This is a genomic window from Pantoea anthophila (assembly GCF_006494375.1).
GTDB classification, from domain to species: domain Bacteria; phylum Pseudomonadota; class Gammaproteobacteria; order Enterobacterales; family Enterobacteriaceae; genus Pantoea; species Pantoea anthophila.
The window spans coordinates 1-41,201 of sequence record NZ_VHIZ01000058.1 but is presented as its reverse complement, the minus strand read 5'-3'; the positions used below and the strand labels follow the sequence as shown (position 1 = coordinate 41,201).

Sequence of the window (41,201 nt, the reverse complement as noted above, 5' to 3'; positions counted from 1 at the left end):
AAAGGTAATAGAATAAAAAAAATAGCATTTGAAAACCTTAACCTACTGATAGCTCTTAAATTGCTGGGGGAAGATTATAGGCTTACGCGGGATTTTCTAAGCTCAATATACAACATGGACACACGAACAAACTTCAGTTATTTTGAGATAATAACATTCTTTTATTATGCAGATAATGACACTCATTACAACAGTTTAAAGGATAAAATGTTTAAGCATGTAAAGTCAATTCTTGAGAATGTTACCGACATTAAAATAGATTCATTAAAATTCTATCTTATGTTGGATATAATAAACTGCCCATTTATTGAACTAAAAAAGAGGAAAGGATTAGCTTCAGAAGTCGTTAAGCTGCACTTGGGCCGTAAACCGTCAAACAAAGAAATTGATACGTATTGGAAAGAACTAGCTCGCGAATACTGGTTTGTACAATGGGATAACTTCGATTTACGTATGTTTTTAGAGAAAAAGGAATTGCTAAGCGTCTACTGATAGGATACTTTTTCTATGCCACGATGAATGGCTTCACGGTCTCATGACCGGCGGCGGTGATCCCATATACTGCTTCAACTAAGGGTGAAAGACCATCTTTGCCCTTAGTTGGCGGAAGTTCGCACACACTACACCATTCATCGTGGTTTTTTTGTACCATAAGGTGTGCCAAATATTTTCAGACATAGACAAATCCCTTTATAAACAAAGCATTAAATTTATTTTAACATTTAGATTCAGAATATCGAGTAAGTTCCTTAAACATCTAATACATCTGATAACGCCCTGAAAAACGGGCGTTTATTCTAAAAAATTATGATTGGGCTCACCTGAATCTTCTGCTTTTGCTGGGCAATAAGTCAGTTACTAAAGCCATTCAGGCCTGTCTTTTCATCATAATTCTTTGTTTGATTTAATGTCCCAGCCTGACTGGGTTTCTGCACCTTTGCCACCGCTTGCTGATTGCTCCCAATATTGTGTTTTTACCTTTGATGCCTGGAACTGATATGAAACGCCAATCAGGTCCCGGTTAGTAGTGCCATTGAAAATTACGTTAGTGATAAGCACATCTTCAAGCGTAATGCGGCAGTACTCGAGTTGGCTTCCTCCGGCCTTACATACTGAAAGCTCTACCTTGCCAATATGCTTGCCGTTGGAAACATAGCGCATGATTGCTGGAGTAGCTTTATCAATCAGCGCCTGAACGGAAAGATCACGATACTGAACTTTTCCAGCACCTCCCCCACCACCAATCGTCATATTCCCTGGCTGACTCGCACCCCATGTAAATGAATCAATGGCAATCCAGCCTTTGTGATTACTATCCTGCGATTCGCCTGTTATGCCATCGATTTTTAAGAAGAGATCCGTACTCATAGCTGGTCCTTTTTCTTTCACTGAGAAGGGGGATATGATTAAATAAAATTAATGATAAGTATGATGACATAAAGGTGCAGTCATGGACTACTGGAAACCAGACCGATTTAAGGATTACTTTCTGACTATGGCTCATGCTGAAGCTAATCAGCTGCTCGACAATGCTAACCACCTTTCTCACCTCTATCTGAAAGACGGCTTTAATCGATTGCAGTTCCAGGATGATGTTAAAGCTTTCGTTAACGCTCAAATACAGGTTATCCGTTCAAATTCTACAGATGATCAATGCCAGCAGTGCATTCAAAATCTCAAAAAAGAAAATGAGTACCTCACTATTCAGGACAGAATGCTCAAAGCGGGAACGGCTGTGGTTCATGCTTCGGTACAAGTAGTTAAGAATGGAGACATATGGGGCTATGTAATCAATGGCGTTGGGGTAGTGCTAAGCGGTCTGCAAGTCATAGCGGGTGTATCTGTAGTTGGAGCTTCCCTTGCGTCCGGGACAATCATAGGCACTGCCTTTGGAGTTATGTTAGTTCTGCATGGACTCAATGGCTTTCAGGAATCTGTTGAAAATCTTGTATATGGCAAAACTGACAGTGTGGGATTACTTAAACAGGGTTATGTAGCTACAGCTGAGTTTATGGGGTTTGACCAGAAGGTTGGGCAACTGGCATACAGTTCTATGGATTTGGCTCTGTCCCTCTACGGCATTGTACGTCTGGTGCAGAAACCGGAAGCATGGCGTCTCTACTATTTCCTTAATACCGACTATGTTCGTGGTATTAAGGAGATGAGTAGAAAAGAGCTATTTATTGAGATGTATAATGACGCATCAGCAATCAAGTCAATATCTGATACTTATAAAGAGTGACCGTGTTTCTTCATAAATCTGTAAGCTTTAAATGCAGGTTTCAAAGGTACAAATATATATAAAATAACGAATCCTGCTACAAGCGTGATCACATACGAAACAAGGTTTTCTTGTGTACCACTGCGAATGGTATAAATAAGTCCTGTGAGAAGGATTGCTATTAATATCATTGCAACTATGAATCTTTTCTTTAACTGTGAAAGTAGCCAGGGATAAGGATAACCGTCTTTCTCAGCATGCTGACGTATCACAGAGACTTCCCTTGGTGTAAACCCCTCTTTTACAAGCATTTCTTCGATTTGCATTTTGTTCATAATGAGCGTCATTCATTCGGCTTACGATAGTCTGATTGTAACTCATTACTTAAGCCCTGTACAAACTGGACAGGCCTTTAAAAGACTTCAGGTTTTTCATTTCTTAGGATGGTTCCCTGGTGCTAAAACTTGCGCATAATATATGTGCTATCAAATTCCGGGGAAAAATGACTTTGTTAACTATTGGATTGAATCAAGGTGATACTTTCCAGCTTCCATCACTCTTCGTAAATCTGAATTCAGCTACAATTTACTTCTAGCCATGAATGGTAGTGTGATATCGGCATTCACTTTGCAGAGGTATGTACCTCTAGCCTCTGATCCCTTACAGGAAACAAAACTTAACGGGTAGCTATATGGGCATAGATTTTAAAAATAAATCACTCCATAAATTTAATTTATTGAAATTAATGGATTACTTATATAAATCACCATTCAGATTCATAATTTCGGATAGTTCCCTATTCGATGGAAAGTGAGTAAGCGTCAGCGATGGCAGCTTACTCACTTTTTGTACAGGGTGGGCTGAGATGTAGTGGCATACAGAAGGAGCATGGTGCTTAATGGCCGTGGGATTTCGTAAAGATAGATAAATAATCATTTCCGGACTGTTCCTGAACGGTCGTTTGTCACGTTTTCCCTTTCAGAAGCATGCCTCCTAATACACTGAATTAAAAATACTTTTTCACAAAAAACCCGTCTGAACACCCTCAATGCGCTCGTTCCATGAAACTGGTCAATCCTGTGGAGTCAGTAGTTTCCCTTTCTTTGAAGGCACTTTTTGATAAAGTGCTGGTCGAAATCAGTACAGCTGTAGCGCCTGGAGACTTTATGGAAGTGTTCTTTATGCGATGCATCCATTTATCTCATGAAGGTTTTAATGAAAAACACCGGAAAATTTAGCAGCTCGCTGCTGCATCCGCGTTATTGGTTTACCTGGTTTGGTCTTAGTGTGCTGTGGCTCATCGTCCAGCTTCCCTACCCTCTTCTTATGCGTCTGGGTGCCGGTGCAGGCAAGATCTCCCGTCATTTCCTGCAGCGCCGCGAGCGCATCACCCGCCGGAATATTGAACTCTGCTTTCCGGGCATCAGTGAAGAAAAAACAGAGGCGATGATCGCCGGCAATTTTGCCTCACTGGGCATGGCACTGGCAGAAACCGGTATAGCCTGGTTCTGGTCGGATCGTGCCGTAAGGCGTCTGTTTAATGTCACCGGGATGGCAAATCTTCATGCGGCGCAGAACGAAAAGCGTGGTGTGATGCTGATTGGCGTGCACTTTATGTCGCTGGAACTGGGCGGTCGCATCAGCGGTCTCTGCCAGCCGATGATGGCGATGTATCGCCCGCATAACAATCAGGCAATGGAGTATGTACAGACCCGGGGTCGGATGCGCTCAAACAAAGCGATGATCGACCGTCGCGACCTGCGCGGTATGGTGCATGCACTGAAACAGGGTGAATCAGTCTGGTTCGCACCGGACCAGGATTACGGCCCTAAAGGCAGCACCTTTGCGCCACTGTTTGCGGTAGAAAAAGCCGCCACCACCAATGGGACATTTGTCCTGTCGCGTCTGGCGAAGCCCGCGATGGTGCCGATTATGCTGATCCGTAATCCCGATAATTATGGCTACCACCTGATCATTGAACCGATGCTGGAAAACTACCCGCATACGGATGAGGCAGCGGCAGCGGCTTATATGAATAAAGTCATTGAGAATCAGATCCTGCGAGCGCCCGAGCAGTATCTCTGGCTGCATCGTCGCTTCAAAACCCGGCCACCGGGCGAAGCATCGCTCTACGTCTGAATTAACGGATAAAGCAGGCCACGCGCCTGCTTTATTTTTTCAGCTTCTCCTTCCTGCGGTCTGGCGTTCGCGCCTTCTTCCGGTTCCCTGTCGGGCTTTGCTTAACCTGTTCCTGCCATTCCTGCTGTCCGGACTCACGCGGCGAGTGGGCAGACTGGTATCAGATCGTTAATTCAGCAATCATAAACACCCTTATTACCTCAAGGCCGGACCTTCATATGGATATCAACGATAAACAGCAGTGGCAGCGTCCGCTGATTGATGACCGTCTCACCCCCTATATTGAAGTGGATGCAGCGCGACTGGAGCAGAACCTGCAGCAGATGCAGCAAAAAGCACAGGCGGCCGGCGTTGCACTTCGCCCTCATATCAAAACGCATAAAAGCGTCTGGATTGCTCAGCAGCAGCTTGCGCTCGGCGCACAGGGCGTCACCGTTTCTAAACCCAGCGAAGGCATCACCTTCATTCAGGGTGGCATTCGCGATCTGCTGTTAGCCTATCCGGTGGTGCAACCACAGAGCGTGGCAGAATTACTGCGTCTCGCCGTGCAGTACCAGGCGAAAGTCACACTGATTGCGGACAGACTGCAGGGTGTGGAGGCGATAGCTGCGGCCTGGCAGCAGCAACCGCAATGCGAACTGGCGGTGGCGATTAAAGTTGATGTCGGTTTACACCGGATTGGCGTCAATCCTGAGAGCGATGAAGCTGTGGAGATAGCGCAGGCGTTGCGGGATAAAGGGTTACGTTTTGCCGGACTGGTGTCGCATGCCGGTCACGCTTATGGTGCCGGTCATGCCACGGCCATTGCTGAGATTGCCCGACAGGAAATGGCCCTGATGCAGCGGCTGCAGTTAAAGTTGCAGGCTGCCGGGTTTAACGACTGCCCTGTTTCTGTCGGCTCAACCCCGACCGCGCTGGCGGCAGATATTGCGCCCGGCACCAGGGAAATCCGGTCCGGCAATTATGCCCTGCTGGACCTGACAGCCTGCCGTCTTGGTTTAAGCTGCGTCGATCAGCTGGCAATGAGCGTGATTACCCGTGTGGTCGCGGTGAACGATCACTTTGTGATTGTGGATGCAGGATCAAAAATGCTGAGTTCGGATAAAGGGCCGCACGGCACCAATGCCAGCGGCTTTGGCATTGCCGTGGATGAAGCAGGTCAGACCTATGAGGTTACGAAACTATCGGAAGAACATGGGTTCCTGCTTTATCAGCATCATCGCCCTGAAGTCGGCACGCTGCTGCGCATTTTCCCCAATCACAGTTGCGCCGTAATGGCCCAGTCAGATGGCTTTGTTCTGCGTCACGCCACCGGCCAGAGTGAAGAGCAGGCGGTGTCTGCGCGCGGTAACTTCATCTGAATCTGTTGCAGACAGCGCCTTACGCTGTCTGCGCCCTGTACGAAACCCTGCCAGCACCACACTTCTGTCGTTACAACGTTTTAACATACCGGTGGCCGTGCTTTAATGCATTTTTGCTTCTCCCCCGGAGGTTATATGCTCTCCTCGCGCACGCTGAGCCTGACGATTCCGCGCCACTGGTTAGATCTCTATGAAACCATCTGGAAGCCCGAATTTTTTCCTAAGTGGGCTTCCGGCCTGACGCACAGCGCGTTAGAACCTGATGGCAATCGCTGGCGTGCTAAAGGCCCGCAGGGAAATGTGAAGCTCCGTTTCTCGCCCCATAATCCGTTTGGTGTGATGGATCACTGGATTGATAGCGGCTCTGGCAGAGAGATTTACGTGCCTATGCGCGTGATAGCGAATGAACAGGGCGCCGAAGTGATGGTGACAGTCTATCGCCAGCCATTTACCTCTGATGAGAAATTTAAGCAGGATATTGAATGGGTTAGCAACGATCTGGAAAAACTCAATCATTTGCTGACTCAGTAAATCAATAACTTAGCGCGATTTCTTGCTGTAGTTATGGCTGGCCGGTAATGAAAAAAACAGAAAAATTTGCGCGGATAAAGCATAAAGCACTTATCTGATTGGTGACCGCGCCTTCACCATTAGTAACAACCCTGCTTAAGCTTCCCTTCCAGGAAAATTCCTGGGAAAACCCTGTCAGAAGCAGGGATTCCCCGGGATTTCAGGGCTTTTATTGTCTCCTGCATGTTTTGATTGTTTCCTGCACACATTAATCCTTAATCGGCGTTTATTATGCCACCGCTGAAGATTTAATATTTATCATGCACAAAGTGAAACCATTTATTTCTGTGGCCCCGTTATCAGAATTTTCTTATGGTGTTAAATTAAATAAAACAATGTATAAATCATTTCACACACAGCAATACCCATAATGATAAAGCAGTAAAAAGTCATGGAGCGCTCAGCGCATCGTTAAATGAAAGCGTTGAGTTTGCCGCAAGGATGCTGGCAGGAGAATATAAAACAACAACAGGATTTATTCGTGATCTGGCGGAATTCTTTGTGATAGCAGGGAATTCCGCCATGACACGAAACAGGGACTTTACCAGGGATACTTTCCAGGATTATTTAAAGCAGCACATAATAACAGGGCAAGCCTGATAAATTTCTCCAGGACTCCGCTCAGAAAGAATTGCACTCATTAACGGTGTCACAGCAATCATCTCTTGCCGTTGCACAAAGACAACATTCTCACAGAGTCGCCGGACTCTAACGAGTATATTATGGCAATACGCGAAAGCAGTCTTAATAGCGCAAAATGGTCTCTGCTCTCTTCCATTAAAATTATTGGCATCGGCGTTCTGCAGCTTTCGTTGCTGGCGCAGATTCTGCAGGCAAACGAACTGAACCTGCTGGCGATCGCCGTGATTGCTCTGCTGGCTATCGATACGCTGGCCGATCGTGGCTTCTCAAACTCACTGATCCGCCGCTGCATGCTCTCGATCAATGATCTGTCCATCCTTTACTGGGGAAATGTCCTGGTGGGTGTGGCAATATTTAGCCTGCTCTTTTCTGGCAGCCATCTGCTCAGTAACCTGTTTGATCAGCCCGAGCTGGCATTAATGCTGCAGATGGTCTCAGTGGTCTTTATTATTATTCCACAGGGCCAGCATTATCGTGCGATATTACAGCGCGAAAAACAGTACACCCGTATCGCCTTTGCGGAAACATCGTCAGTACTGGCCGGACTGGGCGTGACCTTATTTACCGTCTGGCTGACACCTTCCGTATTATGTGCAATCTGGGGTTATCTGGCGATGGCGTCTATTCGCATGCTGATTTACTGCTACTACGGTCGTTCATGGTTCCAGCCAGAATATCGTTTTAGCCTGAATGCCTTTGCTAAAATTCGTGCAAGAAACAAATAATATAATAAGTCTGTAAGGTGGGCTCTGAGCATCCGAAACGATGCGTTGGCGTGCTGTTAACCAGCACGCCTTTCTTTTTTATTGCGCCGGATATCTTTTCCCTGTGACCGGTTATTTCCTCTATCCTCACCTCTGCTTATTCCTTCCTGTCCGGATGAATCTCCGCCGGGTAGCGAAAAAGCCTTTGCGGTCACGACGTCCCCCGTTCTGCGTAAGCGCAATCCGGACAGAAACATGCCCCGGATCTCTGCGCCTTCATCTCAGTTTTTCTCATGCGTTCAGCTCAGTCCGCTCGTCAGAGAGCCTTTATATGCTGACGCCATCGCTGGCTGGTATAAACTGCGCTCATCCCGGACGCCGCTCGCCAGAAAATCTCAGTCGCTGGCGCTAAGGTAATGCCGTAGCCTTGTCGCCGTCTCACTGGAGCCTGCTATGTTACTGACTGTTCTCTACATCATTGGTATTACCGCCGAAGCCATGACCGGCGCGCTGGCGGCCGGTCGCCGCAAAATGGATCTGTTCGGCGTCATTATTATCGCCTCGGTGACCGCCATAGGCGGCGGGTCAGTGCGCGATATTCTGCTCGGTCACTATCCGCTGGGCTGGATAAAGCACCCTGAATACATCATGATCGTTGCGGCAGCAGCGGTGGTGACGACATTCGTGGCTCCCCTGATGACGCACCTGCGCAAAGTGTTTCTGGTGCTGGATGCGCTGGGCCTGGTGGTCTTCTCCATCATTGGCGCACAGGTTGCTCTGGATTCCGGACATGCCATGATTATTGCCGCCATCAGCGCGGTGATTACCGGTGTCTTCGGCGGCGTATTGCGCGACATGTTCTGCAATCGCATTCCGCTGGTGTTTCAGAAAGAGCTCTACGCCGGTATCGCCTTCGCCTCGGGCTGGATGTATATCCTGCTGCTGAAAACAACCCTGGCGCATGAAGCCGTCATCATCATTACTCTGCTGTTCGGATTCTTTGCGCGCTTACTGGCGCTGCGCTTCCGTCTCGGTTTGCCCATTTTCAACTATCCCCATCCCGAGCATTGAGGAAACGGGGATGTTCTGCTGCTGCAGGAATGCGATTACGGCCTGCAGCCGGGCATCATGAAACTGCGCAACGAGGCGCCGGGCCAGTGCTGCGCCCACACCCGGCAGGGTCTGCCAGGCCATCACATCCCGCTGCGTTAAGCTTTCCCACTGCCTGTCGGGCAGCGTGTTCAGCGCCTTGCGTGGCAGTGAAACGCCGGACGCCGCCACCCAGCGGCGAAGCGGCTGCTGGCGGGTGAGATTAAAGCGGTGCCAGATTGCCTTTGCCCGTTCCGGAGAGAGGCCTGTTGCGGCGGCGATCTGTTCCGGTGTTAACGTCAGCCAGCCAAAGAGGTGCGTCATTGCGCCGCTTTCCAGTAAGCGCAGCCAGGTGCTGCGCTCTACGCCCGGAATATTCAGCACCGTTTTCTGGCTGAGCCAGCGTAATTTTGCCAGCAGCTGTTTCTGACATGCAGCACTGAAGGTGAAACAGCTCAGCGGCGTGTAGCGCGCCGCATCGGGAGGCTGAGGATAGTGCCTTTCTGCCACGCGCCAGATCACCCGCTCCAGCCGGGGAATACCCTGGCCCGCCAGGCTCAGCGTAATCAGATCGCCTGCAACGATGTCCATCTCCTGCCAGCGACGCAGCGATCCGATGCTGACCCGTCTGACGGTCTTATCATCCAGCTGAACCGGCTGCAGATTGAGAACCGCCGCGATTTTACCGGTCCGGCCGATGGGGAAATCGACCGAGAGCACTTCCGCGCTCACTTCAGGAGGATCATATTTCCAGGCAACGGCCCAGCTCCCCTCGCCCGGCAGCCAGTTTTTACCCGCAGGTCGCCGGGCCTGATGTACCACCACACCGTCAGTCACAAAAGGCAGCGCAGCATGGAACCAGCGCGTTCGCCAGGCGGCGACATCCTCTTCGTCGTTTACCCGGTGACTCCATTTTTCCGCCACACCCAGGCCCCAGCGGCTGAGTTGCTGCAGGCGTTCCGTCATTGCGGCGGGACCATCGGGCCAGGCCCAGATAAAGATATCGAGCGACTGCCGCAGCGGAGCCCGCGTTTTGCTTATCATGGCACCCGCCACCTGCGCGCGCGCATTCCTGCCGCCATCCGTTGCCTGCTGATGACCGGTCATCGACAGGAAGAGCTCACCCTGCAGCACCACCTCGTCAAGGCGGGTGTCGATATGCTGTGGGATCGCCGGAATCTCAGCGGCTTTACTCAGCCACTCTTCACCGCGTAAGCCATCGCCGCGACTCAACAGGGAAACCAGCCGGCCCTGGCGATAAACCAGCGAAACAGCAATGCCATCGACTTTCGGCTGTACCCAGAGATCGTGCCGTCCCTGCATCCAGTAGGCCAGAGCCAGCTTGTCCCGCAGCTTTTTCACGCCGGTATGCGCAACCGGATGCAGATGTTCTCCCTTGCGTGGCAGTTGCGGTGTATAGGCAGGCTGCGAAGGACTGAAGCAGTGCTGCCAGTGATTCAGGCGCTGCTGCAGCGCATCGTAATCGCTGTCCGCCACCGGGCTCTGCCCCTGCTGATAGTAGGCCTCGTCCCAGTGTTGCAGCTGCTGCTGCAGGCGAGCGATCTCTTTCTCCGCCCGGATGGGGGTCCAGACCGGACACAGGGCGCTGTGCGCCGGACAGAGGACGAATCCCAGCGCCACACCAAACAGCCTCCAGCCAACTCCTTTCATCTTCTCTCTCCTGAGGTTTTGTGGCATTCAACCTCAGGCCATCAGCAGCAGCCAGCGGCGATGTACAATGATGGAAGAGAGGCTGTCGTCATCTGCCCGCTATTGCAGCGGCACGACAGGTCATTGCGTCAGAATGCGCAAAAACTGGTTATTGCCGCTGCGCAAACGCTGCGTGGCAACCGGAAGCTGTGTATACTGTGCAGGAAATCGACTCCGCTTTTAATCAATTCAAGAAAACCATGGCTCAAGGCACGCTCTATATTGTTTCTGCTCCCAGCGGTGCAGGTAAATCCAGCCTGATTCAGGCACTGTTAAAGACCCAGCCGTTGTATGACACGCAGGTCTCTGTTTCGCACACGACGCGCGGTATGCGTCCGGGTGAAACCCATGGCGAACACTACTTCTTTGTTGAAAAACATGAATTTGAGCGGATGATTGAGGAAGAAGCTTTTCTCGAACACGCCAAAGTTTTCGACAATTACTACGGCACCTCACGTCAGGCAATTGAGCAGGTGCTGGCGACCGGCGTAGATGTTTTTCTCGATATCGACTGGCAGGGCGCGCAGCAGATTCGCGCAAAAATGCCCGGCGCACGCAGCATCTTCGTTTTGCCGCCGTCGAAAGAAGAGCTCGATCGCCGTCTGCGCGGTCGTGGCCAGGACAGCGAAGAGGTCATCACGCGCCGCATGGCGCAGGCCGTCGCGGAAATGAGCCACTACGCCGAATATGACTATTTAATTGTGAATGACGATTTCGATCTGGCGCTGTCCGATCTGAAAACCATCATTCGCGCAGAACGTCTGCGCATGGCACGTCAGAAGGCGCGTCACGATGCTTTAATCAGCAAACTGTTGGCAGTCTGAATACAGTTTCAGTATGATGCGCAGTCATTTCTTCATCTGTGGAGTAGCACACCTATGGCACGCGTAACCGTTCAGGACGCAGTAGAAAAAGTTGGTAATCGTTTTGACCTGGTGTTGGTCGCTGCACGTCGTGCACGTCAGATGCAGGTTGGCGGTAAAGATCCGCTGGTTCCGGAAGAGAACGACAAACCTACCGTTATCGCTCTGCGCGAAATCGAAGAAGGTCTGGTCACCAATCAGATTTTAGATGTGCGTGATCGTCAGGAACAGCAAGAGCAGGAAGCCGCTGAGTTACAGGCCGTTACCGCTATCGCTGAAGGTCGTCGTTAACAGCCACCTGCAGGTCGCCCTTGTATCTGTTTGAGAGCCTCAATCAACTGATTGAAAAATACTTGCCAGAGGAGCAGATCAAGCGCCTCCAGCAAGCCTACCTTGTCGCACGTGATGCCCACGAGGGACAGACACGCTCCAGCGGTGAGCCTTATATCACCCATCCGGTTGCCGTGGCCTGTATTCTGGCGGAAATGAAGCTCGACCATGAGACCCTCATGGCCGCGCTGCTGCATGACGTCATCGAAGATACGCCTGCCACTTACCAGGACATGGAACAGCTGTTCGGTAAAAGCGTGGCGGAACTGGTCGAAGGCGTTTCCAAGCTGGATAAGCTGAAATTCCGCGACAAGAAAGAGGCGCAGGCAGAGAACTTCCGCAAGATGATTATGGCGATGGTGCAGGATATCCGCGTCATTCTCATCAAGCTGGCTGACCGCACCCACAATATGCGCACCCTGGGGTCATTACGCCCGGACAAACGTCGCCGCATCGCGCTGGAGACGTTAGAGATTTACAGTCCGCTGGCGCACCGCCTGGGTATTCACCATCTGAAAACGGAGCTGGAAGAGCTCGGTTTTGAGGCCCTCTATCCGAACCGCTATCGGGTAATTAAAGAGGTGGTGAAAGCCGCGCGCGGTAACCGTAAAGAGATGATCCAGAAGATTCTTTCTGAGATCGATGGCCGTTTGCAGGAAGCGGGCATCCCCTGCCGCGTCAGCGGTCGTGAAAAGCATCTTTACTCGATCTACCGCAAAATGACGCTGAAAGAGCAGCGTTTTCACTCGATTATGGATATCTACGCCTTTCGCGTCATCGTGAAAGACCTGGATACCTGCTATCGCGTTCTGGGCCAGATGCACAGCCTCTATAAGCCGCGTCCGGGTCGCGTGAAAGATTACATCGCCATTCCCAAAGCTAACGGCTATCAGTCGCTCCATACCTCCATGATTGGCCCGCACGGCGTGCCGGTTGAAGTGCAGATTCGCACCGAGGATATGGATCAGATGGCGGAGATGGGGGTCGCTGCGCACTGGGCCTACAAACAGGCGGGCGAAAGTGGCACCACCGCACAGATTCGCGCCCAGCGCTGGCTGCAAAGCCTGCTGGAGCTGCAACAGAGTGCGGGCAGCTCATTTGAATTTATTGAGAGCGTGAAGTCCGATCTCTTTCCTGACGAGATCTACGTCTTTACGCCTGAAGGCCGCATTGTGGAACTGCCCACCGGCGCGACACCGGTGGACTTCGCCTATGCGGTTCACACCGATATTGGTCATGCCTGCGTCGGCGCGCGCGTCGATCGCCAGCCTTATCCGCTGTCGCAGCCGCTGACCAGCGGGCAGACGATTGAGATCATTACCGCCCCAGGCGCCCGGCCTAACGCAGCCTGGCTTAACTTCGTCGTCAGCTCCAAAGCCCGTGCCAAAATCCGTCAGCTGCTGAAAAACCTTAAGCGCGAAGACTCGGTCAATCTGGGTCGCCGCCTGCTCAGCCATGCGCTGGGCGGCAGCCGTAAACTGGCTGAAATCCCGGCTGAGAATATCCGCCAGGAGCTGGATCGCATGAAGCTGACTTCGCTCGACGATCTGCTGGCCGAGATCGGTCTGGGCAACGCAATGAGCGTGGTGGTGGCGAAGAACCTGCTGCAGGCTGACAACAAGACGATCAGCAACAGCAAACGCGGTAAGCTGCCGATCAAGGGCGCTGATGGCGTATTGATTACCTTCGCCAAATGCTGCCGCCCTATTCCTGGTGACCCGATTGTGGCCCACGTCAGCCCCGGAAAAGGGCTGGTGGTGCATCACGAATCCTGCCGGAATATTCGCGGCTATCAGAAAGAGCCCGAAAAATTCATGCCGGTCGAGTGGGACAAAGTCACTGAGCAGGAGTTCGTGGCGGAGATCAAGGTCGACATGTTTAACCATCAGGGCGCGCTGGCTAACCTGACGGCGGCGATTAATACCGCCGGCTCGAATATTCAGAGCCTGAATACCGAAGAGCGCGATGGCCGCGTTTACAGCGCCTTTATCCGCCTGACCGCCCGTGACCGCGTCCATCTGGCCAACATCATGCGGAAAATCCGCGTGATGCCGGATGTGATTAAAGTCCACCGTAACCGTAATTAGTGCATGAACGATCAACGTTTTGCCCGGATTCAGGCGATGCTGGCACTGCGCCAGCACGATCTCACGGTCTGTATGGAGCAGGTGCATAAGCCGCACAATGTTTCCGCAGTGATCCGCACGGCCGACGCCGTGGGCATCCACGAAGTGCATGCGGTCTGGCCCAGCCAGCGGATGCGCACGCAGGCTTCTGCCTCTGCCGGCAGCAACAGCTGGGTGAAAGTGGTCACCCATCCCACCATCGGCGATGCCGTAAAACAGCTTAAACAGCAGAAGATGCAGGTTTTAGCGACCCATCTCTCTGCGGATGCCGTTGATTTCCGCGAGATCGATTACACCCTGCCGACCTGCATCCTGATGGGACAGGAAAAAACCGGGATTACCGAAGAAGCACTGGCGCTGGCCGATCGGCAGATTGTTATTCCGATGGTGGGGATGGTTCAGTCGCTGAATGTCTCGGTCGCCTGCGCGCTGATCCTGTACGAAGCACAGCGACAGCGGCAGAATGCGGGGCTCTATCTGCGCGACTACAGCCTGCTGGACGAAGAGGAACAGCAGCGCCTGCTGTTCGAAGGCGGATTCCCGGTGCTGGCACGCGTCGCCAGACAGAAAGGGTTGCCCTATCCGCGCATCAACGCTCAGGGTGAAGTCGACGCCGATCCCAGCTGGTGGGCGACGATGCAATCGACCGGTAAAAGACGATGAAAGGCCGTCTGCTGGATGCCATCCCGCTCAGTACCCTGACCGGCGTCGGTGCCAGCCAGGCAGCAAAGCTGGCCAGAATAGGCCTGCACACCATTCAGGATCTGCTGCTTCATCTCCCGCTGCGCTACGAAGACCGCACTCAGCTCTATGCCATTAACGATCTGCTGCCTGGCATCTGGGCCACCGTAGAAGGCGAAGTACTGCACACAGATATCACCTTTGGTCGTCGCCGGATGATGGTCTGCCAGATCAGCGATGGCAGCGGCGTGCTGACCATGCGCTTCTTCAATTTCAATGCCGGTATGAAGAACAACCTGTCGCCGGGTCGTCACGTTACCGCCTATGGTGAAATCAAGCGCGGCCAGCGTGGTGCTGAGATTATCCATCCTGAATACCGCATCCAGGGCGAACAGAGCAGTGTAACGCTGGAAGAGACCTTAACGCCGGTTTATCCCACCACCGAAGGTATCCGCCAGGCCACGCTGCGTAATCTGACCGATCAGGCGCTGACACTGCTGGAGAGCTGCCCGATAGCCGAACTGCTGCCGCAGGAGCTGAGCGGCGGTCTGATCAGCCTGCCCGATGCCTTACGCACGCTGCATCGCCCACCGCCCGACCTCCGGCTCAGCGAACTGGAGAGTGGCCGCCATCCGGCCCAGCGCCGCCTGATTCTGGAAGAGCTTCTGGCGCACAACCTGAGTATGCTGGCGGTGCGCGCCGGTGCGCAGCGCTATTACGCGTTACCCATGCCGCCGCGCCATAACCTGAGTGACCAGCTGCTGGCCGCGCTGCCCTTCTCGCCCACCCAGGCGCAGAAACGCGTGGTGGCGGAGATAGAAAACGATCTGGCGAATGACTTTCCGATGATGCGACTGGTGCAGGGTGATGTTGGCTCAGGCAAGACGCTGGTGGCTGCGCTCGCTGCGCTGAACGTGATCGCCCACGGTAAACAGGTGGCGCTGATGGCGCCGACCGAACTGCTGGCTGAACAGCACGCCAGTAACTTTCGTCAGTGGTTTGCACCGCTGGGAATTGAAGTCGGCTGGCTGGCGGGGAAACAGAAAGGCAAAGCGCGTCAGGCGCAGCAGGAAGCGATCGCCAGCGGTCAGGTGGCGATGGTCGTCGGCACCCATGCTCTGTTTCAGGAACAGGTGCAGTTTAAGGGACTGGCGCTGGTCATCATTGATGAACAGCATCGGTTCGGCGTCCACCAGCGCCTCGCGCTGTGGGAAAAAGGTGAGGAGCAGGGTTTCCATCCGCATCAGCTGATCATGACCGCCACCCCCATCCCGCGCACCCTGGCGATGACCGCCTATGCCGATCTGGATACCTCAACCATCGACGAGCTGCCGCCGGGACGCACACCGGTGACCACCGTGGCCATTCCCGACTCCCGACGGGATGAGATCGTCGCACGGGTGGAACATGCCTGCCGTGAAGGGCGTCAGGCCTACTGGGTCTGCACCCTGATTGAAGAGTCAGAATTACTGGAGGCGCAGGCGGCAGAGGCGAGCTGGGAAGCCCTTAAAACGGCGCTGCCTGCGTTGAATATAGGCCTGGTGCATGGCCGGATGAAACCCGCCGAGAAACAGGCGGTGATGCAGGCGTTTAAAGCAAACGAGCTGCAACTGCTGGTGGCGACCACGGTGATTGAAGTCGGGGTAGACGTGCCTAACGCCAGCCTGATGATTATTGAGAATCCGGAACGGTTAGGCCTGGCACAGCTGCATCAGCTGCGGGGCCGGGTCGGTCGCGGTGCGGTAGCCTCACACTGTGTGCTGCTCTACAAAGCGCCGCTCAGCAAGACGGCGCAGAAGCGTTTGCAGGTGCTGCGAGACAGCAACGATGGCTTCGTCATTGCCCAGTTCGATCTGGAGATACGCGGGCCAGGTGAGCTGCTGGGCACCCGCCAGACCGGTAACGCCGAGTTTAAAGTGGCCGACCTGCTGCGCGATCAGGCGATGGTGCCCGAAGTTCAGCGTGTCGCGCGTCACATCCATCAGCACTATCCCGAACAGGCCAGCGCCCTGATTGAACGCTGGCTGCCTGAAAATACCCGTTATACCAACGTCTGAGTCACGCCCCTGCCCGCACCCACTTTTCACCTCAGCCGGGCAAACGATTGCTTTTAGCCTGCGGATGATTACAATCGCCACACACTTTTTCGGGAAGAGCAGAAGATGTCCACCAATCCGCAGCCAGACCAGCCCTCCGCTCTGCAAAGCGAACTGATTTACCGCCTCGACGATCGTCCTCCCCTTCCGCAGACGCTGTTTGCTGCCGCTCAGCATCTGCTGGCCATGTTTGTTGCCGTCATCACGCCCGCGATACTGATCTGTCAGGCACTGGGCCTGCCCGCAGAAGACACCCGGCACATCATCAGCATGTCGCTGTTTGCCTCGGGCGTGGCATCACTGCTGCAGATCAAAACCTGGGGGCCGGTCGGTTCGGGCCTGCTGTCGATTCAGGGAACCAGCTTCAACTTCGTCACCCCCTTAATCATGGGGGGGATGGCGCTAAAAAACGGCGGTGCGGATGTTCCCACCATGATGGCGGCCCTGTTTGGTACGCTGATGGTGGCCTCCTGTACTGAGATGGTGCTGTCCCGCGTCCTGCACCTGGCACGCCGGATCATTACCCCGCTGGTGTCCGGTATCGTGGTCATGATTATCGGCCTGTCGCTGATTCAGGTGGGACTCACCTCTATCGGCGGGGGATTCGGTGCGATTAACGATCACACCTTTGGCGCGCCGAAAAACCTGATGCTGGCCGGCGCGGTGCTGCTGGTGATCGTGCTGCTTAACCGGCAGAAAAACCCTTACCTGCGTGTCGCCTCCCTGGTGATTGCGATGGCGGTCGGCTATCTGCTGGCCTGGGCCATGGGCATGCTGCCTGCCTCAGGTCTCCCGGCCGATCAGCCGCTGATCAGGGTGCCCAGCCCGCTCTATTACGGACTGGGCTTCGACTGGAACCTGCTCATCCCGCTGATGCTGGTGTTTATGGTGACCTCACTGGAGACCATCGGCGACATCACGGCCACCTCGGATGTATCAGAGCAGCCGGTGAGCGGCCCTCTCTATATGAAACGCCTGAAGGGCGGCGTGCTGGCGAATGGCCTGAACTCCTTTGTCTCTGCGCTGTTTAACACCTTCCCTAACTCCTGCTTCGGTCAGAATAACGGGGTGATTCAGTTAACCGGCGTGGCCAGCCGCTACGTGGGCTTTGTGGTGGCGCTGATGCTGATTGTGCTGGGGCTGTTCCCGGCGGTCAGTGGTCTGGTGCAGCTGATCCCTGAGCCGGTGCTTGGCGGTGCCACCATTGTGATGTTCGGCACCATTGCTGCGTCGGGCGTTCGCATCGTGTCACGCGAGCCGCTCAACCGCCGCGCCATCATGATTATTGCGCTGTCGCTGGCCGTGGGCCTGGGTGTTTCCCAGCAGCCACTGATCCTGCAGTTTGCCCCTGACTGGCTGAAAACCCTGCTCTCTTCCGGCATTGCCGCGGGCGGTATTACCGCTATCCTGCTCAACCTGATTTTCCCGCCAGAGAAGTAAGGCCACGGGCAGGCTTCGGCCTGCCTGCTATTTCTTCGTATTTACATCCAGGCTGTTGAGCTGTAACGGTAATTCAGGCATAACAACCTCTCACCGGATTGAACGCGGGAAGGATGCGATGAAATTTCTTGGAAAGTTTTTCCTCACCATACTGTTACTGCTGCTTTTCACCCTGGTGGTGATCTATGTGCTGCTGCAGACACAGTGGGGTGCAGGCTGGTTTAGCCGGTGGGTGAGCGACAAAACCGAATGGCATCTCTCCCTGAGTAAAATTGAACACAATTTCTCCTCGCCCTCTCACATCATTCTGGATGATTTCAGCTTTGGTCACGATGGGCAGCCTGCAGTACTCGTAGCAAAGCGGGTCGATCTCGGTCTGGCCCTGATTCAGTTCAGCGATCCGCTGCATTTCAGCAGCCTTGAGCTGCGCGACGGGGAAGTGAACCTGGCTAACCTGACGCCAGACAGCGCGCTTCCGATTCAGGCTGACCGCCTGCAACTCAATAACATGCGTCTCGACAGCCCCGGCAGCGCGTTACCGCTGTTTGCTCAGCAGGTGAATGGCGGCATTCTGCCGTGGAAACCGACCGCCCGCGATATGCTGGGCCGCGATGCCCGCTTCCAGATGAGCGCTGGCAGCATGACGCTGAACAATGTGGCGGGCGAGAACGTACTGATTCAGGGAAGTGTTTCCCAGGGCCGGATGCGCTTTGACAACATCGGTGCCGATCTGGCGCGCGGCTCCATGACCGGTAACGGTGAACGGGATGCCCAGGGCAACTGGAAAATCAACCAGCTGCGACTGAACGATATCCGTCTGCAGACCGCAAGCAGTCTGAAAGATTTCCTGCACAGCCTGCAGGTGGTTCCCTCCATCGCGATTACGCGACTCGATCTGACCGATGCCCGTCTGCAGGGACCGGACTGGGCGGTAACCGACCTCGACCTGACGCTGAGAAACGTTAACTGGCAGGGAGACGACTGGCAGAGTAATGATGGTTCACTGGCGCTGAATGCCAGCAATTTTATCAACGGGGGTTTCGAGCTTAACGACCCTATCGTTAACCTGGATTTTTCTCCGCAGGGCATCGCACTGACGCAGTTCAGTTCACGCTGGGCGAACGGTGTGATTCGGGCTGACGGTGACTGGTCGCGCAGCGATAAACGCCTGACCCTGAAAAATCTGGCCGTTGCCGGGCTGGAATATACCCTGCCGCAGGACTGGCGCGACCGCTGGCAGGCAACCCTGCCCGCGTGGCTGGAGAGTGTAGAGGTAACGCGTTTTATGTCGAACCGGAACCTGATTATCGATATCAATCCGGCCTTTCCTTTCCAGCTGACATCACTGGATGGCACGGGTGAGAATCTGCGACTGGCGCAGCAGCATCAGTGGGGGATCTGGTCGGGTAAGCTGAGCCTGAATGCGGCGGAGTCCACCTTTAACCGTACCGATCTGCGTCACCCATCCATTGCGCTGAGTGCTGACGCGGAGCAGATTCAGGTAACGGAGCTGAGCGCGTTCAGTAACAAGGGACTGCTCGAAGGAACGGCCACCGTGGGCCAGCAATCCGCCCGTCCGCTGACGCTGCAGCTGACCGGCCGTGCGGTGCCGGTGAACGTATTGCAGAACTGGGGATGGCCCGCGTTGCCGCTAACGGGAGACAGCAATATGCAGCTGCAACTCAGCGGTGCGTTACGCGCTGATCAGCCACTGCGTCCGACGGTAAATGGCACGCTGTCGGTGACAACCGACAGTCAGCAGCTGCAGCAGACCATGCAGGCCGGTGAGGTCCGATAATCGCAGCAGGGCCGCGGGTGCGGCCCTGCTGATTAATTGATACGTGCGCCGGAACCGCCCTCTTCCAGCGGTCCGTCGGGATCGGCGGGTAGCACGATATAAACGCCTTCAAACACTGCGCCACACTCATCATCGCCGAACAGCTCCACTTCAAGCTGCACGCGCGCTTTACGGCCACGCGCCAGACGATCCAGATCGCCGCTTAATGAGCCCAGATCGGCAATCGCGCCGGGCCGCCCGCTGATGGGATGGCTATAGCGAATGTGGGCATCTGCCAGAATAATCGTTCCACCGAGATGACGCTCGCGCAGCAGCAACCAGATCAATCCCCAGCCGGTCAGTGTTGCCAGCGAAAAGAGGCTGCCGGCGAACAGGGTATGGTGCGGATTCTGGTTGCCCGCCTCGGGCATGGTGGTAATAAATTTCTGCCCGGTAAACTGCAGAATGCGGACCCCCATCTTCTCGCTGAGCGGGATGTGATCGTACCAGGCCTGTTGCAGCTGCCCGCACCAGTCGGCGCGGTGCAGAATGTCATCCAGCGTAATGACCGGCTTAATCATCAGAAAGTGACGAACCGGCGTGGTCTGCGGCGCGGTTATCTCGCCCTGATTGACGTAGCCGAGTTTCGCGAAGAAAGCGACAGCATCTTCCCGGGCACTGCAGGTCACCCGCTTGGCACCTTCCTGACGCGCCACTGACTCCAGCGTCATTGCCACCAGCGTTCCCAGCCCTTTGCCCTGCACGGAGGGATGAACGGCCATGAAGCGGATAGCGGCCTCGTTGTCGGCATTAATGTAGAGACGACCGATGGCGACCGGATTTCCCTGCTCGTCCACCACCATCTGATGATGCGCTAAGGCATCCCAGGCGTCACGTTCAGACCCCTGCGGCTGACGCAGCGGTTTACGTAACATTTCCCAGCGGAACTGATAGTAGATATCCAGCTCTTCCGCTGTCTGAGGCACACGAAGGTGATACATAAAATGTTTCTCCCGCTCGGAGGTGTGGCCTGTTCCCTGCCGCTCAGCTGACGATCTCACACCTGTAACCAGAACGTCACCGGACCATCATTCACCAGTGAAACCTGCATATCTGCCGCGAAACGGCCGTTCGCCGTGGTAATGCCCTGCTGCCGACAGCAGTCGCTGAAGTACTCATACAGACGCTCAGCCTCAGCCGGCTCGGCGCCACCAGAAAAGGAGGGGCGCATCCCTTTTTGCGTGTCAGCAGCCAGCGTAAACTGTGACACCACCAGCACGCTTCCCCCCGTCTGGCGGAGACTCAGGTTCATTTTGCCCTGCTCATCACTAAAGATGCGATAGCCCAGTACGCGTTCTGCGAGACGTTCCGCACGCGCATTGTCATCGCCCTTCTCCACCCCCAGCAGGACCAGTAGTCCGGCACCAATTTCACCGGTCACATCCTGATCGACGCTGACGCTGGCGCGCGTTACGCGCTGAATCAATGCAATCATCTTTCCTCGCGTTGCTCATCTTTGTGCTGCTGTTTCAGCTGCCGGTAGTCGGCTAACGTCACGGTTATTTCAGCGCCCAGCAACACAATACACCAGGTCCAGTAGACCCAGAGAAACAGAATCGGGATCACGGCCAGAACACCGTAGATCAACTGATAGGAGGGGAACATCGTAACATAGAGCGCAAAGGCCTTTTTGCCCAGCTCAAACAGCGCCCCGGCGACCAGTGCACCAATCAGCGCATCACGCGGCGGCACGCGCTGGGTGGGCACAATACTGTAGAGCAGCCAGAAGGCGAGCCACGAGAGCAGAAGTGGAAAAATACGCAGCATCTGATCAACCAGGCTGGTGACCCCGGTGGCATTAATCCAGCGCAGCGACAGCAGATAGGAGCTGATCGCCAGGCTGGCACCGGCCAGCAGCGGGCCGAGGGTCAGGATCATCCAGTAGACCGCAAAAGAGTAAACCATCGGCCGCTTCTTGTGGCTGCGCCAGATGGTATTCAGCGCGGTATCGACCGAATGCATCAGCAGCAGGGCCGTCACAATCAGGCCGACGGCCCCGACCGCCGTCATCCGGTTGACGTTAGCCACAAACTGCTCAAGATAACGTTGCAGCGTATTGCCTGCGGCGGGCATCAGGTTGTTGAAGACAAACTGCTTCAGCTGCACGCTGATGTCGGAGAAGACCGGAAACGCCGCAAACAGCGCAAACACCACCGCAATCAGCGGCACCAGCGCCAGCAGTGAGACATAGGCCAGGTTGCCCGCCTGGGTTGTCATGCCATCTTCGTCAATACGTTTCCACAGCAGCCTGAGCCACAGCCAGAAGGCATGCAGCCCGGGACGAAATGTTCGTGACTTCATGCGTTACTGTCGACCTGCAAACCAGTCGGGAACCGTGCGGCTGTCCGTCACCAGCACGCTTTCGATACCCAGCGCCCGGGCCGCCTCGATATTTTCTGCGTTATCATCAAAAAAGACCGCCTGCTCGGCCGTTACCCCTTCCGCATCCAGCACATGCTGATAAATGCGGGCTTCCGGCTTCCGCATGCCCAGCTCCTGTGACAGGTAGAGCTTGTCGGCCGCCTGCTGCACGTCGGGGTACTGCGTCGGCCAGAAGGCACAGTGCAGCTTATTGGTATTAGAGAGGATCACGACCCGATGCCCCTCCAGCCGCAGCCGGTTCATCAGCGCCAGCGTTTCCGGACGCACGTCAACGAACACCGCCTGCCAGCCCGCGGCAAACTGTTCATAGCTGAGAGCGATCTCCAGCTTTTCGCAGAGGGCCAGCGCAAAATCTTCATCGCTGATCTCACCGCGTTCATGCTGTTCGAACGCCTCATCCATCCGGAAATGGCTTTGCAGTGAGGCCAGCGGCACACGGCTAAGGTCACTCCAGACGCCCAGCACGCGGTTAAAGTCGATATCGATAATCACATTGCCTAAATCAAAGATATACAGCATGGTGCGCCTCCTTCGGTTCCCTGGAGTATTCACTCTAGCGGCAAAAACGCAGGCTGAACAGCCAGCACCGGAGAGAAAAGCGTAAACGGCAGCGGGTGGGCAAAAAGCGTGTCACAGCAGACAATAATTGGCTGGCCCGGCGGGCAGGCGCGGAATCGCAGGCAAAAAAAAGCCCCGCATGGCGGGGCTCTTTATTACGCTAAAGCGTGATTACGCGTCTTTAGGACCACGTGAAGCACGTTTACGGTCGTTTTCGGTCAGATGGCGTTTACGGATACGCACTGACAGCGGAGTCACTTCTACCAGTTCGTCATCATCGATGAACTCGATAGCCTGCTCCAGCGTCATTTTCTGCGGTGGAACCAGGGTGGTGGCTTCATCTGTACCGGAAGCACGCATGTTGGTCAGCTTCTTACCGGTCAGACAGTTCACGGTCAGGTCGTTAGAACGGCTGTGAATACCGATGATCTGGCCTTCATAGACTTCTGCACCGTGACCCAGGAACAGCTTACCGCGATCCTGCAGACCGAACAGGGCGAACGCAACCGCTTTACCCTGACCGTTAGAGATCAGGACGCCGTTCTGACGCTGACCCACTTCGCCCTGACGAATGTCGTCGTAGTGGCTGAAGGTGGAGTAAAGCAGACCGGTACCGGAAGTCATGGTCATGAATTCGTTACGGAAGCCGATCAGACCACGGCTTGGGATCACGTAGTCAAGACGTACGCGGCCTTTACCGTCCGGGTCCATGTTTTTCAGGTCGCCTTTACGCTCGCCCATGGCTTGCATAACGGAACCCTGATGCGTTTCTTCGATATCCAGCGTGACGTTCTCGAATGGCTCCTGTTTACGGCCTTCGAATTCGCGGAAGATAACTTTCGGACGGGATACCGCCAGTTCGAAACCTTCACGACGCATGTTTTCGATCAGAACAGACAGGTGCAGCTCACCACGACCTGAAACGCGGAATGCGTCCGAGTCTTCGGTTTCTTCAACGCGCAGTGCCACGTTGTGAACCAGTTCTTTGTTCAGACGCTCCAGAATCTGGCGCGACGTCACGTACTTACCTTCTTTACCGCAGAACGGTGAGGTGTTGACGTTGAAGAACATGGTTACGGTAGGTTCATCGACGCTCAGGGCTGGCAGCGCTTCCACATTCTGCGTGTCACAGATGGTGTCAGAGATGTTCAGCTCACCCAGACCGGTGATAGCAATGATATCGCCCGCTTCAGCCAGATCGCTGTCGATACGCTCAAGACCCAGGTGAGTCAGGACTTTGCCGACTTTACCGTTACGGGTTTTGCCTTCGCTATCGATGATAGTGACCTGCTGGTTAGGCTTCACTTTACCGCGCTTGATGCGGCCGATGCCGATCACGCCCAGGTAGTTGTTGTAGTCCAGCTGCGAGATTTGCATCTGCAGTGGCGCTTCAACTTCAACCTGTGGAGGTGAAACGTGGTCAACGATGGCCTGGTACAGCGGGGTCATATCGTCAGCCATGTCGGTGTGGTCAAGACCTGCAATACCATTCAGCGCAGAGGCGAAAATGATAGGGAAGTCGAGCTGCTCATCAGTCGCATCCAGGTTAACGAACAGGTCAAACACCTGATCCACAACCCAATCCGGACGTGCGCCCGGGCGGTCTACCTTGTTGATAACCACAATCGGCTTCAGACCATGCGCGAACGCTTTTTTGGTCACGAAGCGGGTTTGCGGCATAGGGCCATCCATCGCATCTACAACCAGCAGCACCGAGTCCACCATGGACATGACGCGCTCAACTTCACCACCGAAGTCGGCGTGTCCTGGGGTATCAACGATGTTGATACGGTAGTCATTCCACTTAATGGCGGTGTTTTTTGCGAGGATGGTAATCCCACGCTCTTTCTCCAAATCATTGGAGTCCATCACGCGCTCGGTTGCTTCGGTACGGGCATCAAAAGTACCGGATTGTTGCAGCAGTTTGTCAACCAGGGTGGTCTTTCCATGGTCAACGTGCGCGATGATGGCGATGTTACGCAAATTTTCGATCACAGCTTTGCCTCAGGCATTAGAAATAGCGCGCTATTGTACACGGATTAAGCGGAAGACTGAACACGATCACACTTTTCACTGAAAGATTATTGCATTGACGCAAATTCGCACTGTTCCCGGTGCAGAAAATGCACTAAGTTGGTCCTATGCACCAAATTGGTGCCTGTAAATTCACCTTCAGCACTGTTATGGTGCACTAAAACCATCGTGGTGCAGCCGCATTACGACAAAAAGGTGCATCATAAGGCGATTTAAGCAACATCAAAAAAGTTGGCACAGAATTCGCTTTATCTGTAACAAGCGTAAACGCCAGTCAGATGTCGGTTGAAGAGCGTGCCGGAAAAGAGTGGTCAGGAATTTCCTTTCCCGCCACGCCCTCCGGAAACGACGTTTCCTCGCCATGTAGATAATGAAAGACCATTTCCAGGAGAGTTGAGTATGTCCGCTGAACACGTTCTCTCGATGATGAACGAGCATGAAGTTAAGTTTGTTGACCTGCGTTTTACCGATACCAAAGGTAAAGAACAGCATGTTACGATCCCTGCTCACCAGGTTAACGCTGACTTCTTCGAAGAAGGCAAAATGTTCGATGGTTCGTCTATCGGCGGCTGGAAAGGCATCAACGAATCAGACATGGTGCTGATGCCTGACGCTACCACGGCGGTCATGGATCCTTTCTTCGAAGATTCTACGCTGATCATCCGTTGTGACATTCTCGAGCCAGGCACCATGCAGGGCTACGACCGCGATCCACGTTCTATCGCCAAACGCGCTGAAGATTTCCTGCGCTCTTCCGGTATCGCCGATACCGTCCTGTTTGGACCAGAACCTGAATTTTTCCTGTTCGATGACATCCGTTTCGGTTCATCGACTTCCGGCTCACACGTTGCTATCGACGATATCGAAGCGGCATGGAACACCGGTAAAGAGTACGAAGGCGGTAACAAAGGTCACCGTCCAGGTCTGAAAGGCGGCTACTTCCCGGTTCCACCGGTTGACTCATCACAGGACATCCGTTCTGCCATGTGTCTGACCATGGAGCAGATGGGTCTGGTGGTTGAAGCGCATCACCACGAAGTGGCGACTGCGGGCCAGAACGAAGTGGCGACCCGCTTCAATACCATGACCAAAAAAGCTGACGAAATTCAGATCTACAAATATGTCGTTCACAACGTCGCGCACGCTTACGGTAAGACAGCGACCTTTATGCCGAAGCCAATGTTTGGCGACAACGGTTCAGGCATGCACTGCCACATGTCACTCTCTAAAGGTGGCCAGAACCTGTTCGCGGGCGATAAGTACGGCGGCCTGTCTGAAATGGCGCTGTTCTACATCGGCGGTATCATCAAGCACGCTAAAGCGATCAACGCCCTGGCGAACCCGACCACCAACTCCTACAAGCGTCTGGTTCCGGGTTACGAAGCACCGGTTATGCTGGCTTACTCTGCCCGTAACCGTTCTGCGTCTATCCGTATCCCGGTAGTGGCCAGCCCGAAAGCCCGTCGTATTGAAGCGCGCTTCCCGGATCCAGCGGCTAACCCATACCTGGCGTTCACCGCACTGCTGATGGCTGGCCTTGATGGCATCATCAACAAAATCCACCCTGGCGATGCGATGGATAAAAACCTGTACGACCTGCCACCGGAAGAAGAAGCTGAGATTCCAAAAGTTGCAGGCTCGCTGGAAGAAGCGCTGAATGCACTGAACGAAGATCGCGAGTTCCTGACCCGCGGTGGTGTCTTCACTGATGAATCTATCGATGCTTACATCGAACTGCGTAAAACTGAGATGGACCGCGTTCGCATGACGCCACACCCGGTTGAGTTCGAGCTGTACTACAGCGTTTAACTGATCAGACGTTTTTGTTGCCGTGGAAACTTTTAGCCCATCTTCGGATGGGCTTTTTTCTCCGCGAATTCACCGTTCATTCTCCCGCTTTTCGGCTTAAACACCAGAATGCACCTATTTAGTGCAGAGGAACGTTGTATGGCAACTGGCTCTCTGCCCGACGCCGGGCAGATTCTCAACGCTTTAATCAACAGTATTTTGTTGGTGGATAACGACCTGGTTATTCATTACGCCAACCCGGCGGCGCAGCAATTACTGGCGCAGAGCTCACGCAAGTTGTTCGGCACGCCGTTACCGGATTTAACCGGCTACTTTTCGCTGAATATTGAGGTGATGCGCGAGAGTCTTGAGGCTGGCCAGGGATTCACTGACAGTGAGGTCACGCTGGTAGTCGATGGTCGCGCACATATTATGTCGCTGACCGCACAGCGTTTACCCGATGGCTTAATTCTGATGGAAATGGCGCCGATGGATAACCAGCGTCGCCTCAGTCAGGAGCAATTACAGCACGCCCAGCAGGTGGCAGCACGCGATCTGGTTCGCGGCCTGGCCCATGAGATAAAGAATCCGCTGGGAGGATTGCGCGGCGCGGCACAGCTTTTATCACGCGCCCTGCCCGATCCCTCGCTGAATGAATATACCAGGGTCATTATTGAACAGGCCGACCGGTTGCGGAATCTGGTAGATCGTCTGTTAGGGCCACAGCAGCCGGGGATGCACATTACCCAGAGCATTCACCAGGTGGCAGAGCGGGTGGTTAATCTGGTGTCGATGGAGCTGCCGGAGAATGTCTCCCTGGTGCGGGATTACGATCCCAGCCTGCCGGAACTGCCGCACGACCCTGACCAGATTGAACAGGTGCTGCTTAACGTCGTACGCAATGCGCTTCAGGCGCTGGGCGACGACGGCGGGACGATTGTTATTCGCACCCGTACGGCTTTTCAGCTGACGCTGCACGGCACCCGTTATCGCCTGGTAGCACGAATAGATATTGAAGATGATGGCCCCGGTATTCCGGCCCAGCTGCAGGATACGCTTTTCTATCCGATGGTCAGTGGACGTGAAGGCGGAACCGGTTTAGGTCTCTCCATCGCCCGTAGCCTGATTGATCAGCATTCAGGAAAAATAGAATTTAACAGTTGGCCGGGTCACACCGAATTCTCGGTCTACCTGCCTATTCGCCAGTGAGGTTTCTATGCAACGAGGGATAGTCTGGATCGTCGATGACGATAGCTCCATCCGCTGGGTGCTTGAACGCGCGCTCACTGGAGCCGGTTTGAGCTGTGCGACGTTTGACAGCGCAGGTGAGGTGCTGGATGCCCTCTCAACCAAAACCCCGGACGTTTTACTGTCAGATATTCGCATGCCCGGTATGGATGGACTGGCGCTGCTGAAACAGATTAAACAGCGTCATCCGATGCTGCCGGTCATCATTATGACGGCGCATTCCGATCTCGATGCCGCAGTCAGCGCTTATCAGCAGGGGGCGTTTGATTACCTGCCTAAGCCGTTCGATATTGATGAGGCGGTTGCGCTGGTAGAGCGTGCCATCAGTCACTATCAGGAGCAGCAGCAGCCGCGTAATCAGCCGGTCAGCGGACCGACTACCGACATTATCGGGGAAGCACCCGCGATGCAGGATGTGTTCCGCATCATCGGACGGTTGTCGCGCTCCTCAATCAGCGTCCTGATCAATGGTGAGTCGGGCACCGGTAAAGAGCTGGTCGCCCATGCGCTGCACCGGCACAGCCCACGCACCAAGGCACCGTTTATCGCGCTGAATATGGCGGCGATCCCCAAAGATTTGATTGAGTCAGAACTGTTCGGTCACGAGAAAGGCGCCTTTACCGGTGCAAACCAGATCCGTCAGGGCCGTTTTGAGCAGGCCGATGGGGGCACGCTGTTTCTGGATGAGATTGGCGACATGCCGCTGGATGTGCAGACCCGACTGCTGCGCGTGCTGGCCGATGGTCAGTTCTATCGCGTCGGTGGCTATGCGCCGGTCAAAGTGGATGTGCGGATCATTGCGGCTACCCACCAGAACCTGGAATTACGCGTGCAGGAAGGCAAGTTCCGTGAGGATCTGTTCCACCGCCTGAATGTGATCCGTGTACATCTGCCGCCGCTGCGTGAGCGTCGTGAAGATATCCCGCGTCTGGCGCGTTATTTCCTGCAGGTGGCGGCCCGTGAGCTGGGGGTAGAAGCGAAGATTCTGCACCCGGAAACCGAAACGGCGCTGACCCGTCTGCACTGGTCAGGTAACGTGCGCCAGCTGGAAAACACCTGTCGCTGGCTGACGGTGATGGCGGCCGGTCAGGAAGTGCTGATTCAGGATCTGCCCGGCGAGCTGTTTGAGTCCAGCACACCGGAAAACCCGGTGCAGTCACTGCCTGACAGCTGGGCTACGCTGCTGGCTCAGTGGGCCGACCGCGCGCTGCGTTCCGGTCATCAGAACCTGCTGTCAGAAGCCCAGCCCGAGATGGAGCGGACGCTGCTGACTACGGCGCTGCGCCATACCCAGGGCCACAAGCAGGAAGCCGCACGTCTGCTGGGATGGGGACGCAACACCCTGACGCGCAAGCTGAAAGAGCTGGGGATGGAATAGGGGTTCAGTTCGGGCTGGCGAGGTCTGCCAGCCCGTTTTTTTAGATCACACGCGAAAACTGCTGCTGACGGGCTTTCTGCCGCAGATAGCGATCAAAGCACATGCAGATATTGCGGACCAGCAACCGGCCAATCCCCTTCACTTCCAGCCCCGTCGTCGTCTGCTCCACCAGCCCGTCGGCAATTAAGGGTTTCAGCAGCGCCAGATCTTCAGCAAAGTAGTCATGAAAGCAGATTCCCCACTGCGCCTCTGTTGCGGCAAAATCGAGCGAAAAGTGGCAAATCAGTGTTTTAATCACGTCCCGCCGCAGACAGTCATCGCGGGTTAAGGCGACGCCGCGCCACAGGCCATTCCCCTGCTGTTCCACACTGCTGTACCAGCTGTTAAGGTCTTTCTGGTTCTGCGCATAGCTGTCACCCACCATGCTGATGGCGGAGACACCCAGCCCCAGCAAGTCGCTGTCGCCCTGCGTCGTGTAACCCTGAAAATTGCGATGCAGCTTCCCGTCGCGCTGCGCGACAGCCAGCTCATCCTGCGGCTTCGCAAAGTGATCCATGCCGATATAGTGATAGCCCTGCTGCGTTAGGGTCGCGATGGTCTGCTGCAGAATATCCAGTTTCTGCCGGGCCGAGGGGAGTTCATCCTCTTTGATTTTGCGCTGTGCCGCAAACAGCGCCGGCAGATGCGCATAGTTGAAGACGCTGAGACGGTCCGGATTCAGCGCCACGACCCGCTCCAGCGTCCAGGCGAAGCTGTCGGGCGTCTGCAGAGGTAAACCGTAGATCAGATCGATGCTGGTTGAGCGGAAGCCCTGTTCACGAGCGCGGGCCATCAGACTGAAGATCACCTCCTCATCCTGCACCCGGTTAACCCGCGCCTGCACCGCTTTGTTGAAGTCCTGCACGCCCATACTGAGACGATTAAAGCCCAGCGATCGGAGATGATCGATCATATCCAGCGCCATTTCCCGCGGATCGACCTCGATCGACATTTCGGCATCATCGGTCACATTGAAGTGTTGCTTCAGCAGGCCCACCAGCCGCGAAACCTGCTGCCTATTGAGAAAGGTCGGTGTGCCGCCGCCCCAGTGAAGCTGTGTCACCCGGCGCTGGCGGAACAGCGGCGCGCGCTGAATAATCTCCTGCTCCAGCACATCCAGATAGCGGTCCGCTTTGTGGCGCTGACGCGTCACCTGCTTATTACAGCCGCAGAAGTAGCAGAGACGGTGGCAGAAAGGGATATGAACGTAAAGCGACAGCGGACGCCCGGGATAGCGTGCCACAGCATGCTGAAAATCGGTTTCCGTATAGTCTTCGCTGAACTCCAGCGCAGTGGGATAGGAGGTGTAACGTGGCCCGGCGTAATTGTACTTTTCAATTAACGCCTGATCCCAGGCAATCTGCAGCGATGGCATGCTCACTCCTTCCGGTGACGTCGTCTGAGAGAAGGTCGCGAAGAAGAAGGGATGAAAGGTGAGCGGGATGAGACCCGACGTAAACGTTGCTTCAGACGCGACAGGCGTCGTAGTTTAAACAATAACCACAGCAGATAACATGTCGCCAGCAGCGCGAAAATTGATCCAGGCCAAAACATTGTCGTTTACCTGAGAAGCACGGCATGCGGAACTCGCATGCCGATCAAATTTGCTTAGTTGCCCTTCAGCAGACGGTACATATCCTCTTCTGCCTGTTCATCTTCGCCATCGTCCATCACGATGCCTAACTGCTCCATCAGTTCGTCGATGCGATCCAGCGAGGCATCCAGCCAGCCCTGATCTTCTGCCGACAGCGTTTCGCCATTTTCCAGGCGATCCAGCAGCGCATCCAGACGCTCATCGTTTTCCAGCTTCGCCAGCTCTTCTTCCGGCGTCAGGCGCACTTTCTTCGGGGCTGCCGGTTTATCTGCACTTTTCTGTGGCCTGACGGCGGTGGTTTTGCCATCGGCGATCAGGGCCACCGGCTTCTTACTCCCGATGCGCGGATCTTTTGCCGGGGCTGACTGGCGTGCGCCATTGCTGTCCGACGCCGCCGGATTAGCACGGCTGCCAGATGCATGTCCGCGATGTTTTTTATCGCGTTTGCGATCGCGCGCTTCGAGGTTAATTTCGTCACGCGATTTGCGTTTGGCTTTGACGGCAGGTTTGCCGTGGGCAGCTCGTGCAGGTTGCTTCATAGTATTCGGTCCTGGCTTTTTTATTCAGTATAGAATTGCGGCGAAATCTAGCAGAAACCCGACAAAGAAAAAAGGCGACAGCTCAAGCTGTCGCCTTATTTCATACCTTCACAAGAAGGAATCATGTTTTAAATCCTTTTCGGCTCGTAACATCCCGGTCAATCCCGCGCCTGCTCAACTTCTGAGCTATTCCCTGTCCCTGTCTGGCCATATCCCTGACCTGTTCCATTCCATCGCTCATTGCCATCCTGACATCCCTGAGCGCATCATCCTGATGTGTGCTGCCATTCACTGCACAATAATGTAGACCAACTGGTAAAAGCCTCAAGTCAGCGCCACCAATAGTTGGCTTAAAAAAAGAGCAAAACTTATTAACCAATTGAAATTATGATGATTTTATTTTCAGAAATCTGCGTAAAAATCGACATAACCCGCAGCGCGAATGGTCAATCTCTTACATGGACTGTTATCACGACGCGATTGAGCACTTTCGCGCCATAACGCGTATAATCGCCGCCATTGCCCTAATGCGTTTTCTGGAGTGTTACCTTGTCTGAATTGAATTATCACGTTACCCACTTTGTCATGAGCGCGCCGGATATCCGTCATCTGCCTGCCGATACCGGAATTGAGGTGGCTTTTGCTGGCCGCTCGAACGCGGGAAAATCGAGTGCGCTGAACACGTTAACCAATCAGAAAGGCCTGGCGCGCACCAGTAAAACACCGGGACGTACCCAGCTGATCAACCTGTTTGAAGTTAAAGAAGGGAAGCGTCTGGTCGACCTGCCAGGCTACGGTTATGCCGAAGTGCCGGAAGAGATGAAGCTGAAGTGGCAGCGTGCGTTAGGCGAGTACCTGCAAAAGCGTCAGGCGCTGAAGGGGCTGGTCGTATTGATGGACATTCGTCATCCGCTGAAAGATCTCGACCGCCAGATGATTCAGTGGTCGGTGGAAAGCGCAATTCCGGTTCTGCTGCTGCTCACCAAAGCCGATAAACTCGCTTCCGGTGCCCGCAAAGTCCAGCTCAACGTCGTGCGTGAGGCGGCGCTTAGCTTCGGCGGCGATATCCAGGTAGAGCTCTTCTCATCGCTGAAGAAAATCGGCGTGGATAAGGTTCGTCAGAAACTGGACAGCTGGTATGCGATGCCTGATGAGGCGACTGAGGATCAGCACGGGGACGCGTGAGCAGCATCGCTGATCCGCTGACACTGCGGTAACAAAAACCCCAATAAAAAACGCCCCAGTCACAGAATGACTGGGGCGGCTAAATTCAGCCAAATCCGATTACGTGAAGTAAAAGGTCTGAAAGATAGAACATCTTACCTCTGTACCCTACGCGACGAACTTTACCTGATTTTTTGTGCCTGACAAAGGCTTTTTTGTTGCTTACTTACATCAAAACAGGACTTTTTTTACCATACCCGTCACAAAAATAGCGTTGTGATGTAGTTTAATGACGAAAAAAATGTTTAGCCGATAAGCAGTTAGAAACGCGCTTTCGCTCCCGGTGTCGCCCGGTTACAGCTGACCGCTCAACTAAACGAATTACTTATGCCTGAATCAGGGCCAGTTTTGTGCGACAGAACCGGCCCGGAGGCGGTAATCAGTGTGCTTCGTCCCAGTTGTCACCGACGCCGACTTCAACCAGTAACGGTACGTCGAGCTTCACACTGCCTTCCATTAACGCACGGATTTTCTGGCTGGCCGCTTCCACCGCCTCCGATTTCACTTCGAACACCAGTTCATCGTGAACCTGCATGATCATTCTTACTGCGCTGTCATTCTGCTGCTGAAGCCACTCATCCACGGCAATCATCGCGCGTTTGATGATGTCTGCTGCCGTTCCCTGCATTGGCGCATTGATGGCGGCACGCTCTGCAGCTTTGCGGCGAATCGCATTGCTGGATTTAATATCCGGCAGCCAGAGCCGGCGCCCTTCCAGCGTTTCAACATAGCCTTTATTCGCCGCCAGCTGCCGGGTGTTCTCCATATAGCGCAGTACGCCCGGATAGCGTTCAAAGTAGAGGTCCATGTACTTTTTCGCTTCACCTGCACCGATGTTGAGCTGACGTGACAGGCCAAAGGCACTCATGCCATAAATCAGACCAAAGTTAATCGCTTTGGCGCTGCGACGCTGTTCTCCACTCACCTTATCCAGCGCGACACCAAACACTTCCGATGCCGTGGCACGGTGAATATCCTCACCCTGGGCAAAGGCGTCCAGTAAGCCTTTATCCTGAGAGAGATGCGCCATGATACGCAGTTCAATCTGGGAGTAGTCGGCCGCCACGATGCGATAACCTTTATCGGCAATAAAGGCCTGACGGATTCGGCGTCCCTCGTCATTACGCACCGGGATGTTCTGCAGGTTAGGATCGGCAGAGGACAAGCGTCCGGTGGCGGTAACGGCCTGATGATAGGAGGTATGCACCCGTCCGCTCAGCGGATTGATCATCTGCGGCAGCTTATCCGTATAGGTCGATTTCAGTTTCGACAGGCCGCGATGCTCCAGGATCACTTTAGGCAGCGGATAATCGAGCGCCAGTTCGGCTAACACCTCTTCGCTGGTTGACGGTGCCCCACCCGGTGTTTTCTTCGTGGGTTTGATGCCCTGTTTTTCAAACAGAATCACCTGAAGTTGTTTCGTGGAGGAGAGGTTGAAGGGCTCGCCTGCCAGCTCATGCGCTTTCGACTCCAGCTCAGCCAGTCGGGCAGTCAGCTCTTTCGAGTGTTGCGCCAGAATAGCCTGGTCGATCAAGACGCCATTGCGCTCTATCCGGGAGATGACCGTCAGCAATGGCATCTCAATCTGCTCAAAGACGTTTCTCGGGCCCGCTTCTTTCTCCAGCTCAGGCCACATCTTCAGATGCAGCTGCAGCGTGACATCGGCATCTTCGGCAGCATAGTGGGCTGCCTGCTCTAACGCGATCTGATTGAACGTCAGCTGATTTTTACCTTTACCGGCAATCTCCTGGAAAGTGACCGTTTTATGTTTAAGCCAGCGAGCAGCCAGGCTATCCATATCGTGTTTGCCCACCACGCTATTGAGGATGTATGACTCCAGCATGGTGTCAAACCGGATACCGGCCAGTTCAATGTCGTAGTTCCTGAGGACGCCGCGATCGTATTTCAGGTTCTGACCCACTTTCCAGGCACTGGCATCTTCCAGCAGGGGCTTAAGCTGCGCCAGAACGGCGGCGCGATCCAGCTGCTCAGGCGCATCAAGATAGTCATGGGCAACCGGCAGATAAGCCGCTTCACCGGGCGCCACCGCGAAGCTGATGCCGACAATATTTGCACTCAGGGTATCAAGCGCATCGGTCTCCAGATCAAAGGCAAAGACGTCGCTGTTTTTCAGCTTCTCCAGCCAGCTATCAAAGAGAGCCTGATCCAGAATGGTCACGTAATTATCGGTTGGCAATACGCTGCTGGTTTCCACCACGGGTGCCGGCTCATCGGACAGGGCTTTTTGCGCCTGCGTATTGCTCTTTTTCCCCTGCAGCCATTTACCGTCCTGCAGATCGCTCAGCCAGCGTTTGAACTCATAACGGCTGAACAGAGACTGCAGTGCCTCAATATCGGGATCGGTCACCGTCAGCTCTTCACAGGGCTGTGCCAGCTCAACGTCGGTTTTGATGGTCGCCAGCTGATACGAGAGGAAGGCCACCTCACGATTCTGCTCAAGTTTGGTCGCCATCGTTTTGGCACCGCGAAACGAGAGATCGGCCACTTTATCCAGGTTGTCATAGATCGTCTGCATGCTGCCCAGCCCCTGCAGCAGCGCCTGTGCGGTTTTCTCACCCACGCCCGGTACGCCGGGAATGTTATCTGAGCTGTCGCCCATCATGGCAAGGAAGTCGATAATCAGCGCGGGAGGGACACCATATTTCTGCTCGACCTCTTCCGGCCCGAGAATGGTATTGGTCATGGTGTTAATCAGCGTAATCCCTGGCGAAACCAGCTGCGCCATATCTTTATCGCCCGTGCTGATCAGCACTGAACGGCCCTTCTTTTCAGCCTCCAGCGCCAGCGTACCGATCACATCGTCCGCTTCCACACCGCTCACCGCCAGCAACGGCAGCCCCATCGCCCGTACCATCTCATGCAGCGGCTCGATCTGCGCGCGCAGATCGTCCGGCATTGGGGGGCGGTGAGATTTGTAATGCTCGAACAGTTCGTCTCTGAAGGTTTTGCCTTTGGCATCGAACACCACAGCAACGTGACTCGGATTGTACTGTGCCAGCAGGCTTTTCAGCATGTTGAGCACGCCGTACATGGCGCCAGTCGGTTCACCTGCACTGTTGGTCAGCGGCGGAAACGCGTGATACGCGCGATAAAGATAGGATGAGCCATCAACCAGAATCAGGGGATTTTCTGCAATTTGCGCCATAAGTCTGTGTAGTCTTCGTTGCTGTGAGTTGGACTATAAGGATGCCACAACCTGGCAGAAATGGTGAACTAAGGCGTGCCGCGTGGACGTTTTTTCACATTTCCGGAGGCAGGATCGCAACGATCGGGTTGTGGATAACTTTGTGCGTAAAAATGATAACGCGCGATCCCTCAGGCGATCAGGCAATTTATGAGCAAATAAAATGCTTATTTTTCATATGCTTTATCAATTACCGTGACGTGATCGTCATTTTCAATAGCGTGATCCCTTGTGTGGATATTAAATTTATGCCCTGGAGATGGACAAAACCGTCGCGCAATTAAGAAGCATAAAAAAAACGCCAGCAGGCGCTGGCGTTTCACGAGTGCAGAAGGCTGATTACTTCTGGCTTACCAGGAATTTAACGACGTTGGCATAGTCTGCAACGAAATTATCCATAGAGCTGGTATCCAGCCCGCCATTGTTCACCATGTATTTGCCATTAACGAACATCGCAGGCACACCACGCAGATCGACATCAGCCGCCGCTTTCTGCTGCTGGGCAACTAAGGCTTTAACTGCGAAGCTGTTCCAGGCCGCATCGTAATCAGAAGAGGAGATCCCGGCCGCCTGAATAAAGGCCTCTTTCAGACTGGCAGGATCGGTAATGGTCTGCGTTTTCTGAATGCCGTCGAAGATCGGTGCCGTAACCTTGTCTTCCACACCCAGCGCCATCGCTACCGCCCAGGCCTGAGTTACGACCGGCCCGAGATCACCGCCGAGGAAATCGACGTGATATTTCACCAGTTTGGTGTCAGCAGGCAGGTTCTTTTTAACCGCGTCATTAACGTGATAAATGCGTTCAAACTGATAGCAGTGCGGGCAGAAAAACGAGAAGAACTCCATCACCTGAGGTTCGCCGGCCACGGGTTTCTGCAGACTGACATATTGTTTACCTTCTGTGAACTGGGCAGCAGACGCGCTGAATGCCAGCACTAAACCCATCAGTGCAAACCAAATCTTTTTCATCGTGAAACACTCTCCTGACTACGTCATTAATATTGCGGTGTCAGCTGCAGAGGAGGTTCCTGCAACAGCTTCTCCTGCTCGGTGAATAGCGAAATTTGCCTGCGCCAGAAATCTTCATCTGTCATCCAGGGAAACGCACGCGGAAAAGCGGGATCCTGCCAGCGTCTGACGACCCAGGCCAGATAATAAACCATGCGCATCGCGCGTAAAGGTTCAATCAGTGACAATTCATTAATATCAAAATCACTGAATTCACCGTAAGCCTCCAGCAGGATATCCCACTGAATACGCTGTTCCTGTCGATCGCCGCTGATCAGCATCCAGAGATCCTGCACCGCCGGGCCATTACGGGCGTCATCCAGATCGACAAACAGCGGTCCATCGCGCCACAGAATATTTCCCGGATGGCAGTCACCATGTAATCGTAGCGGCTGCCATCCGGTATGCCAGTGCTGCTGCAGCGCCTCTCCCAGCTTATCAACCGCCTGTAGCAGCATGGCTTTCAGTGAATCAGGAACCAGCTGAGCCTGCTCCAGCACCTGACGAGGTTCGTGCAGATACTCATCCAGTCCCATGACTGGCCGGTGACTGAACAGTGCTTTGCGACCGGTCTGATGAAGACGCCCCAGAAAACGACCTACCCACTCCATCTGATCTTCGTTGTCGGTCTCATATTGCCGCCCGCCCAGACTGGGAAAGAGCGCAAAGAAAAAGCCCGCATGCCTGTGCAACGTCTCGCCCTGAAGCCGCAGCGGTGCAGCAACAGGGACCTCGTCAGCCAGCAGATCGAGAGCATACTGATGCTCTTCCGCAATCTGTTCGGCACGCCAGCGCTGTGGACGATAGAATTTGGCGACATAGCGACGTTTTTCATCATCGCTGAACTGATAGACCCTGTTCTCATAACTGTTCAGGGCTGTCAGTCCCGATTCGACGCGGATTCCTGTACCCCAGAGCGCATCAAGCAGCACGTCGGGGTTCAGTGTCTGGAAGTTGAAAGCAGCGTCGCTCATTCTGTTACCTGTGGTTGCCCTTGCATGTAGCTGCCAAGGATAACACTACTCGTCCGGTTTAATGACACCCCGCGCGCGGAGGAGTGCCGTTTTAAAATCGACTTCATAATCTTTTTTCAGCCCCGGAATGGCATCATCGCTGGCTGAGTCACGCATTTTGAGATGGTAAATTAATATATCGTCCGTTAATTCACTTAACGGGCCACGGAAACCAGATTCCTGAGCCAGTTTCTGCAAAAATGTGACCAGATTAAGGTCAGGCTCTTTTTGCCAGGCGGGTTGCAGCAATTCCAGCAATTCATTCAGGCGATGGCATTTCATTTCGTTTTCTCCAGGTACGTAATCAGCGAGGGCACCGTCATGACAGCATTAACCGGCATCATTCTGGCGGGTGGTCAGGGCCGCCGTATGGGGGGGCTGGATAAAGGGCTGGTGCAGCTGGACGGCAGACCACTTTACCAGCATGTTCTTGAGCGGCTCAGGCCACAAGTCGACATTGTCATGATTAATGCGAATCGTAATATTGATCGCTATCAGCTAAGCGGGTGTCGCGTTATAGAGGATGTTTTTGACGATTACCCGGGCCCGCTGGCTGGCATCTACAGTGCCTTAATCGCCATAGAAGGAGAATGGGCGGTTTTTTGCTCCTGCGATACCCCGGCGATTCCTCTTAACTTTGTGGAAAAACTGATCCATCAACGCAGAGAAGCACCCGCAGTATGGGTTCGCTCGCAGACGCGCGATCACCCTACACTCGCCCTGATTCACCGTGACATGGCAAAAGCCCTTTTTGACTATCTGCAGGCCGGAGAGCGGCGCCTCATGCAATTCCTGCGCGATCATGGTGGTCATGCGGTCGCACTGGATGATGATGAATCCGCCTTCCGCAACATCAATACGCCAGACGATCTGAAAGAGAGAACCTGATATGTCACTACCCTTACTTGCCATTGTGGGCTGGAGTGGAACCGGTAAAACCACGCTGTTGCAGCAGGTGATTCCGCTTCTCAGTGGCAAAGGCATTCGCGCGGGGTTGATCAAGCATACCCATCATCAGATGGATGTGGATACCCCAGGTAAAGATAGCTATCTGCTCAGAAAGGCGGGGGCCAGTCAGGTCATGGTCGCCAGTTCAGAACGCTGGGCGCTGATGTGTGAAACGCCGGATCAGCCGTCGATTGATCTGTCTTATCTGGTCAGCCGCATGGATCACGCTTTACTTGAGGTGGTGCTGGTCGAAGGCTTCAAAGATGAACCTGTTCCAAAGATTGTTTTATGGCGCGAGGGAGTTAAGGGTGGGATCGAAGAGCTGCTCGATGCGCGGACAATAGCGGTTGCCACTGACCAGAAATTAGCGCTGAACGTACCGGTTCTGGATATAAATTGTCCGGGCAGCGTTACAGATTTCATTGCTGAGTGGCTGAAAAGCCGCTGAGGATGGTATTACACTGCGATTTTTCACGATCGGCAGACGTAAAAAAGCCCCGCACGTCGGTGCGGGGCTTCTTCACTTGTATAATGCCTGGCAGTTCCCTACTCTCGCATGGGGAGGCCCCACACTACCATCGGCGCTACGGCGTTTCACTTCTGAGTTCGGCATGGGGTCAGGTGGGACCACCGCGCTAAAGCCGCCAGGCAAATCTTGGTGCACGAAACGAAAAATTCTTCGCTTCTGCTTATTCTTTATCCGTCACAAACTGAAAATCGTGTCTCTCAAAAACGCCTCTGGCGTTGTAAGGTTAAGCCTCACGGGTCATTAGTACCGGTTAGCTCAACGCATCGCTGCGCTTACACACCCGGCCTATCAACGTCGTCGTCTTCAACGTCCCTTCAGGACCCTCAAGGGGTCAGGGAGAACTCATCTCGGGGCAAGTTTCGTGCTTAGATGCTTTCAGCACTTATCTTTTCCGCACTTAGCTACCGGGCAGTGCCATTGGCATGACAACCCGAACACCAGTGGTGCGTTCACTCCGGTCCTCTCGTACTAGGAGCAACCCCCCTCAATTCTCCAGCGCCCACGGCAGATAGGGACCGAACTGTCTCACGACGTTCTAAACCCAGCTCGCGTACCACTTTAAACGGCGAACAGCCGTACCCTTGGGACCTACTTCAGCCCCAGGATGTGATGAGCCGACATCGAGGTGCCAAACACCGCCGTCGATATGAACTCTTGGGCGGTATCAGCCTGTTATCCCCGGAGTACCTTTTATCCGTTGAGCGATGGCCCTTCCATTCAGAACCACCGGATCACTATGACCTGCTTTCGCACCTGCTCGAGCCGTCACTCTCGCAGTCAAGCCAGCTTATGCCATTGCACTAACCTCACGATGTCCGACCGTGATTAGCTGACCTTCGTGCTCCTCCGTTACTCTTTGGGAGGAGACCGCCCCAGTCAAACTACCCACCAGACACTGTCCGCACCCCGGATCACGGGGCCACGTTAGAACATCAAACATTAAAGGGTGGTATTTCAAGGATGGCTCCACGCAGACTGGCGTCCGCGCTTCAAAGCCTCCCACCTATCCTACACATCAAGGCTCAATGTTCAGTGTCAAGCTGTAGTAAAGGTTCACGGGGTCTTTCCGTCTTGCCGCGGGTACACTGCATCTTCACAGCGAGTTCAATTTCACTGAGTCTCGGGTGGAGACAGCCTGGCCATCATTACGCCATTCGTGCAGGTCGGAACTTACCCGACAAGGAATTTCGCTACCTTAGGACCGTTATAGTTACGGCCGCCGTTTACCGGGGCTTCGATCAAGAGCTTCTCCTTGCGGATAACCCCATCAATTAACCTTCCGGCACCGGGCAGGCGTCACACCGTATACGTCCACTTTCGTGTTTGCACAGTGCTGTGTTTTTAATAAACAGTTGCAGCCAGCTGGTATCTTCGACTGGCTTCAGCTCCGGGAGCAAGTCCCTTCACCTACGCGCCAGCGTGCCTTCTCCCGAAGTTACGGCACCATTTTGCCTAGTTCCTTCACCCGAGTTCTCTCAAGCGCCTTGGTATTCTCTACCTGACCACCTGTGTCGGTTTGGGGTACGATTCTGTGTTACCTGATGCTTAGAGGCTTTTCCTGGAAGCAGGGCATTTATCACTTCAGCACCGTAGTGCCTCGTCGTCACGCCTCAGCGTTAAAAGAGTCCGGATTTACCTGGACCCTCCGCCTACACGCTTAAACCGGGACAACCGTCGCCCGGCTGATATAGCCTTCTCCGTCCCCCCTTCGCAGTAACACCGAGTACAGGAATATTAACCTGTTTCCCATCGACTACGCCTTTCGGCCTCGCCTTAGGGGTCGACTCACCCTGCTCCGATTAACGTTGAACAGGAACCCTTGGTCTTCCGGCGAGCGGGCTTTTCACCCGCTTTATCGTTACTTATGTCAGCATTCGCACTTCTGATACCTCCAGCATGCCTCAC

36 protein-coding genes and 2 rRNA genes are annotated in these 41,201 nt (G+C 54.2%); 21 read left to right on the top strand and 17 right to left on the bottom strand.

The features are described 5' to 3' along the window. The coding region (locus tag FJW00_RS22400; protein ID WP_181405396.1) for a hypothetical protein at window positions 1-492 on the top strand (492 nt) is incomplete at its 5' end. Window positions 493-885: 393 nt separating this feature from the next. Here the strand turns inward: FJW00_RS22400 and FJW00_RS20015 are convergent. After that, the gene (locus tag FJW00_RS20015; RefSeq protein ID WP_140925497.1) at window positions 886-1,368 is read right to left on the bottom strand and encodes an Hcp family type VI secretion system effector; all 483 of its coding nucleotides are present in this window, start codon (window positions 1,366-1,368) and stop codon (window positions 886-888) included. Between the two features lie 82 nt (window positions 1,369-1,450). On the opposite strand from FJW00_RS20015, the gene FJW00_RS20010 reads away from it, so the two are divergent. Next, window positions 1,451-2,242 carry a DUF4225 domain-containing protein gene (locus FJW00_RS20010; RefSeq protein WP_140925496.1) on the top strand — a complete coding sequence of 264 codons (792 nt, stop codon included), beginning with the start codon at window positions 1,451-1,453 and terminating at the stop codon, window positions 2,240-2,242. Here FJW00_RS20010 and FJW00_RS20005 read toward each other — a convergent pair. Then, on the bottom strand, window positions 2,230-2,556 hold the full coding sequence (locus FJW00_RS20005; RefSeq protein WP_140925495.1) for a hypothetical protein: 327 nt from the start codon (window positions 2,554-2,556) through the stop codon (window positions 2,230-2,232). The two genes, FJW00_RS20010 and FJW00_RS20005, sit on opposite strands and share 13 nt — an antisense overlap. 726 nt (window positions 2,557-3,282) lie before the next feature. Here FJW00_RS20005 and FJW00_RS22395 point away from each other — a divergent pair. The 6 genes from FJW00_RS22395 to FJW00_RS19980 all read left to right on the top strand — a co-directional run bounded on the left by FJW00_RS22395 (window position 3,283) and on the right by FJW00_RS19980 (window position 8,708). Beyond that, on the top strand, window positions 3,283-3,459 hold the full coding sequence (locus tag FJW00_RS22395) for a hypothetical protein (protein WP_158000249.1): 177 nt from the start codon (window positions 3,283-3,285) through the stop codon (window positions 3,457-3,459). Further along, on the top strand, window positions 3,437-4,360 hold the full coding sequence (gene lpxP / locus FJW00_RS20000; RefSeq protein WP_009088122.1) for a kdo(2)-lipid IV(A) palmitoleoyltransferase: 924 nt from the start codon (window positions 3,437-3,439) through the stop codon (window positions 4,358-4,360). The genes FJW00_RS22395 and lpxP overlap by 23 nt, the downstream gene beginning before the upstream one ends. A 218-nt stretch (window positions 4,361-4,578) precedes the next feature. Next, window positions 4,579-5,721, top strand: coding sequence for an alanine racemase (locus FJW00_RS19995; RefSeq protein WP_140925494.1), 1,143 nt, complete (start codon window positions 4,579-4,581; stop codon window positions 5,719-5,721). Window positions 5,722-5,856: 135 nt separating this feature from the next. Next, window positions 5,857-6,252, top strand: a complete 396-nt coding sequence (locus FJW00_RS19990) for a hypothetical protein (RefSeq protein ID WP_009088126.1) — start codon at window positions 5,857-5,859, stop codon at window positions 6,250-6,252. Between the two features lie 761 nt (window positions 6,253-7,013). Further along, on the top strand, window positions 7,014-7,658 hold the full coding sequence (locus FJW00_RS19985; protein ID WP_140925493.1) for an oligosaccharide flippase family protein: 645 nt from the start codon (window positions 7,014-7,016) through the stop codon (window positions 7,656-7,658). Window positions 7,659-8,090: 432 nt separating this feature from the next. Continuing rightward, a complete protein-coding gene (locus FJW00_RS19980) occupies window positions 8,091-8,708 on the top strand; it encodes a trimeric intracellular cation channel family protein (RefSeq protein WP_140925492.1) in 618 nt (205 codons plus the stop codon). On the opposite strand, the gene ligB is transcribed toward FJW00_RS19980, so the two are convergent. After that, window positions 8,646-10,397, bottom strand: coding sequence for an NAD-dependent DNA ligase LigB (ligB, locus tag FJW00_RS19975; protein WP_140925491.1), 1,752 nt, complete (start codon window positions 10,395-10,397; stop codon window positions 8,646-8,648). The genes FJW00_RS19980 and ligB overlap by 63 nt on opposite strands. A gap of 239 nt (window positions 10,398-10,636) precedes the next feature. Here ligB and gmk point away from each other — a divergent pair, with 239 nt between their 5' ends. The 7 genes from gmk (at window position 10,637) to FJW00_RS19940 (ending at window position 19,770) form a co-directional block, all read left to right on the top strand. Further along, window positions 10,637-11,260, top strand: a complete 624-nt coding sequence (gene gmk / locus FJW00_RS19970) for a guanylate kinase (protein WP_009088132.1) — start codon at window positions 10,637-10,639, stop codon at window positions 11,258-11,260. Between the two features lie 54 nt (window positions 11,261-11,314). Beyond that, the gene (gene rpoZ / locus FJW00_RS19965) at window positions 11,315-11,590 is read left to right on the top strand and encodes a DNA-directed RNA polymerase subunit omega (RefSeq protein ID WP_003851346.1); all 276 of its coding nucleotides are present in this window, start codon (window positions 11,315-11,317) and stop codon (window positions 11,588-11,590) included. A 20-nt stretch (window positions 11,591-11,610) separates the two neighbouring features. Continuing rightward, entirely contained in the window at window positions 11,611-13,716 is a 2,106-nt protein-coding gene (gene spoT, locus FJW00_RS19960; protein WP_009088134.1) for a bifunctional GTP diphosphokinase/guanosine-3',5'-bis pyrophosphate 3'-pyrophosphohydrolase, read from the top strand. Between the two features lie 3 nt (window positions 13,717-13,719). Beyond that, complete coding sequence (trmH, locus tag FJW00_RS19955; RefSeq protein WP_009088135.1) at window positions 13,720-14,418, top strand: tRNA (guanosine(18)-2'-O)-methyltransferase TrmH; 699 nt, start codon at window positions 13,720-13,722, stop codon at window positions 14,416-14,418. Continuing rightward, on the top strand, window positions 14,415-16,493 hold the full coding sequence (recG, locus tag FJW00_RS19950; RefSeq protein WP_140029963.1) for an ATP-dependent DNA helicase RecG: 2,079 nt from the start codon (window positions 14,415-14,417) through the stop codon (window positions 16,491-16,493). Before trmH ends, recG begins: the two co-directional genes overlap by 4 nt. 105 nt (window positions 16,494-16,598) lie before the next feature. Beyond that, complete coding sequence (locus FJW00_RS19945; RefSeq protein WP_058957386.1) at window positions 16,599-17,972, top strand: uracil-xanthine permease family protein; 1,374 nt, start codon at window positions 16,599-16,601, stop codon at window positions 17,970-17,972. A 118-nt stretch (window positions 17,973-18,090) separates the two neighbouring features. Continuing rightward, the gene (locus FJW00_RS19940; RefSeq protein WP_140925490.1) at window positions 18,091-19,770 is read left to right on the top strand and encodes an AsmA family protein; all 1,680 of its coding nucleotides are present in this window, start codon (window positions 18,091-18,093) and stop codon (window positions 19,768-19,770) included. Between the two features lie 32 nt (window positions 19,771-19,802). Here the strand turns inward: FJW00_RS19940 and fabY are convergent, their stop codons facing one another. The 5 genes from fabY to typA form a co-directional block, all read right to left on the bottom strand. Further along, window positions 19,803-20,750: a fatty acid biosynthesis protein FabY gene (gene fabY, locus FJW00_RS19935; protein WP_009088141.1), complete on the bottom strand. Its 948-nt coding sequence runs from the start codon at window positions 20,748-20,750 to the stop codon at window positions 19,803-19,805. Between the two features lie 56 nt (window positions 20,751-20,806). Continuing rightward, window positions 20,807-21,244, bottom strand: coding sequence for a D-aminoacyl-tRNA deacylase (gene dtd, locus FJW00_RS19930; protein ID WP_009088144.1), 438 nt, complete (start codon window positions 21,242-21,244; stop codon window positions 20,807-20,809). Further along, complete coding sequence (locus FJW00_RS19925; RefSeq protein WP_009088146.1) at window positions 21,241-22,110, bottom strand: virulence factor BrkB family protein; 870 nt, start codon at window positions 22,108-22,110, stop codon at window positions 21,241-21,243. Before FJW00_RS19925 ends, dtd begins: the two co-directional genes overlap by 4 nt. Before the next feature lie 3 nt (window positions 22,111-22,113). Further along, on the bottom strand, window positions 22,114-22,710 hold the full coding sequence (yihX, locus tag FJW00_RS19920) for a glucose-1-phosphatase (protein WP_140029965.1): 597 nt from the start codon (window positions 22,708-22,710) through the stop codon (window positions 22,114-22,116). Between the two features lie 210 nt (window positions 22,711-22,920). Continuing rightward, window positions 22,921-24,744, bottom strand: a complete 1,824-nt coding sequence (gene typA, locus FJW00_RS19915; RefSeq protein ID WP_009088150.1) for a ribosome-dependent GTPase TypA — start codon at window positions 24,742-24,744, stop codon at window positions 22,921-22,923. A 438-nt stretch (window positions 24,745-25,182) separates the two neighbouring features. Between typA and glnA the strand changes: the two genes are divergently transcribed. The 3 genes from glnA (at window position 25,183) to glnG (ending at window position 29,197) form a co-directional block, all read left to right on the top strand. Beyond that, a complete protein-coding gene (gene glnA, locus FJW00_RS19910) occupies window positions 25,183-26,592 on the top strand; it encodes a glutamate--ammonia ligase (RefSeq protein WP_009088151.1) in 1,410 nt (469 codons plus the stop codon). A gap of 138 nt (window positions 26,593-26,730) precedes the next feature. Next, window positions 26,731-27,780: a nitrogen regulation protein NR(II) gene (gene glnL, locus FJW00_RS19905; RefSeq protein ID WP_009088153.1), complete on the top strand. Its 1,050-nt coding sequence runs from the start codon at window positions 26,731-26,733 to the stop codon at window positions 27,778-27,780. Between the two features lie 7 nt (window positions 27,781-27,787). Next, entirely contained in the window at window positions 27,788-29,197 is a 1,410-nt protein-coding gene (glnG, locus tag FJW00_RS19900) for a nitrogen regulation protein NR(I) (protein ID WP_009088155.1), read from the top strand. Between the two features lie 40 nt (window positions 29,198-29,237). On the opposite strand, the gene hemN is transcribed toward glnG, so the two are convergent. Next, on the bottom strand, window positions 29,238-30,611 hold the full coding sequence (gene hemN, locus FJW00_RS19895; protein WP_140925489.1) for an oxygen-independent coproporphyrinogen III oxidase: 1,374 nt from the start codon (window positions 30,609-30,611) through the stop codon (window positions 29,238-29,240). Window positions 30,612-30,844: 233 nt separating this feature from the next. Then, window positions 30,845-31,369 (bottom strand): Der GTPase-activating protein YihI, encoded by a 525-nt coding sequence (yihI, locus tag FJW00_RS19890; RefSeq protein WP_009088161.1) that lies wholly within the window; start codon window positions 31,367-31,369, stop codon window positions 30,845-30,847. A 549-nt stretch (window positions 31,370-31,918) separates the two neighbouring features. On the opposite strand from yihI, the gene yihA reads away from it, so the two are divergent. Then, window positions 31,919-32,554: a ribosome biogenesis GTP-binding protein YihA/YsxC gene (gene yihA, locus FJW00_RS19885; RefSeq protein ID WP_140925488.1), complete on the top strand. Its 636-nt coding sequence runs from the start codon at window positions 31,919-31,921 to the stop codon at window positions 32,552-32,554. 85 nt (window positions 32,555-32,639) lie between these two features. On the opposite strand, the gene spfP is transcribed toward yihA, so the two are convergent. From spfP to FJW00_RS19860, 5 genes are all read right to left on the bottom strand, one after another. Beyond that, on the bottom strand, window positions 32,640-32,687 hold the full coding sequence (gene spfP, locus FJW00_RS22830; protein ID WP_071892919.1) for a small protein SpfP: 48 nt from the start codon (window positions 32,685-32,687) through the stop codon (window positions 32,640-32,642). 285 nt (window positions 32,688-32,972) lie between these two features. Beyond that, window positions 32,973-35,759, bottom strand: a complete 2,787-nt coding sequence (polA, locus tag FJW00_RS19880) for a DNA polymerase I (RefSeq protein WP_140925487.1) — start codon at window positions 35,757-35,759, stop codon at window positions 32,973-32,975. A gap of 378 nt (window positions 35,760-36,137) precedes the next feature. Next, window positions 36,138-36,767 carry a thiol:disulfide interchange protein DsbA gene (gene dsbA, locus FJW00_RS19870; protein ID WP_009088168.1) on the bottom strand — a complete coding sequence of 210 codons (630 nt, stop codon included), beginning with the start codon at window positions 36,765-36,767 and terminating at the stop codon, window positions 36,138-36,140. A gap of 26 nt (window positions 36,768-36,793) precedes the next feature. Beyond that, window positions 36,794-37,780: a serine/threonine protein kinase gene (locus FJW00_RS19865; RefSeq protein ID WP_140029970.1), complete on the bottom strand. Its 987-nt coding sequence runs from the start codon at window positions 37,778-37,780 to the stop codon at window positions 36,794-36,796. A 45-nt stretch (window positions 37,781-37,825) separates the two neighbouring features. After that, window positions 37,826-38,101, bottom strand: a complete 276-nt coding sequence (locus FJW00_RS19860) for a YihD family protein (RefSeq protein ID WP_046100879.1) — start codon at window positions 38,099-38,101, stop codon at window positions 37,826-37,828. Window positions 38,102-38,140: 39 nt separating this feature from the next. On the opposite strand from FJW00_RS19860, the gene mobA reads away from it, so the two are divergent. Together mobA and mobB are read left to right on the top strand one after the other, a co-directional pair. Next, window positions 38,141-38,707 carry a molybdenum cofactor guanylyltransferase MobA gene (gene mobA, locus FJW00_RS19855; protein ID WP_058957391.1) on the top strand — a complete coding sequence of 189 codons (567 nt, stop codon included), beginning with the start codon at window positions 38,141-38,143 and terminating at the stop codon, window positions 38,705-38,707. A 1-nt stretch (window position 38,708) separates the two neighbouring features. Further along, window positions 38,709-39,215: a molybdopterin-guanine dinucleotide biosynthesis protein MobB gene (gene mobB, locus FJW00_RS19850; RefSeq protein WP_140925485.1), complete on the top strand. Its 507-nt coding sequence runs from the start codon at window positions 38,709-38,711 to the stop codon at window positions 39,213-39,215. An 85-nt stretch (window positions 39,216-39,300) separates the two neighbouring features. Here mobB and rrf read toward each other — a convergent pair. Both rrf and FJW00_RS19840 read right to left on the bottom strand, forming a co-directional pair. After that, window positions 39,301-39,416 (bottom strand): 5S ribosomal RNA (gene rrf / locus FJW00_RS19845). 99 nt (window positions 39,417-39,515) lie between these two features. Continuing rightward, window positions 39,516-41,201: ribosomal RNA gene (locus tag FJW00_RS19840) — 23S ribosomal RNA — on the bottom strand; the annotation flags it as partial.

What these genes read in the sequence shown, in the direction of transcription:
- glnA (WP_009088151.1), top strand. Translation starts at nt 25,183, where the DNA reads ATGTCCGCTGAACACGTTCTCTCGATGATGAACGAGCATGAAGTTAAG.
- hemN (WP_140925489.1), bottom strand. Translation starts at nt 30,611, where the DNA reads ATGCCATCGCTGCAGATTGCCTGGGATCAGGCGTTAATTGAAAAGTAC.
- ligB (WP_140925491.1), bottom strand. Translation starts at nt 10,397, where the DNA reads ATGAAAGGAGTTGGCTGGAGGCTGTTTGGTGTGGCGCTGGGATTCGTC.
- fabY (WP_009088141.1), bottom strand. Translation starts at nt 20,750, where the DNA reads ATGTATCACCTTCGTGTGCCTCAGACAGCGGAAGAGCTGGATATCTAC.
- dtd (WP_009088144.1), bottom strand. Translation starts at nt 21,244, where the DNA reads ATGATTGCATTGATTCAGCGCGTAACGCGCGCCAGCGTCAGCGTCGAT.
- glnL (WP_009088153.1), top strand. Translation starts at nt 26,731, where the DNA reads ATGGCAACTGGCTCTCTGCCCGACGCCGGGCAGATTCTCAACGCTTTA.
- mobB (WP_140925485.1), top strand. Translation starts at nt 38,709, where the DNA reads ATGTCACTACCCTTACTTGCCATTGTGGGCTGGAGTGGAACCGGTAAA.
- mobA (WP_058957391.1), top strand. Translation starts at nt 38,141, where the DNA reads ATGACAGCATTAACCGGCATCATTCTGGCGGGTGGTCAGGGCCGCCGT.
- FJW00_RS19860 (WP_046100879.1), bottom strand. Translation starts at nt 38,101, where the DNA reads ATGAAATGCCATCGCCTGAATGAATTGCTGGAATTGCTGCAACCCGCC.
- rpoZ (WP_003851346.1), top strand. Translation starts at nt 11,315, where the DNA reads ATGGCACGCGTAACCGTTCAGGACGCAGTAGAAAAAGTTGGTAATCGT.
- FJW00_RS20015 (WP_140925497.1), bottom strand. Translation starts at nt 1,368, where the DNA reads ATGAGTACGGATCTCTTCTTAAAAATCGATGGCATAACAGGCGAATCG.
- gmk (WP_009088132.1), top strand. Translation starts at nt 10,637, where the DNA reads ATGGCTCAAGGCACGCTCTATATTGTTTCTGCTCCCAGCGGTGCAGGT.
- FJW00_RS19865 (WP_140029970.1), bottom strand. Translation starts at nt 37,780, where the DNA reads ATGAGCGACGCTGCTTTCAACTTCCAGACACTGAACCCCGACGTGCTG.
- FJW00_RS19945 (WP_058957386.1), top strand. Translation starts at nt 16,599, where the DNA reads ATGTCCACCAATCCGCAGCCAGACCAGCCCTCCGCTCTGCAAAGCGAA.
- FJW00_RS19925 (WP_009088146.1), bottom strand. Translation starts at nt 22,110, where the DNA reads ATGAAGTCACGAACATTTCGTCCCGGGCTGCATGCCTTCTGGCTGTGG.
- FJW00_RS20005 (WP_140925495.1), bottom strand. Translation starts at nt 2,556, where the DNA reads ATGAACAAAATGCAAATCGAAGAAATGCTTGTAAAAGAGGGGTTTACA.
- trmH (WP_009088135.1), top strand. Translation starts at nt 13,720, where the DNA reads ATGAACGATCAACGTTTTGCCCGGATTCAGGCGATGCTGGCACTGCGC.
- FJW00_RS19990 (WP_009088126.1), top strand. Translation starts at nt 5,857, where the DNA reads ATGCTCTCCTCGCGCACGCTGAGCCTGACGATTCCGCGCCACTGGTTA.
- yihX (WP_140029965.1), bottom strand. Translation starts at nt 22,710, where the DNA reads ATGCTGTATATCTTTGATTTAGGCAATGTGATTATCGATATCGACTTT.
- dsbA (WP_009088168.1), bottom strand. Translation starts at nt 36,767, where the DNA reads ATGAAAAAGATTTGGTTTGCACTGATGGGTTTAGTGCTGGCATTCAGC.
- glnG (WP_009088155.1), top strand. Translation starts at nt 27,788, where the DNA reads ATGCAACGAGGGATAGTCTGGATCGTCGATGACGATAGCTCCATCCGC.
- polA (WP_140925487.1), bottom strand. Translation starts at nt 35,759, where the DNA reads ATGGCGCAAATTGCAGAAAATCCCCTGATTCTGGTTGATGGCTCATCC.
- FJW00_RS20010 (WP_140925496.1), top strand. Translation starts at nt 1,451, where the DNA reads ATGGACTACTGGAAACCAGACCGATTTAAGGATTACTTTCTGACTATG.
- FJW00_RS19980 (WP_140925492.1), top strand. Translation starts at nt 8,091, where the DNA reads ATGTTACTGACTGTTCTCTACATCATTGGTATTACCGCCGAAGCCATG.
- FJW00_RS22395 (WP_158000249.1), top strand. Translation starts at nt 3,283, where the DNA reads ATGAAACTGGTCAATCCTGTGGAGTCAGTAGTTTCCCTTTCTTTGAAG.
- FJW00_RS19985 (WP_140925493.1), top strand. Translation starts at nt 7,014, where the DNA reads ATGGCAATACGCGAAAGCAGTCTTAATAGCGCAAAATGGTCTCTGCTC.
- FJW00_RS19995 (WP_140925494.1), top strand. Translation starts at nt 4,579, where the DNA reads ATGGATATCAACGATAAACAGCAGTGGCAGCGTCCGCTGATTGATGAC.
- lpxP (WP_009088122.1), top strand. Translation starts at nt 3,437, where the DNA reads ATGAAAAACACCGGAAAATTTAGCAGCTCGCTGCTGCATCCGCGTTAT.
- recG (WP_140029963.1), top strand. Translation starts at nt 14,415, where the DNA reads ATGAAAGGCCGTCTGCTGGATGCCATCCCGCTCAGTACCCTGACCGGC.
- FJW00_RS19940 (WP_140925490.1), top strand. Translation starts at nt 18,091, where the DNA reads ATGAAATTTCTTGGAAAGTTTTTCCTCACCATACTGTTACTGCTGCTT.
- yihI (WP_009088161.1), bottom strand. Translation starts at nt 31,369, where the DNA reads ATGAAGCAACCTGCACGAGCTGCCCACGGCAAACCTGCCGTCAAAGCC.